Source organism: Hymenobacter endophyticus (assembly GCF_032464715.1).
In the GTDB taxonomy this organism is placed as follows: Bacteria; Bacteroidota; Bacteroidia; order Cytophagales; family Hymenobacteraceae; genus Hymenobacter; species Hymenobacter endophyticus.
Genome location: NZ_JAWDJT010000016.1, coordinates 54,635 through 98,021, shown reverse-complemented (window position 1 = coordinate 98,021; position 43,387 = coordinate 54,635). Strand labels below are relative to the sequence as shown.

Sequence of the window (43,387 nt, the reverse complement as noted above, 5' to 3'; positions counted from 1 at the left end):
GCCGGGCCACGCCCCGGGCCGACTCTTTCCAGTGCCCGCCGCTGATTGCTGCTCCCGGGTTCCGCCTTGCGTCTGTGCTGTGGCTCCTCCCCGCTGGGGGTGGGGCGGGGCCATGGGCTGCCGCCTGCCGGGCTGCCGGGTAGGGAGCGGCCGACGTGGCTGCGTGCCCGTGGGGCTGTGTGCTCCTGATGGGAGTAGCGGAAGCGCTTCTTGGCTGGCTGAGGTCCGCCAGTACGCAGGCTGGGTGGGTAGATTGTGTTGGACTGCTACCTACTCTCGGGGCAATGCTACAGTACAGCTTCTAGTAATAATCCTTTCAAATCACTGAACTGAAGCGCAGCCGATATACAAAGTCGATATTATAGCTGTATGTTTCCCACACGCAAAAGGCCCTTGCTTCATAAAGCAAGGGCCTTTTGCGTGCGACTATGCCTGGTTCGGGCCTGAAACTACTTCGAGCATGCTTTCCGGGGTTAAATACTCTTGAGCCAATGTTCTTAGAGTAAGTGCATCCGCTCGTTGTACACAGGCTATAAACTCAGAGTAATAGTTTGAAGGTAGGTTATAGAAAATTAAGTTTTTGTATTTATCACATTGTTCGAACACAGTGCTTAGTTCATTTGCAAACTTGCCTGTCATGTAATTCTTAACCGTTTGCAACTCATTTTCTGGGATAAGCTCTTGTTGCAGACGCCATAGTTCATGGTGGACCTCTTGAATAGCTGCTTGAGCATTTGCTGCATTAACGTCTGAGCCAATTACGAAGCTAGTCGCATGTTCACGCGGGCCGATGCTGGCATAGATCCCATACGTTAGCCCTTTGTCCTCACGGATGTTCTTCATGAGGCGTGAGCCGAAATAGCCTCCCAGTACTTTTACCAATACTTGCAACGCGTGACTTTGGGAGTGCCTAAGGTCTGGCCATAATCTACCTATCCTTAACGAGGCCTGCAGGCTGCCTTCAACAGGAACGTACAATTGTGCATTGGCATAGGTAGCTGAGGAAACAACTGGGGGTACGGTATCAAGGAAATTTTGAGGTGCTCCCTGGCCCAGATATTGACCAATAGCTAGATCGTCAGCAGGCAGAATGTCGCCGCAGAGGAAGATTTGAGCTTTTCCTAATTGGTATGCGTGTTGATGAAACGCCCGGAGTTGCTGGCTGCTTACTTGTTGGAAAGTTTCTTCTTCGAACGTATTGCCATACGGGTGAGATGCTCCGAAAAGACGTTGTGAAAATTGCTCAGCGGCCAGATAGCTGGTTTTCTGTCGTTCAACCCGTACGTTTTGCACAGTGCGGGTTTTTAGTAATGCTAATTCCTGCTCCGGAAAACTAGGCTCGGTCAGTACGTCCAGAATAAGTGGGAGAAGGTTGCCAAGGTGGCGAGTAAGGCAATAGAGGGTGAGAGTAGCACGGTCAAAGCCCTGCTCACATTCCAGAGAAGCACCGTAAAAGGCCACTTCATCGGCAATCTGACGAGCGGTGCGCGTGGTGGTGCCTTCCAGTAGCATACGAGCAGTGAGTAGGGAAACGCCTGGACTAGGCTCCGCCGATTTACCGGCTGGCAGAACGACTTGCAACCGCACTACTGGTTGTGCATTGTTGCGCAGGACGTGTAGACGGGCTCCGTTAGGGAGTGAAAGCACGTCAGCCGCGGGCAGTGTGACACTGGCCAGCGGCTGAACGGGAGGTGCGACTGTACGGTCGAGCATCAAAAGGAAGAGGAGTTAGTTGGTGGGGCTATCAGAAGAGCCGAAAGCCTCGCTGAGTTCGTTGAAGTTAAAGTGCAACGATACGCGTAATGTTTGAGCCAAGGGGTTGGCTTTGGAGTTTGGTACCAAATAGGTGCCATCGATACCGAAAACCTGGTACCGTACGCCAGCACCGAAGCTGAGGTATTGCCGGTCGCCTTTCATGGGGTTTTCGTAGAAGTAACCTACGCGGGCCATCAGCAAATCGTTGTACACGTACTCGGCGCCTGCTGATAGGTTGATTTCTTTCAGTTCCTCGCTGAACCCACCGGGAGCGTCACTGAAGGAGCTGGTGATACCCCGGACAATGCCGTAGTTAGCACGCTTTTCGTTTTCCGCTACCACAGCTGGTGCCTGCCGGTTGTCGGTGGGGTCGTTCTTGTCGTAGTAGGGGGAAGGAACGAGGAGTTTGTTGGCGTCGAAGGTCAGCGTGATTTTGTTGTACGCATCCAATTCCTTGGTAATGGCCGTGCCCAGTTTCAGATTGGTGGGTAAGAAGTCGGGCTGGTTGGCATCCGTATAGGTAATCTTATTACCAATATTAGATACAGCGGCTCCGAATGCCAAGCTGTACTCGCCGGGACCAATGGTTAGGTCGGTATTATAGTAGGCACCCAAATCGACGGCCACTGCGTTGCCTGGCTTGGTATCGGCAGTGCCGCCGGTGAGGTTAGAGCGAATGTAGCGGGCATTGATGCCTACCCCCAAATTGTCGCTCAGCTTCTGGCCGTAGCCAATGGTGAGGGCATATTCCTTGGGGTTGAATTCACCATTAGCCTGGTTCTGGGCAGTACGATACTCAATGCGGCCCAAGTCGAAATACATCAAGTTAGCCGACAGGGTGGACCGCTCCCCAATTTTGCTGGTGCCGCTCAGGTAAGCCAGGCCCATATCATTGGAAATACCAGCCAGCCAAGGCGTGTAGGAAACTGCCGCACTATGCTGATACCGCACAAAGCCCAGCTTGCCGGGGTTGTAATAGCCAGCGTTGGCATCGGGGCTGATGGCCACACCAGCCTCACCAAGCGCAGAAGAACGCCCATCGGGGCTGATGGTAAGAATGGGTACGGCGGTGGTAATGGCGTTGACCCGGCTCTGAGCGTGAGAGGCAGTAGCCGCCAAGCCCAGCAGGCCGGGGAGCAGTACAGAGCGCAAGGACAGTTTCGGCAGTGTCATAGGGGGTAAAAAGGTATGGAGGCGGAAGGTAGGCGAAAAGCTGCAGTTAATTCAGCAGCACAAGTTTTTCGTATTTGGAGGTGGTAGACGCATTGGAGCTGTTGGCCGAATGGGCCCGTACGCTCACGCGGTATACATATACGCCCCGCGCCAGCTGGTCCTGATATTCGTCGCGGCCGTCCCAGCTGATGGAGGAAACGTGCGAACCACTACCCAGCGCCGTAGCTTGCAGAGTGCGGACGAGCTTACCGGCTACAGTGAATATCTGCACCTGAATATCCAGGTCTTCGCCTTGGCGGTTATGGTCGAAGTGGAAGGTTGTGTTGCGGGCGAAGGGGTTTGGGTAGTTCAGTACATGTTGTAAGGCCAGCTTTTCGGTAGCCGCTGCCACAAATTCCACGGAGCGCTCTGAGGAGTTGTTCCAAGTATCCCAGGCTTTTACGCGGAGCTCATGCGGCCCCGACTTAAGGTCCTTGAACTTGTACTCCACCCGGCCTACCTGAAAACTGTCGGTTTTGGCGGTATAGAACGAGTTCAGAATGGTGACCTTGCTGGCATCCCCATCAAGCGTGGCGGTTAAATCGTGGCCGATGCCAGTGCCGGCGGTGTTGATGCCGCTTTCATCGCGCAAGACGCCCAGCAGGGTAGTTGTGAGGCCGGTGAGGCCGCCAAAGGCAAACTGCTCATTATCCATAAACAGCCGGATGCGGGGCGGGATGGTGTCACGGTAGGCCAAGGGGGCCGCATCACCAATACCCAACAGCTGCTGGCCGTGCGCATCCGTGCGGTTGGCTGCATCGGAGGCGTAAAGGCTGATTTTGCCCAGGCCTACGTTGTAGTTGATATCCTTGGGCACTACGAACTGTACGTTGAACGAGCCGTTACGCACAGTAGCCGGGCCATCGTATAGCACGTTCTCGCGCAGGGTAATTGGAACGGCCGGAGCATTTGCCTCATTACCTAGCGTCTGAACAATAGTTTTCTTCTCGAATACCTGCACGTTGGCCGTACCGTTGAAAGCCGGATTAAGGCGGCTGCCCTGCTGAATTTCACCGCGCAGGGTAACCTGCTGGAGCGCCTTCAGTGTGTCGGTCTGGGCAATAGGCTTGCCGTTAAGAGTAGTTACCACAGCCTCCTGCTTCGGATAGGCCAAGCGCATGGATGGGTCGCCGAGCAGAGCGTAGTTGCGGTTGTTGTCACCGGCTACGGCCGTGTTTTTGGCTCCGCGGCATACCTCACCAATGCGGGGCATGGTACCATCAGCCTGAGGTCGGAATAATTCGTTGAAGAACTCAATGGCCAAGGATTGGTTTTTATCGGCATATACCACTCGGGTGGTGGTGAGCAGACCGATGGCGCCCCCACTGATATCCGTAAGGGCTATTTCGCCGGCTGAAGTAAATTCAGGATTATCGTAAGTGCTGAAGTCGCAGGTACCGGTAAACAGGAAGGGTAGCGTCGACGTGTTTTGCAGGCGCTGCACCGAGGTACTAGTAAGAATTTGCTCATCGGCCCAACTGCGGGGACTGCCATGGCCCACGTAGTTAATCAGTAAAGAACCCTTCTCGAATGCTTCATCTACTGCTTTCTCGGCACTTGGGGAGCGTTGCCCAGCGGCTACCGTAGTTTGGGGGAACAGGTCGAGGTACTGCTTATAAACGTTATAGCTCTGGGTGGCAGGTGTGGTTTCCAGCGGGTTGGCGAGTTGGTCGCTATAGGTGGAAAACAGGTTGTTGTCACCATCATCAGCCACGAAGGAGAGACGGTTGCGCCATTTGCCAAACCCTGCCACGCCATCGTAGCCAATAATCTTGTCGGCCGTAGCCAAGGCCATAGCAGCCGTCCGAACCGGTAGTCTTCCTATAGCTATGTCCATCAGCTCGTTGCTGGTGTTCGGGAGCCAAGCACCTTCGGTGTCGTCCAGCAGACCGTAATAATCGTCGGAGGAATAGGTAATGCCCTGGCCGCCGGGGCGGTAGCCCTGCACGTAGTCAAAGCCTTCAACCGACTCATATACCGGCACGAAGTTTTGATTGATTTTATCAGCATTAGCGGGCAACCGGTCCTTCCACCAGTCAGGCAGCTTAGCAGCGTCGTTGCTGGGGTCGGCCTTATAGTCGTAGGAAGCATCACCGAACAGTAGCAGGTACTGGCGACGGCCGGTGGTGTTACGGTCATACACCATCTTCATGAAGTCGCGGATGGCCGTTACATCCTGGGCACCCGAGCCGAACTCGTTGTAGATTTGGGTGGTAGTGACTACTTGGGCTACCAGGCCATCGTGAGTGGTGCGGTGCGCGGCCAGCTTGTTGGCGGCTTCCAGAAAGGCAGGGTGCGTAAGAACAATCAGCTCCAGCTTCCCATCCAGGTTGAGGGCGTGCAGATTCTGATTGCCCACGCGCCCAAAGCTGCGCGGAGTAGGAAAGCTGTTACCAGTAAACGCCACGTATTCCCGCACCGAATCGGTGCGGGCCAGGTAAGTGCCGTTGAAATGACTAACAGCGGCCGGCCGGCGCGGGTTGGTTACATCCCAAATAGTAGTGCCCGTTACGGCATTGCCAACTTCAAACTGGCTGATGGCGCCCGGAACAAGGTTGCTAAGGGAGCGAAATTCCAGCTGGTTGCCGCTCATGCGCAGCTGCCGCAGTGCATTCAGCTCCAAATAATCAAGGTAGCCACGCGCCGAGGGGTCCGTACCACCGTTATACGTCAGGCTGACCTTGACATCGGTAGGAGAGGTGGCCGGTATGGGGTAGCTCAACTCGGTACGCGCGGTGTTGGCCGCCTCGGGGTAGCAGCCCCCGCCGCCAGTACACGTAAACCCGCTCACTACCTGAGTAGTGTTGTTTTGGCCATTGATGGCCGTTTGGAACGTGGTAGTTGATACGGAAGCTGCTACCACGGCAGACGTGACGCGCGCAATAGAGCCTGGTACCAGATCCGTCACGGAAAAAGATACCTCGCGCTGCAAGCCGGAGAAAGAGGAAAACTGCTCACCCACCCACACCCGGCCCGACTTAGCCAGGTTCAGAAGCTCCCGCTCATAAAACTGCCGCTCGGCAAAGGTGGTGATGCGGGCCGAAGCGGTACCCGAAACAGCTGGGGCAGCCGCTACGCGCCGGCCCGCAGCAGTGCCTACCGTCAGAAAGTAGTAGGCGGTATCGGTATAGGGGTTTTGCTGGTGGCGGAAAGAAGCCGTCTGGCCCTCCCGGGACCAGGTGTGGGGGCCACGGGCATAAAACAGAAAATACTCGTTGTCGTCGAAGCTCGTGTTGCCGTCGCCCACAAACTGAACGGCATTTTCCACCAAATCATCGGGGCGGTAGGTGCTGTTAGCCTGGGGCAGAGTACCCATGGCATTGCCGTAGAGGCGGAGACGGGTAGGGTCCAGACTCTGCGTGTTCAGGCCCAGGCTACTGAGGGCAGCTTTATCCAACTTATAGACGCCGCTGTTGGGTACACCAATCTTAAACCAGTCGCCTTGGCCAAGAACCGAGGTGCGGGTGTACGTGCGAGTAGTAGTAGGGCGCAGGGAACCAGGTGTGTAGGCGTAGCTGAAGGATACCAGCTTTTCGGGCTGCCCGGTCTGGGGGTTGCGGCGGGCGGGGCGCAGGGCCAGCAGGGTAATAGGCTGGCGGTTTTCCAGGCCGGTAATCAACTCCACTACAGGGGCAGTTGGCAGGGCCGCCGCATCCAGCTGGCGGGCCTCAGCGGTGGTCAGGGGTTCGTACACCGCGTCGCGGAGCTGGCCCTGGGATACGGCTCCGGCCAAGCGTACTTGATAGGTGCCTACTTGCTCATCTTTACGGAAAGAGGCCCCCCGGAAAGAAGGCAACTGCCGCAGCTTTCCGCGAATGGCTACGGGCTCGGTACCAGCCCAGGCAATACGGGCCTGCACTACCTGCTCCGACTGTGCCTGGGCGGCCAGCCCGGTCACACTCAACACCAGCAGAGCAAGCCACCGAAACGTAGAATACCGCATACGCAAAAAAGCAGGGTGAGAAGAAGTTAGAGACGCAACAGGTTGCTGCGTTCCACAGTTCAGCCACGGGCATTTAACTGCGGAAAATCAGAATTATTGCGGCCGTTCGGCAAAAAATAACACCCGATGCTGCTTCATAATTTGGGCGTAGTCAGCCCATTGTCATTTACGCGACTGAGGGCTTAGCCGGACTTACCACAGACAGCAGCACGTACAGTAAAATAATGACCGGAATGGCCGCAGCCCACAGCCACAGCAGCAAGCCCACGCTCAGCAGCAAAAACACGAACCGCACCTGGTTATCCTGCCAGCGCAGCGACTTGAACTTGAGAGCAAACAAGGGCAACTCGGCCACCAGCAGCCCCGATAATACCAGCGTCAGGGCCAGCAGTACCCAGGGGTTGAGCACGTAGGGGCTCAGGGCAAATCGGTCGTTGGCCAGAATAAGCGGCAGCGAGGCTACCACCAACGTGCAGGCCGGGGTGGGCAACCCGATAAAGGAGTCGGACTGCCGGGTATCGTTGTTGAATTTGGCCAAGCGCAGGGCCGAAAACACCGTCACGATAAAGCCGGCGTAGGGCAGCCAGTCGGGCAGGTCGGTGCCGCTCTGGGTCAGCAAAGCAAACAGGAACGCCCCCGGTACCACCCCAAACGACACGACATCGGCCAGGGAATCCAGGTCTTTGCCGATGGGGGAGGACACGTGCAGGGCCCGGGCCAGCAGGCCATCAAAAAAGTCGAACAGCGCCGACAGGGCCACGAAATAGGCCCCGGTTTCGAGGTTGCCGGCGAAAATGTTGCACAAAGCCAGGCAGCCCGAGAACAGGTTGAGGCAGGTGACGGCGTTGGGAAGGTGTTTTTTCAAGGGAGCTTGCGGCTTGGAAAAATAGGGGCTTCGGAGAAACCCGACTGGTAGCGGAGGGCTGCGGCTACTACAACGTTGGAATACCGCGCTGGTATTCAGCCTCCCGGATAGTTTAATTGCTAGTTTAGAAATGGATTGCTGCGGCGTTCTGCCCCTACGGTGGTGGCGGGGCCATGTCCGGGGTATACTACCGTGTCGTCGTGGAGGGTGAGCAGCTGGCTGTGGATGCTGCTGATGAGGGTGGCGTAGTCGCCGCCGGGCAAATCGGTGCGCCCGATGCTGCCCTGGAACAGCACGTCGCCCCCGATAACCACGCCCGTTGGCGCGTGGTAGAACACCACGTGGCCGGGCGCGTGGCCGGGCGCAAACCGCACTTCCAGCTCGGTGTTGCCGAACTGCACCGGCTGATCCGGTGTCAGAAAGCCGGTGGGTTCGGCCGGGTTGTAGCGGGCAAATCCGTAGCTGGGCGCGTACGCCGATACGGAACGGAGCGTGCCGGCATCGGCCTCATGAATGAGAAACGGTACTTGATAGGTATCCAGCACAAACTGATTGCCCAGCACGTGGTCGATGTGGCAGTGCGTGTTCAGTAGTAGTACCACTTGCAGCCCCTGCTCCGCAATAAAGCGTTGCAGGGCCTGCTGCTCGGCCGGCTCGTAGCAGCCCGGGTCGATGATGACGCACTGCCCGGTGCCGTCGTGCAGCACGTAGGTATTCTCTGAAAAGGCGTTGAAGGTAAATCCCGAAACCGTCATGTAGCAGAAAGAAAGCGGCCCTGTACCGCGCGCAATTGAGCGGGTAAGTTACGCAAGAGTACGGAGGTGCGCGCCGCCCGGCCCACATAGCCCGGGGCCGCCCGATTGCTTGCCATAGCGGCGGCATTCGTGCGTGCCGCCAATTCCCTACCTTGCCTGTCATGACGCGCGTTGATTATTTACTGATTGGCTACGGTATTGCCGGTGCTGCCCTGGCCGCCGAGCTGCGGGCCCGGGGGCGGCAGGTGCTGGTGCTCGACCAGCCGCAGCCCGACTCCGCCTCGCGGGTGGCGGCGGGCCTGATGAACCCGGTGGCCGGCAAACGCTTCGCGCTGGCCTGGCGGGCGGCGGAGCTGCTGCCGGCGGCCCTGGCCTTTTACCGGGAGCAGGAAGAGCGGCTGCGGGTGCCCATTCTGCGCGAAATGCCCATCGTAAAGCTGTTTTCCTCGGTGCAGGAGCAGAACGACGTGCTGGCCCGCAGCGCCGACCGGCCCTGGCAGGAGTTCGTGCCCGATGCTACCGGGGAGCTGCCCACTTTGCCCGGGGTAGAGCAACAAATGGGCGGTCTGCTGATCCGGGGCGGGGGCTACGTGCTGGTGGAGGAGCTGCTCACCCGGCTCACGGCCCTGGGCCTGCGCGAAGGATGGCTGCAACACGAAACTTTTGCCTGGTCCCGGCTTGTTGCCGACCCGGCGGGCGGCTTCCGCTACGACGACCGGCTGCACGCCCGGCACGTTATCAGCTGCGAAGGTGCCGCCGCCGTGCATAACCCGTATTTCAACTGGCTGCCGCTGACCCCCAACCAGGGCGAGGTGCTGGACGTGGAGTGCCCTGAGCTGCCGGAAGGCGCCGTGCTCAATAAAGGCGCTTACGTGGTACCGCTCGGCAACGGGCAGCTGCGGGTGGGGGCTACCTACCGCTGGCCGCCCTTCGCCGAGGGAACCACGCCCGAAGCCCGCGCTGAGCTGGCGCAACGGCTCCAGGCCATTACCAGCCTGCCGTTCCGGGTAACCGGGCAGCGGGCCGGCGTACGGCCCGCCGTGCGCGACCGGAAGCCTTTGCTGGGTACGCATCCGGAAACGCCGGGCGTGCATATCTTTAATGGGTTTGGCTCGAAGGGGGTGATGATGGCCCCCCGGTTGGCTCAGCTTATGGCCGACTGGCTGGAAAACGACGCGGAGCTGTGGCCCGAAGTCAATATCCGCCGGTATTTTTCGTTGTTTATAGCCGCGCCGGCTGCTGCCGGCTCCCCGGTATCCGCATCCCGCTCCTAGCTTTCCTTATATGAGGCACGTGTCCTTTCTTTCCCGGCCCCACGCAGGTGGGCCGGCCGGCCTGGCAGCTCTGTTGCTGGGCTGCCTGCTTTCCGGCTACTCTGCCCACGCCCAAACGGCGCAGGAGCCCTTCGGGCGGGTGCGCCTGCAATACAAGGAGTTTGAGTGGCAGCAGCTGAGCACCCAGAATTTCAGCATTTACTACTACGCCGGGGGCGAGGCGGCGGCCCGGCACGCGGCCGAGTACGCCGAAAAAGAGCTGCAGCGCATTACCGGGCTCATTGGGTACTATCCGTATTCCAAGACCACCATCATGCTCTATAACTCCGTGGGCGACCTGCGGCAGAGCAACGTGGGCCTCACCAACGACAAGTACCAGACCGGGGGGGCCACCTCCCTGCTGCGCATGACCAAGGTGCAGATTGCCTTCCAGGGCCAGCAAACCCGGTTTAAGCAGGAGCTGAGCAACCGCATCACGCAGGTGCTGCTCAATGACATGATGTACGGGGGCTCCCTCAAGGAAATCATTCAGAGCAGCTACCTGCTGCAGCTGCCCGACTGGTTTATCAGCGGGGCCTCGGCCTACGCGGCGGAGGGCTGGAGCGTGGAGATGGACAACTACATGCGCACCATGACCCGGGAGTACGAGGGCAACCGCACGGCCCCGTTCTTCCTGCGCAACCCGCAGCTGGCCGGCCAGAGCATGTGGAACTACATTGCGGAGCGCTACGGCTATACCAGCGTCCAGAATATTCTGAACCTCACGCGCATCACCCGCGACGTGGAAGTGGGCATCAGCTCCTCGCTGAACGTGCCCTACAAGGTGTTTCTGAAGGACTGGCTGGGCTACTACCGCCAGTTGAACGCCCAGCCCCGCACACCCTACCAGGAACTGGACGACAAGAATAGTCTGGTGAGCCGCAACCGGCGCGCCATGCTGTACAGCCAGCCCGTGCTGAGCCCCAACGGGCAGCGCCTGGCCTTCGTGCAGAACGACCAGGGCCGCTACCGGGTGCTGGTAACGGACAAAAACGGCAAGGGCCGCACGAAAATCCACCGGAGCGGGTACAAAACCCCCGATCAGCAGGTGGAAACGCGGCTACCGGTGCTGGCCTGGCGCGGCAACGGACAAGTGGCCGTGGTGGAGGAAAGCAAGGGCCGACTGGCCTTGCAGCTACGCGAGGCCGATGGCGGCGTGGGCAACATGATGGCCCGCCTGAAAAGCCTGCTGCCCACCTTCGGGCGCAGCAACTCCCTGTTCGGGCAGTTTTCCCAGGTAACGGATCTGAGCTATTCCCCCGATGGCAAGTCGTTGGTGTTTAGCGGGGTGCGTGACGGGCAGAACGATATGTACCTGCTGCGGGCCGGCAGCCGCACGCCCGAAAAGCTCACCAATGATGTGTTCGATGACGTAGAGCCCAGCTTTTTGCCGGGCGGGGGCGGCATCGTGTTCAGCTCCAACCGCTGGCTGGACTCGGCGGGCACGGCCAAGGGCAGCTTCGGGGCGGTGGTCAATAACTACGATTTGTACCTCTACCACCTCGATGGCCGCGCGCAGCCGGTGGAAGTACTGGCCAACAGCATCTCCAACGAAGGCCGCCCCCGCGCCATTTCCGATGCGGAAGTGCTGTTCGTGAGCGAGGAAAGCGGGGTGCGCAGCCTCTACCGTCTCACGGTGGCCACCAAACAGTACCAGCCGGTTACCAGCTTTCGAGCCAACATCAAGGATTACGACTACAACGCGGCCACGTCCACGCTGGCGCTGATAGCCGCCCCGGATGGCCGCGAAAACGCCTATCTGTACCCCGGCTACTCCCTGCCTACCGACCTGGTGCTGTACAAAACGGCCCGGCAGGAAACCCTGGAAGACCGCTCGAAGCCCGCCAAGGCGGCCGCGCCCAACCGGCCCGGGCCTACGGTAGCCAATGCCCAGCAGCAAAGCGGGCAGCCCGCCACCACTGCCGCGCCGGCTACCGAGCCTGCCCGGCGGCCGGGTACGCGCGCGGTGAATACCAATGAGTATCAGTTTGACGAGGATATTCCGGCTTCCCGCGCGGCGGGAACTGCACCCCGGCGGCGTACCCCCACGGTAGTAGCCCTGCCCCAGGCGGCTCCCGCCGAAGCCGCCACGCTCAACGGCCCTTTCCGCTACGATACCCGTTTCAGCATCGATAACGTGGTGTCCACGCTCTACTCTGATCCGCTGCTGGGCCTGGGGCTGCTGGGGCAGGTGAATATGTCGGACATGATGGAAGACCACCGGATTCAGGCCGGCATCTTCGCCCTCACCGACCTGCGCACCAGCAACATCTTCGCTGAGTATACCAACCTCAAGCACCGCTACGACTGGAGCATCCGCTACCAGAAGCAGGCCTACTTTATTGATGTGCAGCAGCTGGGCCGGGTGCGCTACGGCCGCCACGAAATTGCGCCCACGCTGGCTTATCCGCTTACGCACAACCTGAGCGTGCGCCTGGGCCCGCGCTTCGTAACGGTAAGCCGCAAGGTGTACGCCGACCTGACCAACTCCACCGACCAGACCAACAACTACCTGGGCGGGGAAGGCGAGCTGGTGTTCGATAACTCCATTGTGACGGGCGTGAACATGTTGCAGGGCACCCGCATGAAGGCCGGCGTCACGCGCCTGAACGACATTTCGGGGAATAACACCAGCTTCACCAAGATTTTCGTTGACCTGCGGCACTACCAGAAAATTCACCGCCAGTTGATCTGGGCCAACCGGGCCAGCTTCGGGCAGTATGTGGGCGGCGGTACGGCCCAGCCCTTCTTCCGTTTGGGGGGCATGGATAACTGGCTGAACTACGACTACAACGACAGCCAGTTTATCACGGCCGACAAGGTACCCGCCCTCGACCCCACGCAGCTGGACCCCACCCAGATGTTCTACCAGCAGTTCGTGACCAACCTGCGCGGCTACGATTACAGCAAGCGCATCGGCCAGAAATACGTACTGTTCAACTCCGAGCTGCGCCTGCCCATCGTGCAGTATCTGTCGCGGCGGCCCATTGAATCGGGCTTCTTCCGCAACCTGCAGCTCACGGCTTTCGGGGATATGGGCACCACGTACTCCGGAAACAACCCATTCAGCGTCAACAACTCCAACAATACCAAAACGGTAACGGAGGGCTCCTTTAGTGCCTCGGTTATCAATTTCACCAACCCCATGCTGTACGGTTACGGGGTAGGCATGCGCACTACCATGCTGGGCTTCTATGTGAAAGGCGACTTGGCCTGGGGCCGGGAGCAGTACACCACCAAGGGCCCGAAACTGTACGTAACGCTGGGCTACGACTTCTAAAGTTGGTGCTTTGCAGCCGCTGAATCAGCCGGTTTTCCACTCAGGAAAGCCGGCTGATTTGCTTTTAACGGGGGCGGCGGCACTATTCCAGTGCGGGGGGCGGCTAATCCGGGAGTTGGGTTGTATCTTTGCGGTCCTGTTTACCAGCCGTGTTGCCGTGACGCTACTAAGCGAAATCTGGGTACTGATGCAGAAGGACTTCCGCCTGGAATGGCGGCAGCGCGCGGCCCTGAATGGCATGCTCCTGTACGTAAGCAGCACCGTATTCGTGTGCTACCTCAGCTTTTCTTCGCGTGGGGGGCAGCTACCTGCTCCGGCCTGGAACGCCCTGTTCTGGATTGTGCTGCTGTTCTCGGCCGTGAATGCCGTAGCCAAGGGGTTTCTGCAGGAGAGCCGGGGCCGCATGCTGTACTACTACACGCTGGTGCGGCCCCAAGCTGTAATTCTGGCCAAAATAGTCTATAACGCCCTGCTGCTGCTGGGCTTGGCATTGGTGGCATTTGGGCTGTACTCGGTAGTGCTGGGCAACCCGGTCCAGAACGTACCGCTGTTTGTGGGCAACGTGGCGCTGGGGGCCGTGGGCTTTGCCAGCACGCTCACGTTGGTATCGGGCATTGCGGCCAAAGCCACCAACAGCAGCACGCTCATGGCCGTGCTGGGCTTCCCCCTGATGGTGCCTATGTTGCTGCTGCTTATTAAAGTTTCCAAAAATGCGCTGGATGGCCTGGAATTCGAAGCCAGCCAGAGCGCGTTACTGACCCTGGTAGCCCTGAACATGATTGTCGGGGCGGTATCGTACCTGCTGTTTCCTTTTTTGTGGAGAAGCTGATTCAGCTGTTAGCTGCTGGCTACTAGCTGATAGCTTCATTGTAGCACTCCTGCCAAAATCTTCTCCATTACCCTGAAAAAAAGCTAACAGCCAGCAGCTAATAGCTAACAGCTTATGAAAAACAACTGGTGGAAAGCGCTGAGTGTGGTGCTGCTGCTGTATGTGGCGGTGGCGGGCCTGCTGTTGCCGGTACCGCGCCTGGCCATCCTCAACGAGAGTATCCGGAATTTGTACTTCCACGTGCCCATGTGGTTTGGCATGACCTTTATCCTGCTGGCCTCGGTGTACTACTCGGTTCGGTACCTGCGCACGCCCACGCCGGAGCTCGACATTCGTGCCCACGAGGCGGCCCGCACGGGTATTCTGATGGGGTTTGTGGGACTGGCTACGGGCAGCATCTGGGCCAAGTATACCTGGGGGGAGTGGTGGACCAACGACCCCAAGCTGAACGGCGCGGCCATTGCCATGCTCATTTACGGGGCGTATCTGGTGCTGCGCTCTTCCTTTACCGATGAGCAGCAGCGGGCCCGCGTGTCGGCCATCTACAACATCTTCGCCTTTGCCACGGCCATGCCGCTGTTCTACATTCTGCCCCGCCTCACCGACTCCCTGCACCCCGGGGCGGGCGGCAACCCCGCCTTTGCCAAATATGACCTTGACAGCAATATGCGCCTAGTGTTTTATCCGGCCGTCATTGGCTGGACCCTCCTGGCCTTCTGGCTGGCCCAGCTGGCCAGCCGCGTTTCCCTGCTCAAACTGAAATTGTATGAAAAACAGCTTGCCTAATCTGCGGGCCGCCGTGCTGCTACTGCTGGCCCTGTTGCTGCCCGTGCTGCACGCCGTAGCCCAGCCCGCCGAGCAGCCCGAAATGGCCGATGCCCTGCGCCAGAGCGGTAAAATCTACGTGGTAGTGGCCGTTATTGCGGTGGTGCTGGCCGGGCTGCTGTTTTTCCTGGTTTCCCTGGACCGCCGCCTTACCCGCCTAGAGAAAGAAGTGCAGGAGTAGCGCGTGAAATAGGGGTATGTGCGGGCCGCCAGAGGTACTGGGCAGGCTCCGCAAACTTACCAACTCACAATTTCACCTCTTCACTCCTGTCCCGGCACCTTTACGCTGGGTTTCTGTGTTCTGAATGACCTTTGGCTCTGGATTTGAGCCGCCTGTTGTAACCCCCAACATGAAAAAAGCACACATTTTCGTCATTGCCATTATTGCCGTGGCCATTGGCATCATTATGAGCACCGCCGGTGACGCCAGCGTGTACGTCTCCTTCAAGGAAGCCAAAGAGCGGGCTGCTGATGGTAACCTCACCAAAGTGCACGTGGTAGGCCGCCTGCCCCGCGACGGTAGCCAGAACATCATGGGCCTGGAGTATAACCCCATGGTAGACCCCAATTACTTCGCCTTCACGCTGGTAGATACCAACCGCATTGCCCAGCGCGTGGTCTACTTCAACCCCAAGCCTCAGGATTTCGACAAATCGGAGCAGGTGGTAATTACCGGGGCCATGCGCAACGACACCTTCGTGGCCGACAAGATTCTGCTGAAATGCCCCTCTAAGTACGTAGAAAAGGACATTGAGGGAGCTACGGCTTCGCTAAACTAACGCCGGGTAAGTGTAGTGGGGGAGACGCAAGCAGTTGGGAAAAGCGCACAGACCTGGTCTTGTGGTTGGCTGAGCATCTTGGCTGTTTTGTGGTTGCTACCCTTTACTACTGCCAACGCTCAGGTACCAAACGACGATATTGCCCGGCGGCTGGTGCTACAGGCAGAGCAGCCAGTAGCCTCCACCACTACCAACTGCACCGTGCAGTGGTCCTGCGTGGATGAGCGCCTAACGGGCAAGTGCATCGAGTATCACAACGACCAGTGGTTTGAGTTTACACCGGCAGCTTCGGGGCAGTACTTCGTGAATATCAGCGGGCAGCAGTGCCGGGATACGCGCGGGGTACAGCTAGTGGTACTCACGGGTACCCCTTGCCAGCCGGCTACTTACCGGATACTGTCGTGCACCTCCCTGGGTAGCCAGGACGACGTGTTTGTGGCGCTGGATGGGTTGCAGGCGGGCCAGCCGTATTTACTGAATGTGGATGGTTACCTGCGCGACTATTGCCGGTTCAACTTGGTTGTGAGTACCAGCGCCCGGGGCCTGCCCGCAGTAGCCCTACTGCCCGCTCCGGCGGCCCCTAGTGCCAGCCGCGTGGTTACGCTGCACTGGTCACTGCCTGATTCCATTGGCTCCGTAGCCCGGTTTCGGGTGTGGCGGCGGGAGGCGGCGGAGTTTCGGGCCAGCAGCCAGGCCGTGGTAGCAGTAGCTCGCAGCACCTATGGCACTGCCGCCCCGCGCTACAGCTGGACCGATACAGTAACCGCGCCCGGGCGCTACCTTTACCAAATCATTGCTGAGTCGGCGGATGAGGAGGCGCCGGTACTGGTACAGCAGCAGTGGTTTAGCCATAGCAAGTTGAATGCTCAGCCCACCCGAGCGCCCGCACAAACCAGCCAGCAGGCACAACAGCAACAGAAGCAGTGGGAAAGACGAGCCGGCCGCATGCGCCGGCACCGGGTTTCTTCTCAAGTACATAAAACAACTCTTGATCAGTCTGGTAGAGTATCTGGCAGACTGATTGACTTTCAACGCAGCAGCACATGTTGAACACCCTTATCGGCGACGCAGGGCACCTGAGTGTCATAGTAGCGTTTGTGGCGGCCACGGTGGCGGCGTATTCCTATTACAAAGCCGGCCAGGGCCGGGCCCTCGGCGACACCGACTCCGGTTGGTTGCGGCTGGGGCGCGGGGCGTTTCTGGTGCATAGCCTGGCGGTGGTTGCCGTTATAGCCTGCCTGTTCGGCATCATTCACGGCCACCGCTACGAGTACTACTACGCCTGGAGCCACAGCAGCAACCACCTGCCGGTGTACTACATGATTTCCTGCTTCTGGGAAGGGCAGGAGGGCTCCTTCCTGCTCTGGATTTTCTGGCACGTGTGCATTGGCCTGGTACTGATGCGCTACGGCCGCCGCTGGGAAGCGCCCGTAATGGCCGTGTTTGCCGGCGTGCAGCTGTTCCTCACCTCCATGATTCTGGGCGTAGTGCTCGGCGACCTGAAAATCGGCTCCTCGCCCTTCATACTGCTGCGCGACTTCATGCCCGACCTGCCGGTGTGGAAAACCAACCCGGGCTTCGTACCCAAGGACGGTACCGGCCTGAACGCCCTGCTCCAGAACTACTGGATGGTGATTCACCCGCCCACGCTATTCTTGGGCTTTGCCCTGACCTTGGTGCCCTTCGCTTACGCCGTTGCCGGCCTCTGGAAGGGTGAGCTGACCAAGTGGACCAAGCCAGCGTTGCGTTGGTCGCTCTGGGGCGGCATGGTGCTGGGCGTGGGCATTGTAATGGGGGCCTACTGGGCCTATGAAACCCTGAATTTCGGCGGCTACTGGAACTGGGACCCGGTGGAAAATGCCGTATACATCCCCTGGCTGGTGCTGGTGGCCTCTTTGCACGGCTTGGTGTTGTGGCAGCGTAGCCGCACAGCTTTGCGCACCAGCTTCGTGCTGGTAATTGCCACCTTCCTGCTGGTGCTCTACGCTACCTTCCTCACCCGCTCGGGCGTGCTGGGTAACGCCTCCGTGCACTCCTTCACCGATTTGGGCCTCTCCGGGCAACTGCTGATTTACCTGGGCGCCTTTGTGGTGCTGGCCATTGGCCTGCTGATATGGCGCTGGAAGCAGATTCCGGTTTCGGAGAAAGAATTAACCACGTATAACGCCGAGCTGTGGGTGTTTGTGGGGGCTACGGTACTGTGTCTGGGTGCTTTCCAGGTACTGTTCACTACCAGTATTCCGGTGTATAACGCCTTTATGGGCTTTATCGGGGTGAAAACCAACGTGGCCCTGCCCGCCGACCAGATTGCCCACTACACCAAATTCCAGCTATGGATGGGCGTGGGTGTGGCCTTCTTCTCGGGCCTGGCCCAGATTATGTGGTGGCAGAAAAACGACAAGTCCAGCCTGTCCAACACGCTCACCGTTCCGGCCATCCTCACCCTCCTCGTTTCGGCCCTCGTGATTCTGCTGGTACAGTACTACGGCCACAAAATGAGCATCACCTACATTGTGCTGCTGACTACGGCTTTGTTTGGGGTGCTGGCCAACGTGAGCATGGTGTTCACGCTACTCAAGCGCAAGGTGAGCCTTTCGGGTGGCGGCATTGCCCACATAGGTATTGCCCTGATGCTGCTGGGCGTGCTGGCCTCGGCCGGGTACTCCAATATCATCAGCCAGAACGTATCGGGCCTGCTGTATTCGCGGGAATTCGACCAGACTACCAACCAGGACAACGTGCTGCTGTGGCGCAACGACCCGGCCCCCATGGGCAAGTACGACGTGCGCTACACCGGCCAGTTCTGGGATGTGGCGGGCGTGCCCGGCTACGTGGATAAGCAGTTGCTCTACCGCACTATGGATGAGTACAAAACCCTGGCCCGTGCCGACATCAAACGCGGCGACAAGGTGTACTACAAAGCCGGGGATACCGTCGAAATCAACCCCGAGAATACCTTCTACCGCGTCGAGTACAAGGACCGCAAAACCGGCGAGGCCTTCACGCTTTACCCCCGGGCGCAGGTGAACGAGGAAATGGGCGGCCTGCTGGCGTCCCCCGACATCAAGAAATTCGCTGACCACGACATCTACTCCCACATCAGCGCCGTGCCGCCCATTGATAAGGAGAAGGACTGGAGTGAGGTGAAAGAGCACGTGCTGAGCGTGGGCGACACCATCTTCCTCAACGACTACTTTGCCGTGTTCCGGGCCGTGGAGCCCGCTCACCAAACGGCCGGCCTGGGCCTGAACAAAGGCGACCTGGCCATTCAGGGCGACTTCCTGGTGTACGGGGAGAAGAAGCAGTACCACGTGCACCCCGTATTTGTAGTGCGCAACCGCCTCATCGGCCGCGTGCCCGATGAGGTGGAGGATCTGGGCCTGCGCCTGAGCTTTCTGAACGTGGACCCGCAGAAAGGCAAGTTCACCTTCGGCGTAAGCACCACCCAGAAGGACTACATCATCCTGAAAGCCGTGGAGAAACCCTTCATCAACCTGCTCTGGAGCGGCACCCTGCTGATGGCCGTGGGCTTCGGTATGGCCATCTACAAGCGCCGCCGCGAAACAGAAGCGGTGGAAGCTGTACCGGCCCCGGAAGCTGCTCCCCGCAAACAGCCGCAAACCAAGCAAGTAGCCTAAGTAAGCTACCTGGCTACAAAACAGCCGCTAACCACAACGACTCCGGTACTTCACCGGAGTCGTTGTGGTTAGCGGCTGTTTTGTAATCTGGGTGTTGAGTAGAGTTGCCTGTGGCCAGTAGTGCAGACGTGTTTCGACTTGAATTGTAAATGGAAGTGGCTAGCGTAACAGGATACCACGCCAAGCCAGCCTAGGGCACTTTCACCACCATAATACACGCTGGCGAGCCAGTGAAGCGGTAAGGATAGCACTATGAACTTACTGTGGTCAGTTTTTCAACAGGGCAGGTGAGTGCCCAGCTGCTACAGTTCTATTACTTAGCCTGTACACTACATTCATTGCCTAACGTGTGGTAAGGGGCTGATAAAAACGGATACTTCACACAGGCACTCCACTAAGTGCCGGGGCCTTGTCAATAAAAAAAGGGCCGCCATTTGGCGGCCCTTTTCCAAAGCTGAGCAGCAAGAAGAATTACTTCTGAATGCTGATGTTGCGTACCATGTACTCGTTGCCGTTGCGCACTTTCACCACGTACATGCCGTTGGCCAAGCCGGACAGATCCAGTTGGTTGGTCATGTTGTCGCGGATGGTGGCCGTGTGCACGCGCTGACCTACCATATTGCTGATTTCAACTTGCAGGCCGTTGCGGGCGTTGGCGTTGCTTACTTCAATGCTCAGCTTACCGGCCGAAGGGTTGGGGAATACGCTGATAGCACGCAGTAGGGCCGCCGAGGAGGAGGTTACCGCCGTGGCCGTTACCGTCACGTCATCCACGTACAGGTTGTACTGGTTGGCGTCGCTGAACACGCGGAAGCCCACGTAATAGGTGCCGGTGGTAGTGGGCGTAATGGGCAGCACTTGGCCGGCAGCTGTACCCGCGGTGGTAGTGGCATACGTGGTGTTCGTGATGCTCTCGTTGCGCCACAGCAGGTTGGTCTGGCCGGCGGGCGTGGTGGCGGTGCCGTATTTTACTTCCAGCTTTTCGGAGGAGTTGTTCACGGCCGCCTTGTACTTGAAGGCTACTTGGTAAGTGAAACCTGCCTGCAGCGTCATGGCAGGTAGGAAGAACCAGTCATCCGCCGCGAAGTTGGGGCTGTAGATGTAGCGCATGTGGTAGGGCGCCGAAGCCGGCGCGCCACCTTGCACGTCCGTGCTGGCGGGCGTCCATGTGCGGGTGTCATTATTTACGTTGGCTACCGTTACACCGCAGGGCAGCAGGGAGGCCGTGCCACTGTCAAAATTCTGCGAGTAGGGGAAAGCCGTAATCTGCGGGGCAACGCATACTGTGGTGAAGCTTACCACTGCGGGGCTCAGGTAGCTGGTTTCCGTGGTACCGCAGGCCGTACGTACGTACACATCGTAGGGCATGCCCGAGGTCAGGCCAGTAATGGTGATGGGGGAGGTAGCACCCGAAACGGTAGTACCGCTGGTGGCCGGGTTGAAACCACGGGGGCCGTACACTACTGTGTAGCCCGTACCATTAGCGTTGGCTGCCGTGAACGTAACAGTAGCGGTAGTAGCCGTAATGTCTGTAACCGCTACGTTGGTAGGCGGCAGGCAAGTTGGTACGGGAGAGAAAGTGGCTTCAACACCCAAACGGGTACGCAAAGCAGTGTTGTTGACTGGTATCCAAGCGCTGCCTGGAGTTTGATAGTAAAAAGTGCCTGTCCGTAACGGGTCTTCTTGTTGGTAGGCTATTCCAACGTTGCCAGCTACTTCCTGAACGCCTAGGTAGAAGTCGCCCGTAATGACAGGAGCGGGTTGGGGAACTGTGAAAGTGACAATACTAGCCGCAGTAGGTCTAGTTTGTATTGGTGAAGTGTATAGCACCGTTCCGGGAGTTCCTCCGGTACCGGAGGCGTCCATCACCAAAAAACGATAGGTAGAAGCAGTGGTGGAAGCTAAGAAATAGGCAGTTATCCGGCTAACAGTGGTGGTCTGCGTGTTTTTGTACTTTGTAGCCAAAATACCGCCGTCAGAACCCACGCCCACACTTCCAGCAAACGCCCGGGTATCATCCACATACGCTACCTGGTCGGCAGTAACCTTTTGGGTGTAGGGGAGGGAGTTGTTCGAGTTTTCGTCGTCGGCCGGTATAGTTACCGTCAGGTTGTTCGTGCCTGTGGCTAGGGTAGTTGGGTAGGCATCAAACGTTACAGCCTGTGTAGTGCCCGGTGCCAGGGTGGCAATAGTTTTGGTACTGGTAAAGGTGTTAGCCCCCGTTACGGTAAGAGTTACCGGCACGTTTGTAAGCGCATTGGAACCGTTATTGGTAACGGCCGCAGCTACAGTGTGAGGCAGGGAGTTTGGTACGGCCAGTTTGCCCAGCGTGTGAATCGTAGCTACCGATGCATCGTTGGCCAGCTGGGGACGGAAGCGGTAGGTACGCCCCACATCTGGAGTGGTGGAGCGGCGGAAGTTGTGCGTGGAGGTGGTGTAAACGCCGGTAATAAACGCCGTGGTCGACCATGCCGCCGCCGAAGAGGTGCGGTTGCCGAGCACCGTCTGGCCAGCGGCGCTGCCTGAGCCCTTAATACCAACCGTGGGGTAGCGGGCAATATCGGTGCCCGTAGTGGCCGCTACGGCAGGGCCGTATACAAACTCAATGTTGTTAGTGGTTTCGTAGAGCTTTACCTGAAAGTTGAAGCTGGCGTACTGCTTGGCGTTTCCGCCCGCTTTGTCGCTCACGTTTTTCCACTGAATGGTCGTCACCCGGTTAGGAGCCGTACCAGTCGTGGACACGCGGTACTCGGTGCCGCCCGTTGCCGAACCGGCTTCTAGGTCGAAGTTGAAGGGGGCAATCAGGTTGACATCCGCCGCACTGGTGCTGGTAATGGGGTCAACTCCGGGAGCCTGACCATTCTCGTAGACGCCGAAAAGGTTAGTTGCTGAAGGAGCTGCCGTGCCCAGCCGGATGATGCCGTTCGTGTTCAGCACAAAATCTGTGAAGGACTGCCCGTTGAACTGAAAGGTAAAGCCCAGCGGCGTGGTGGCCGAGTTATCGTCGTCAGTATTGGCCGTGGTAATGGCAGTGCCCGTGGTGCCCAGGTCGGTGTATGTGCCGGCCACGTTCTGCACCGCCGATGGTGCGTAGCGAACCGGCGTTTGGGCCTGCGCGGCCTGGTAACCGAGGCTCAGCAACCCCAGCAGCGCCAGCTTACGCCAGTGTCGGCCCAAATGCGTTGCTTTGTAAGAGTGTGTCATAGATGCTGCTCAGAAAAGAGGAAAGTGAAAGAAGATGTCGGTCTGAAAGAACGTACTACTTGGCCGCCTGGAATACAATGCGGGTGTTAAGTAACAAGATGTCAAATATTGCGCACAAAACTGATAATATTGACATGAAAAGGCCGTTTGAGTTGAATTTAATGCAGGTATATGGATGCTGAGGCCAATCATCAGCCGGCTTTACCACAACCGCTACAGCTTGTAGTGCTGGGTGCTGGCCGAGTCGCGCAGCACCTTGTACTGGCCCTGGCCGCAGCAGGGCACACGGTAGTCGGTATCTGGAGCCGCACCCCGGCGTCGGCCGCTGCAGTGGCAGCCTCGGTACGCGGCGCGCGGGTGCTGACCAGCCTGCAGACGCTGCCCCCGGCCGATGTGTACCTATTGGCCTTACCCGACGCAGTAGTACCGGATGTGCTGGCCGCTGCCATCTTTCCGGTAGGCGCGCTGGTGGCGCACACGGCCGGAGCCTTGCCGCTGGCTGTATTTGCGGAGCATCCAACTATTCGGGGCGGCGTATTTTATCCGCTTCAAACGTTCAGCGCAGGGCGGGAAATTACCTGGGCAACGGTGCCTCTTTGCCTGGAAGCCGCCGATGATCCGGGGCTGGCCACGCTGTATCAGCTGGCGGGTTCTCTCAGCCAGGATGTGCGGGAGCTAACCTCGGCCCAACGGTTGCAACTGCACCTGGCTGCCGTGTGGGCCAGCAATTTTCCCAACCACCTGCTGGGCATCAGCCACGCGCTGCTGGCCGACGCAGGGCTGCCCTGGGAGCTGCTGCACCCGCTTATCCAGGAAACGGTAGCCAAGGCCCTGAGTCAGCCCCCGTTCACGGCCCAAACCGGCCCCGCCGTCCGCCACGATGCCGGTACGTTACAGCGGCACACCCAGGCCCTGGCCGAGCATCCACAGTGGCAGAGCCTCTACCTTCAGCTCACGGCCAGTATTCAGCAAACAGCTCAGCAGCCTACCCAAAACAATAGGGGCAGTCTGTAGCTTTGATTCGGGAGGCGGCGTGCCTACCTTTGCACCCGCATTTTTGCCTTGCCCCACCTAGCATTCCGCCGTGAAAGCCGTACATATTACCTTTAAGTTTCAGGACGGCCAGCCCGACCAGACGCACATGGCCGCCGAGGGCGAATCGGTGCTGGATGTGGCCCTGAACAACGATATTCAGCTGCAGCACAACTGCGGTGGTGTATGCGGCTGCAGCACCTGCCACGTCTATATTCTGCAGGGTGAAAACGACCTGCCCGAAATTTCGGACAAGGAAGAAGACTTCATTGACCGGGCCGTAAACCCGCGCATTAACTCCCGCCTGGGCTGTCAGTGCGTGGTGCAGGGCAACCAGGACATCGTCGTACAGATTCCGGCCCAGGAGTTCTTGGGACATTAAATATTGAATGTGGTTGAATGTGAGAAATGTGAATAGATGTGCAAATCAGCCATTACACACTGTCCACATTCAGCCACATTTACCACCTTCAACCACCTTCGTCTATATGAACCACTTCGAGCCCCCGATGCAGTGGAGCGACCATGAGGATATTGCCATGGCCCTGTACGAGAAATTTGGCAACGACTTCAACGAGGCTAAAATTTACCGCGTCCGGTTCACGGAACTGTTGGACTGGGTGCTGAGCCTGCCCAATTTCGAAGGCACCCGTGAGCAGTCAACCGAAGGCCACCTGGAGCAGATTCAGGCTAAATGGGTGTACGAGTGGCGCGATAATCAATAGAGCGGGATCAGCCGGAAACCGGGGCCCCAGGAAGTAAATGTGCACAGGCACGCCTTCCTTCACCCTTCCTTTTCCTGCTACCCTTCCTCTTTTACTTTCTTATTTTTCAATTGCTTGGCTTCTTCCCCTGATTTTTCTGCCATCAAGGTATTCATCTTTGATGTGGATGGAGTGCTGACTGATGGTACCCTGTTAGCGCTCAACTCTGGTGAGCAGGCCCGTGCCTTCCATATTCGGGATGGGTACGCTGTGCGCCATGCCATCCGGCAGGGGTACCGGGTAGCCGTTATTTCGGGCCGGGAGGAAGAGGGGGTGCGCAAACGGTTGGAGTCGCTGGATGTGCGCGACATTTACCTGGGCGTGGATGATAAGATGAAAATCTTCAACAGCTACCTCAATACCTACCATTTGGAGCCCAGCAACATTGCCTACATGGGCGACGACATGCCCGACATTGAGGTGATGCGCCGGTGCGCCGTAGCTGCCTGCCCCGCCGATGCTGCCACCGATGTGCGCGCCATCAGTAACTACACGGCTACGCTGCCCGGAGGCCACGGTGCCGTGCGCGAGCTGATTGAACTGGTAATGAAGCAGCACCAAACCTGGTAGCGCCATCGTAGCCTCCGCCATTGAGGTGTCTGCTCAAGTCTTACAGCCCCGGTTGCACCTGATGCGGCCGGGGTTGTGCTTTTCTAAAATCCCTCTATATTTACCCCAACCATCATCAACCTACCTTTTCTTTCTTTTCATGAAAACAGGAACCGTAAAATTCTATAATGAGTCGAAGGGCTACGGCTTCATTACGGAAGACGGCACGAATGAAGATTTCTTCGTCCACGTTACCGGCCTTAACGGGGGCCAGATCCAACAGAATGACCGCGTGGAGTTTGACACGCAGGAAGGCCGCAAAGGCGTTAACGCGGTAAATGTGAAGAAACTGTAAGCCAGCGGCTTACACAAGGTTTTTAGCACAGGTATAAGAAGCCTCTTCCATTTCGGGAGAGGCTTTTTTGCGGGCGCTGTGGTCAGGAAGTGCATCTTTGCAGCGGGGCTGGGTGCCTGGCCCATTTACCCGGTTTTGTATGGCGCGTTTATCCTTTGCTTCTGCTCCCGATGGCTTGGCTGCCGATGCTGGCCACCCAGCACGGGAAGCCGGCAGCTGGCAGCAGCTGGCCCGCCTGATCCGGCTTCCCAACCTGCTGATTATGGCTCTGTGCCTGCTCCTGGTGCGGGCATGCCTGCTGCTGCCGGGAGCACCCTGGCGGCAAATACTGGCGCCGCACTTTGGTATTCTGGTGCTGGCGGCGCTGTGCATTGGGGCGGCTGGCTACATTATCAATGATTACTACGACGTTAAGATTGACGCCATTAACCGGCCGGGGCGGCTGGTAGTGGGCCGCTCCGTAAACCGCCGCCACGCCATGCTGGGGCACCTGCTCCTCTCGGGTATTGGTATCGTAGTGAGTGGGCTCCTATCGCCGTGGCTGGGCCTGGTAAACCTGGGTTCAGCGGTGTTGCTGTGGGGCTACTCAGTACGGTTTAAGCGCGTGGCGCTGGTGGGTAACTTCAGCATTGCCATTCTTACGGCGGCGCTGGTGCTGCTACCCGAGCTGCAAGTGCGCACCGGCCAGCATATGGTGTGGGGCTACGCGCTGGCAGCCTTCCTGCTCACCATGGTGCGCGAAATTGTGAAGGATGTGGAAGATATGCGCGGTGATGCCCAGCACGACTGCCGTACCCTTCCCATTGTGTGGGGAGTGCCGCGCACTAAATGGATAGCCGGTTTTTTTGTGGTGTGCCTGGGCTTAGTGGTTGGCGGAGCGGCTTACCGGGTAGTGGTAGACCAGCAATGGCTGCTAGGAGCGTGGCTGATAGTGCTAGTGCTGGCTCCGCTGTTGTGGCTGGCCTATCACCTGCACCGGGCCGACCGACGCAGGCACTTTGCCAAGCTTAGCGCGGGGTGCAAATGGATAATGCTGGCGGGGGTGCTATCAATGGTGTGGGTGTGAGGGCCCGGTAGAGTATAAACAGGCACAACCGTAGTCCTATCTGTTGCGTTAGGCTACCAATATGCCACCCGGTGCCGCCTTACGGCGCTGCCGACCGGTTGAGCATCGTCCGTTTCCCATCTACCACTCTGACCCCAAGCCATCTAGTATGCGCTTTTTCTACCCGCTGCTGGCGCTAGGTGCGCTGGCTGCCCCCGCCGCTCAGGCGCAGTTGGTTGCCTCTGCCACCCCCGAATCATCCGACCTTTTAGCCTCCGTATCCCCGGTTGCTGTCGAAGACAGCATTTCCGAAGGTGCTCCGCTAGGACTGAACCGGGCCCTGGCCCCTCAGAAAACCGCCAAGCTCAAGCTTACCCCCGACGACCCGGACAAGCCCAGCTTTATTCCCGTACCTATTGCCTTCTACCAGCAGGAAACTGGCTTTGCGGGTGGCGCAGCTATTTTGCCCGTGTGGCGCTTCGGCCAGGATACCACGGTGCGCAAGTCCAATGCCCGCCTCATTGCCTGGATTTCGCAGGAAAAACAGACCACCGTACAGCTCACGCATACCATCTTCACCAAAGAGGAAAAATTCTACTTCTCGGGAGAGTTGAGCTACTATGACCTGGCTTTTAAATACTATGGGCGGGGCAACGATACCCAAAAAGCAGATGAGGTACCTATCCAGTATCCGCTGTGGGTGTTCGATGAAAAAGCTTTGAAGAAGGTACTGCCCAACCTCTTCGTGGGGGTACGCTACCGCCTCACCGACTTGGGCGAAGTAAAGCGTAAAGGTGAGGAAGGCAAGACGGAAACGTATACTCAAATTGACTCAGACCAGCGGAAGGGCTACGTTACTTCCGGTGTGGGTCCGGCCCTGCTTTTTGATAGCCGCGACAATGTGCTGGCTACCTACACAGGTAACTTTGTGGATGCGCACGTGTTGTTTGCCGGCAAGGGCCTAGGCAGCGACTACAACTTCACGCGCTACATGGTGGATGCCCGCCATTTCAGGCCCTTGTTCGGGTCGAACAATACCATTCTGGCCCTGCAGTTCTTGGGGCAGTACCATACGGGCGAGGTTCCGTTCCGGGAATGGGGCGGCATGGGGGCTACGCTGGGCGGCTCGCTCTACAACAACGCCTATCTGATGCGGGGTATTTACGAAGCCCGCTACCGTGACCGTCAGTTCACTACTGCACAGGCTGAAATTCGGCAGAAGCTGTTTTGGCGCATTGATGGAGCCGTGTTTGGTGCGGTTGGTGAGGTTGCCCCTGCCATTGACGAATACACCTTTGATGGGCTGAAGTTTGCGGGTGGGGTTGGGGCCCGGTTCCGCTTCAACCGCCGCGACCGGCTCAACATCCGCCTCGATTATGGGGTAGGCTCCGGCGGCAACTCCGGTATCATCTTCGCCGTGGGCGAAGCATTCTAACCTCTGCTTTACACGGCAGCTAAGTAATAAAACCCCAGGCCAGTAGGTTTGGGGTTTTTACTTTCCGGTATTCTGAATTACCCGGTGTGAGTGCGAAGGTCAACGCTACCCTGTACCGTATACGTATCCAGTGTTCTATGCCATCTGTTTCTCCCCTCCGATTTTATACTGCCTCACCGGCCAGCTTCGCACTGGATTCGCCTTGGAGCCACGCCGCCCCGCCGGCACCAGGGCTACAAGCCAGCGTTATTGTGCCTGCCAAGGATGAAGCCGCAACTATCGAGGCCACTCTTACTGCTTTAGCAGCCCAAACTGACCGGCAGGGCCACCTGTTGCCGCCGCGCAGCTTTGAGGTACTGTTACTGGCTAACAACTGCCAAGACGACACTGCCACTGTTGCCCGCGAATGGGCCCGAAAGCATCCTGCCCTAACGTTGCACGTTGCCGAAATACACCTGCCCTCCGCAGACGCGCACATAGGCCAGGTTAGGCGGCAGCTTATGGATGAGGCCTGCAACCGTCTGGAATTGGCAGGTTGTGAGCAGGGGTTCATTGCCAGCACCGATGCCGATACGCAGGCCAGCCCTACTTGGCTGGCAGCCACGGCTGCGGCCCTGGCTGCTGGTGCCGATGCCGTGGGGGGGCGTATTCTGACTATAGAAGCCCAGCCGAGCGGTCCGGTGCGGCGCTGCCAGCTGCAGGATGCCACGTATCAGCTGTTGCGGACTCAGCTGGAGCAGCTCCTCGACCCCCTTCCCCACGACCCCTGGCCCCGGCACCACCAGCACTTTGGGGCCAGCTTCGCCATTACGGCAGCGGCCTACCGCCGGGTGGGGGGGCTGCCGGTTGTGCCTTACCTGGAAGATGAGGCGCTGTACCAGGCGCTGATAAGGCAAGATTTGCGCGTACGCCACAGCCCAACAGTGCAAGTATTTACCTCTGGGCGGCAGCAGGGCAGAGTAGCGGTGGGCCTATCGTGGCAACTGCGCGAATGGGCTAACTTAGGCGGAGTGGAGCCACTGGTTACGCATCCGGCCGAAATAGCCGCTGAAGTCGGCATTCGGCGGCAGGCGCGTTTGTTGTGGCAAAGCCGAAATGAGCAGCCAGTTACCACCCACCCATTATTGGAGAGCTTGGTGCCCTTGTTGGCTGGCTACACCACTTTTGGGGAGCTGTGGCAGGAGTACCAGCCCCAACTGCGTACTTGCCTGCAGCCGCAGCCTCCTCTCCCTTTGTCAGAAGCCATCCGGGTATTACGGCAGCTAATCGTGCAGGCTACTCCACTGTTGTCCCCACCAGATGTTGCCTAAGACGGATTTACTGGCGCACCAGCACGTCTAGCCGATAGGTGTCGTGACGCTCAGCGTGCACAGGGGCCAGGGGCCCAAGTGGATAAGCTTCCTGCAGAAAAAACTCGTGCACGGCGTCGCCCGTCAGGGGGTAGTCGTGCACGGGGGGCGTCCAGTGCACCAGCAGCAAATGACCACCCGGTAGCAGTGCATGCACAATTTTCTGGCGGGCCAGCTGCAAATCCTCCGGACTCAGGTAATAGCCGACCTCCGACACCACAATCAACTCAAACTGCCCCGCCGGAAAAGCCTGCGGTATCTGTAGCAGCTGAAACTCCACTTGGGGCAAATGGGCGCAGCGTTGGCGGGCTCGTTCCAGCGGCGCTTCGGCCACGTCTACGGCCAAGAGGTGCCCACAGCGGGGAGCAAGCTGCTCAGTTAGTACACCCAAAGAACAGCCTATTTCGAAGGCCGTGGAGTAATGAGCCCGTGGCAGAGCGGCCACCGAAGCGGCGTATTTCTCCCGCTCGTAAGGGCTGGTTTCGAACTGCCACGGGTCCTTGTTGGCTTGGTATACCTCATCGAAGTAGGAGGGAGGCAGCGTGTTGGGTTGTTGCGGGTTCGGTTTCATAGCAGAGCAAAACATTAACTGATGGCTTCCAGATACAGCTCCGTGGGCTGAGCGAAATGAGCCAGCATACTGGGCGCCAGCGTAAATCCGGTCGGGTCGTCGTCGATGGGGGAGCCGGCCAGCTGGGAGCGGTGCGCGGCAATGGCCGCCTGCTTTTGCGGCAGCACAGAGCTAATATCCAGCTGCCAGCCTTGCACTTCGCCGGTCTGCGGTAAATCGGCCGGCTCAGCCCGTTCCCAAGCCCACACCACGTACTCCAATAGCCTGGGCGGATCAGACAGATGCTGTAATGCGGCCTGTACCAACCGGTGAGTGGCGCGATGGTCGGGGTGAGGGTCGCGCCGCCAGGGTACCAGCACGGTAGCTGGTTGGGTTTGCCGTAGAAAGACAGTCAGTTGCTGGACGGCGGTGGCTCCGGCAGGTGCATCCGGAAGAGGCACGGCCCCGTCTGGCAAGTTCAGGCAGTGCAGGGCCTGCGCCGGAACGTGTAACAGGGCCAGCGCCTCGCGTAGCTCCTGCTCCCGCAACGCCTGCCGGGCCGGGGCCGCAAACTTCTGGGAGTTTGGGTGCGACATAGTACCGTCGCTGATGAGCACGCACCAAACCGGCTGGCCGGCCTGGCGCAACAAAGCCATCAGCCCTCCGCAACCCAACGACTCATCATCGGGGTGGGGAGCAATTACCACGGTGGGCCCTAGGCTGGCAGCCGCGGCAGCCGGTAGCACTGGATAAGTAGTGCTTGAAAAAGTAGACATGCCCTTATTACGCAAACTACCTGGCTCCGGCTAACCTGCCCATAGGCGGTAGGCTGGTTGCAGATGCTCCAGCGCGTAGCGGCCGGCATCAGCCAGGGCCGCGTCGGGGGCGGGCTGGCGTAGGTAGTGGGTCAGGTCGCGGTGAAGGCGCTCGAAGGGCTCGGGACGCAACAGGCCTCGGGCACCTACGCACCGCTCCGCCAAGGGCAACAACCGCAGGCAAATGTCTTCCACGGCGGAGCGCATGAGGTTGGCGTGGGCTACCAGGGTTTCGGGACTGGGGTCAGTGCTGACCACCGCCGCCGCTGCGTGCAGCCAATGTTGCCCATTGGCGAGCAGAAAGGCCATTTCGCCGAGGCGTTGGCGCTGGTAGGGGTCGGTGGTACGGCCCAGCTGCTGCAGGAAGCGGCGGGTTTCGTCCACCACGGCCTCGGCCCCGCCCAGCTGCACGGCTGCAAACCGGATGGCACCGCCGCTAAACCAGGGCTGCGCATAATAGTCGCCGGGGTGGCCCAGCAGGCTTTCCTCGCTAATTTCCAGACCCGTAAAATCGGCTATGAAACTAGCGGAGGCGCGCATACCCAGCGGCTGCCAGAACTCGGGCTGATACGTCGGCACCAACTCATCGGCCGCCAGAATCAGCATCTGCCAGCCACCATCGGGCAGAGCGGCCGTGAGGAGAGGGCGGGTAACGGAGCCAGCCCCAGAAGCGAAGGTTTTGCGCCCATGCAGGCGGTAGCGGCCGTTAGCCAACGGCTCCATCTTCACCCCGTCCTGCGCCTCCGTGTTCCAGACGCCGAACAGGTGGCCTTGTTGCACCTCGGCGGCCCAGCGGGCCTGCTGGGTGGCGTTGCCGAGGCGTTGTAGCAGCTGCACGGCATTCACGTGGCCCTCAAACACCCGGCCCACTGCCAGGTTACCCCGGCCAATGTGCCGCAATATGCTCAGCAGCGCCGCCGTATGGGCCGGCTCACTGAGGCCAGCGCCCCCCAGGGCAATGGATAGCGGGGCCGCCAGCAGCCCAGCCGCGCGCAGCCACTCAAATTCTTCAGTAGGGAAACGGCCTTCCTGGTCGGTGTGCGGGGCCTGGGCGAACAGCCGCGGAGCTAGTTCGGCGGCGGCCAGCTCGGCGGCAGCGGGGTCGGGTAAGGTAATAGAGAGGGTAGTAGGGAGGAGCGGGGCGGCCATAGTAAAGCGCATGATAGGCCTTGCTATACGGCAGGCCCGGCGCCGTGGCCACGGCCTGCACCGGATTAGCAGGCCCGGCCGGGAAAGGGTAGTAGTTAATAATTCCGTAACAACGGCCCGCCCGGGGGTGCCTACCTTCGCGCAGCATTTCATCCTTTAAGCCCGTTTGCCATGTCGCAGCCCATTCGTTCCGCCCTCGTTTCCGTGTACTACAAAGACCGGCTGGAGCCGTTGGTGGCACTATTGAAGGAGCACGGCGTAACCATTTACTCCACCGGCGGCACCCAGCAGTTTATTGAGGAGCAGGGCGCCCCGGTAACGGCCGTCGAAAGCCTAACCGGGTTTCCGGCCGTGTTTGGGGGGCGCGTAAAGACCCTGCACCCCACCGTATTCGGCGGTATCCTGCACCGCCGCCACGAGGCCAGCGACCTGCGGGAAGCCGAGCAGCACCAGATTCCGCCCATTGACCTGGTGATTGTGGATTTGTACCCTTTCGAAGAAACCGTGGCGTCGGGTGCGCCGGAGCAGGACGTTATCGAGAAGATTGACATCGGCGGAATTTCTTTGCTGCGGGCCGCTGCCAAGAACTTCCGCGACGTACTGGTGGTGAGCTCCCGTGACCAGTACGCGGCCGTAACCGAGCTGCTGCAAACCAACGGCTGCGCCACCGACCTGGAGGACCGCCGCCACTACGCCGCCGCCGCCTTCGAAGCCACGTCCCACTACGACACCCAGATTTTCCGCTACATGGCCCAGGGTACGGAGCTGAGCGGCGCGGCCCTGAAACTCTCCGAAAAGCCCGCTACGCCGCTGCGGTACGGCGAAAACCCCCACCAGGCCGGCACCTTCTACGGCGACCTGTCGGCCCTGTTCGACCAGCTCCACGGCAAGCAGCTCAGTTATAACAATCTGGTAGATGTGGACGCCGCCGTGCTGCTGATGCAGGAGTTTCAGGCCGCTGGCCCTGCCGCTTGCGCCATTCTTAAGCACACCAACGCCTGCGGGGTAGCCCAGGCCGACACCCTGCACCAAGCCTACCTCAATGCCCTCAGCTGCGACCCGGTTTCGGCCTTCGGGGGCGTGATTATCGTGAACAAGCCCGTGGATGCGGCCACGGCCGAGGAATTGAATAAGCTGTTCTTTGAAGTGCTCATTGCTCCCGAGTTTACCGCCGAAGCCCTGCCCATCCTGCAAAGCAAGAAAAACCGCATCCTGCTCCGCCAGAAACCCGTGCAGTTTCCCGCCAAGCAGGTGAAAACCCTGCTCAACGGTGTAATCGAGCAGGATTTTGATAAAGTTGTGGAGGGAGCCGCTGATTTCCGCACCGTAACCGATTCGGTTCCCACGGCGGAAGAAGTGGCCGCGCTGGAATTTGCCCTCAAAGTATGCAAGCACACCAAGAGCAACACCATCGTGCTGGCCCGGGCCGGGCAGCTGCTGGCCTCGGGTGTGGGCCAGACCTCCCGCGTGGATGCGTTGCGCCAAGCCATCGAGAAAGCTCGCAGCTTCGGCTTCGACCTGCAGGGCGCCGTTATGGCTTCCGATGCCTTCTTCCCCTTCCCCGACTGCGTGGAAATTGCCGGCGAAGCGGGCATTCGGGCCGTGGTGCAGCCCGGCGGCTCCATCAAAGACCAAGACAGCGTGGCAGCCTGCAACCGCCTGGGCATGGCCATGGTGCTCACCGGCGTGCGGCACTTCAAACACTAACCCGGCCTGAGCCAAGAATTATTCTTGACCTGACTACAGCAGAAAACCCCGGCCCTGGCAGCCGGGGTTTTCTACTATACTGCCGTACTGATTTTTGCCTGACGGTGAGCAGGTTTGTGCTTGTGTAGGGGCCGTGGTGCAATGAAATCGGCCGCCGTTCGTTCGGGACGCCGGGCTTGCTCCCGGCCTGGGACATAGCCAGCACCCAACTGCTTCAGATTGATACGCCCGGATGCCGGGCTTCGCTGAAACTTGCTTACTTTTGCCCCACTTTTAACGGGCGCAAGCCGCCCGTTCTCATTCACTTGCCGTTACTCGATGGGTTTCTTCAATTTTCTGACCAGCGACATTGCCATTGACCTGGGCACGGCCAACACGCTCATTATTCACAACGATAAAATCGTGGTGGATGAGCCGAGCATCATCGCAAAAGACCGCACGACCAATAAAGTAATTGCCGTGGGCAGGCAGGCGCAGCAAATGCACGAAAAAACCCACGACAACATTAAAACCATCCGGCCCTTAAAAGACGGCGTAATTGCCGACTTCCACGCCGCGGAGGAGATGATTAAGGGGCTGATCAAGATGATTGACACCCGCACGCGCTTGTTTCAGCCCTCCCACCGCATGGTTATCTGCATTCCGAGCGGCATCACGGAGGTGGAGAAGCGCGCCGTGCGGGACTCCGCCGAGCACGCCGGGGCCAAGGAGGTCTGGATGATTCAGGAGCCGATGGCCGCTGCAATTGGTATCGGTATTGACGTGGAGCAGCCCGTGGGCTCCATGATTATCGACATTGGGGGCGGCACCACCGAAATTGCGGTAATTGCCCTGTCGGGTATCGTCTGCGACCAGTCTATCAAAACGGCCGGCGACGTGTTCAACCAGGATATTCTGGACTACATGCGCCGCCAGCACAACCTGCTCATCGGGGAGCGTTCCGCGGAGCGCATCAAAATTGAGGTAGGCGCGGCCCTGACCGAGCTGGAAGTAACCCCGCCCGATTTTGAGGTGCGCGGCCGTGACCTGATGACCGGCATTCCGAAGGTTATCAAGGTAACCTCCTCCGAAATTGCCATTGCCCTGGATAAATCGGTGGCTAAAATTGAGGAAGCCGTATTGAAGGCGCTGGAAATCAGCCCGCCCGAGCTGTCGGCCGATATTTACGAGAATGGTATTCATCTGACCGGTGGTGGCGCCTTGCTGCGCGGCTTGGATAAGCGCCTGGCAGTTAAAACCAAACTGCCCATTCACATTGCCGAGGACCCGTTGCGCGCCGTAGTGCGCGGCACCGGCGCGGCCATCAAAAACATTCAAGCCTTCCGCAGCGTCCTGCTGACCTAAATGTAGTGGCTGTTAGCTGTTGGCTATTAGCTGTTGGCTTTTCTGTTCAATTTTCCTGAACGAGTGAGCAGCTAACAGCTAATAGCCAACAGCTAACAGCCAATCTGAATGAATAACCTGCTTAACTTTCTGTTTCGCTACCGGGGCATCCTGGTATTTGCGGTGCTGGAAGTGTTGAGCCTGTATCTGCTGGTGCGCAACAGCTCTTATCAGCGGGCCGCTTTCTTCAACTCCTCCAACGCCTATGTGGGGCAGGTGCTGGACTGGCGCAACCAGGTGCAGGATTATTTCCGGCTGATTGACGTGAACCAGGAGCTGATGCACGAAAACGCCCGCCTGCGCCAGCAGCTCTACCCACCTGACCTCAGCCGCCGCCAGGCTGACTCTCTGCCCGTGAGCCCGGACAGCGTGACCCAGGCCCGCCTGGCCCTGCTCGGCCGCCCCGACTCCCTGCTGCTGGGCTTGCGCCAGTTGGCCGCCCAAGACCCGGACTATCCCCTGATTCCGGCCCGGGTAGTAAGCAGCACTCAGCGCCGCGTGGATAACTACCTGACTTTGAACGTGGGCTCAGTGGATGGGGTGAAGAGCGGGATGGGCGTAGTATCGGCCGAGGGCGTGGTGGGCCGGGTGAAAGTTACTTCTGAGCACTACGCCACTATTACCTCCGTGCTGCACTCCAAGTCCACCATTTCGGCCCGTATTCAGCGCGACGGCACTATTGGCACCATTCGCTGGCTGGGCGACGACCCTACGCGTGTGCTGCTGGACAACGTGCCCCGCCAGAACAAGCTGGTGCGCGGCGACACGGTGGTTACCTCCGGGTACAACGCCGTATTTCCGGAGGGCGTGCGCATCGGTACCATTGAGTCGTTTGTGAAGGAGCCCGATAAGAACTTCTGGACGGTGCAGGTGCGGCTGGCCGTGGACTTTTCGCGCCTGACCTACGTGTACCTGGTCACCAGCCGCCCCCGCGCCGAGCGGGACACCGTGGAGGCCCGCGCTGGCATCAAACCCGAAGCTGAGGAAAAACCATGAGAGGGGGGCTACTCGAAATAGTGTTGCAGGCAGGCCGCGCCGTGCTGTATCTGGCGCTGTACGTGCTGCTCATCAGCGGCACCGACTTCGTGCTGTTCGACTTAGGCTGGTGCCTGATTTACCTGGGTTTTCTGTTGTTTTTGCCCATCAACACACCCATTGTGGTGCAGCTGCTGCTGGGATTTCTAACGGGCATCCTGTTGGATACTGTGTTTGATACCGGTGGGGTGCACGCCGCCGCCGCCGTGCTGCTGATGTACGTGCGGCCCTGGGTGCTGCGCCTGCTCACCCCCCGCGACGGGTATGATGCCCAGGACTCGGTGAACATTCACCAGATGGGCTGGCAGTGGATGGTGGTGTACCTGGTTATGCTGGTGGGTATTCATCACGTGGCTTATTTTCTGCTGGAGCTGGGCTCCTTCCGGGTGCCAGGTATTATGCTGGCGAAAATGGTGGTGAGCACCCTCTACACCGGCCTCACGCTCCTGATTATTCAACTGGTGTTCTTCCCCACGCGCCGCCGTAGCCGGTAACAGACGAAAAGCAGGACAGTGAACCAGGGCGCTTACTGTGCTGTTTGCGCTTTTTGAGTAGCTCACATAGTACACTCAGCCATTTGGCTGCTTACCATCTCATCACTTCCTGAAGTATCTTTGTGGTTCCGGTGACGTCACCGAAACTCCTTTCGTCTCAGACTTTTCGCTTTGCAATACCTCGAAGGCCGCAAATACGTTGTTCAGGCAATTTTCCTGACCGTGGCGCTGGTGTTTGCGGCCCGCCTCTTCTACATTCAGGTGCTGGACGGCAGCTACAAGCTGGCCGCCGACCGCAACACGCTCCAGCGCCTTGTGCAGGCGCCTTATCGGGGCCTCATCTACGACCGGAAAGGCCAGATTCTGGTGCAGAATACGCCCGTTTACGACCTGATGGTGACGCCCCGGGAAGTGAAGCAGTTGGATACCCTGCGGTTTTGTGAGCTGCTACAGCTGCCCCTGGAGGAAGTGCGCGAGAGCCTGAAAGCCGCCAAAGCATTCAGTCGCGTAAAGGCCTCCCCGCTGGTGCAAAACCTGAGCACGCCCGAGCTGGCCGCCATTCAGGACAACCTCATCGACTTTCCCGGCTTCAGCGTGAAGGCCCGCATGGCCCGCTCCTACAACACCCACAGCATGGCCCACGCCCTGGGCTACGTGGGCAGCATCACGCCGGCCTTCCTGGAAAAGCCCCGCTACGCCAAGTACCAGCCCGGCGAGTTTCTGGGCATTACGGGCCTGGAATCCTACTACGAAGACCAGCTGATGGGCCGGCGCGGGGTGCAGTACCGCATGGTGAACGTGCGCGGCATTGAGAAGGGCGCGTTCCGGGGCGGGGAGTTCGATACGCTGTCGGTGGCCGGGCAGGATTTGCACCTCAGCCTCGACTCGGAGCTGCAGGAGTACGCCGAGAAGCTGATGGCCGGCAAGCGGGGTTCCGTCGTGGCTCTGGACCCTAAAACCGGCGAAATTCTGACGTTTGTATCGGCCCCCATGTTTGACCCGGCTACGCTCTCGGGCAAGGGCATGGGCAACCGCTACATGGAATTGCTCAATAACCCCGAGCGGCCCCTGTTCAACCGCCCGCTCATGGCCACCTACCCGCCCGGCTCCACCTTCAAGCTGGTGAATGAGCTGGTGGCCCTCCAAATGGGCGTGGTTTCGCCCCAGACGCCGTTTGCCTGCAACTGGAAGCTGGTGCGCTGCACCCACCGCCACGAGTACCCCGCCAACGTGGGCATTGCCATCAAAAACAGCTGCAACCCCTATTTCTACCAGGTGATGCGCGCGGCCGTGATGCGCGGGCGCTCCACCAACCGCTTCGAGGATGCCCGCCTGGGGCTGGCCGAGTGGCGGCGGCAGGTGATGAAGTTCGGGCTGGGTGAGAAGCTGGGCGTGGATATGTCGCAGGAAAAGAAGGGCCTGATTCCCTCCTCCGACTTCTACGACAAGCGCAACGGCTTTCACCGCTGGAACTTCCGCACGGTGTACTCGCTCAGCATTGGGCAGGGCGAGGTGGGCATTACCGGCCTGCAGATGGCCAATGTAATGGCCACTATTGCCAACCGGGGGTGGTACATCACGCCCCACTTTGTGAAGAGTGTGGGCCAGGGCGGGCCGTTGCCGCAGTTCCGTGAGAAACACACGGTGGGCGTCGACCCAGTGCATTTTGACGCCATTATTCCCGGGATGCAGGGGGTGGTAGATGGGCGCGGCGGTACCGGCAGCAACGCCAGCCTACTGGACGTGGGCATTTCGGTAGCCGGCAAAACCGGGACTGTGCAAAACCCCCACGGCGACGACCACGCCACCTTTGCCGCCTTCGCCCCGGCCGAAGACCCTAAAATTGCCATTGTCGTGTTCATTGAAAACGCCGGCTTTGGCGGCAGCTCCGCCGCACCGTTGGCCTCCCTGGTCATGGAGAAATACCTGCGCGGCAAAGTGGCCCCCTGGCGGCACCGCTGGGAGGAGTGGCTGCCCGGCCCCGCCGAACGATTCATCACCCGTCGTCACTGAGTTTCCTTGTCATCCGGAGCCTGTGAAGCACCTCCGCAGTTGCGGTAAGGTCCTTCGCAGGCTCCGGGTGACAGCATCTATTTCATATGTCAACTTCACCAGCCAGATATTCACGCAGCATCGACTGGGTAACGGTGCTCATTTACCTGCTGATGGTGGGCGTGGGCTGGCTGAACGTGTACGCGGCCAGCTACTCGCCCGATGCGCCCGATAATCCGCTTAGCAGCCTGAGCTTTCAGGCGCTGATGGCCTACGATTGGTTTAAGCAAATTCTGTGGGTGGGCACGGCCGTGGTGTTGATAGTGGTGCTGTTGGTTATCAACTACAAAGCCTACGATACGTTTGCATTTGCCCTCTACGGAGGCATGATTGTGCTGCTCATCATTACGCCATTTATTGCCCGGCCTATTGGAGGGTCTCGCTCCTGGCTGGAGCTGGGCCCCATGCGCCTGCAGCCGGCCGAGTTTGCCAAATTCATTACGGCGCTGGCCGCCTCGCGCTATATGGCCAGCATCAACCTGCGCCAGCAAAACTTTCGCGACCAGCTGGTGCTGGCCGGCATCACGCTGCTGCCCCCGCTGCTGATTCTGGCGGCCAACGAAACGGGTCAGGCGCTGGTATTTGCGGCTTTTCTGCTGGCGTATTTTCGGGAGGGTATGTCGCCCCTGATTCTGGTCATTCTGGCGGCGGGCGGCGTCATTCTCATCCTGGCGCTGCTAGTGCCCAAGCTCTGGTTGATTGGGGCCTTTACCCTTGTTTTGGCTGGGGCCTTCGCCTTCAACTCCAAACTCTGGCGCCACCATTTGCCTTTGTCGCTGGGTGTGTGGGCGGTGGTGATTGGGATGGTGTTCGGGGTAGACTTCTTTTTTAACAGTATGCTGCAGCCTCACCAGCGCAAGCGGATTGAGGTACTCATCAACCCCTCAGCCGACCCTTTGGGCGTGGGCTGGAACGTCACGCAGTCGAAAATAGCCATTGGCTCAGGTGGGCTGGCTGGCAAGGGCTTTCTGCAGGGTACCCAAACCAAATTTGATTTCGTACCCGCCCAGAGTACCGACTTTATTTTTTGCACGGTGGGCGAGGAGTGGGGCTGGCTGGGTACCATGGTCACCATCATCCTGTTCATGACTTTGCTGGGCCGCGTGGTGTACGTGGCGGAGCGGCAGAAATCGGTATTTGGGCGCACCTACGGCTACTGCGTGGCCAGCATCATCTTCTTCCACTTTTGCGTGAACATCGGCATGACCATTGGCCTGGCTCCGGTAGTGGGTATTCCGCTGCCATTCTTCAGCTACGGCGGCTCCTCGCTCTGGTCGTTTACCACGCTATTGTTCATTCTGCTGGCCATTGATGCCTACCGCAAACAGGATTTGGAGCGGTACTAGGCCCAAAACCGTCAAGCGGCAGTATGCGGAAGTTCCTCTGGGGGCAGTATGCTACCGGTTGCTTTCCTTTCTTTGCGGCCATGAGAGCTGACCAGCATCTACTACGGCCGCAACCTGGGCGAATTCCCCGGTGGGTGCTGGCGGGGCTTGTAGCCCTGCATGTACTGGCGCTGGGGTGGCAGCTGCACACACGCCAGCCGTTTTTTCCCGACTCTGACCGGTACGTGCAAGCGGCTCGCAACCTGCGGGATGCTGGCCTGCTGTACGCGCTGCCCCTGCATGAAGAGCCCTTGCAACTGCAGGAATATACGATTCGGCCGCCGGGCTACCCGGTGTTTTTGCTGCTCACGGGCGGGGCTGGAACTGCCTTTCCGGGGCTAACGCTACTGTTACAGAACGCGCTGAGCCTACTGAATCTGTGGCTGACCCTGCGGTGGCTGGCCCGCAGTACGGGTGGGTTGCACCCCTGGCAGTGGGGCGCGGTGCTGCTGCTGGCAGTACTGGCCCCGGCTCAATTTATCTATGCCAATGTGCTGATGAGCGAAACATTGCTGCAAACGGCCGTGGTGGTGCTCTGGCTCAGTATAACCAAGCTGCTAGCCGGGCAGTGGCAACGCAGGACGCTAAGTAGAACTGCAGTGGCAGCAGCACTTGCCTTGCTGATAAAACCGGTTTTCTGGCCATTCGCCGCTGTTTTTCTGGGCATAGGAGTGGTACTAGGGTGGCGGCGGCGCCGGATAAGCTTGGTAGCCATATCGGTTCTGCCGCTGCTGGCGGCCAGCCTCTGGATGGCGCGCAACCAACGGCAAACCGGCTACTTTCATTTTTCCAGCATTTCCGAAATTAACCTGTTGCGCTACAACGCACGCGGAGTGCTCCAAGCTGCGCAAGGGTCGGCTGCCGCCGAGCAGTTTGTACGAGCCACCTTAGCTGCCGCTGAGCGCCAGCCAGGCTTTGCGGCCCAGCAGCAGTACGTGCAGCAGCACGCGTTGGCGGTACTGGTGCAACACCCGGGTACGCTTGTGGGGCAGGAGCTTCGGGGCGTGCTCACCTTCTTTCTCGACCCCGGCCGGTTTGATGTAGTGCACTTCCTGCGCCTCCCACAAACGGCTGGCAGCGGCTTGCTACAGCTCCTGAACCAGCGCAGCTACGCGGTGGCCCTGGGTTACTTGCAAAGCCTGCCCCTGGGGCTGCTAGCAGGTTTGCTGCTCCTGTTAAGCGCCAATGTGGCGCGCCTGTTTCTGGTGCTGAAGTTCAGTTTCAACTCCCGTTATCCGTGGGCAGTGCGCCTGGGGCTAGTGAGCTTGGTGCTGTATGTGGCGCTGCTGACGGGGCCGCTGGGAGCCGCCCGCTTCACGGTACCTGTGTTGCCCCTGCTGCTGGCCGCGGCCGGTGCCGGACTTACTCGGGGGCAGCCATCGGGCCCGGCTGAGCAGAGCCCGACCGGGTTAGCCAGCTGAAAAGCGGGTCGCGCGTCAGAATAAGCGCGCAGGCAACAGCAAACAGCGGTGCGGCCAAGTAGCCCATGCGGCCCAGGTCGCCGGAGAGCAGCATATGTACGGCTACTACTGCCAGCAGCCACCCTGCCTGCCCGCCCAGTACCGTCAGCCAGAGCTGCCGGGCAGCGGTACTGCGTAGTCCCAGCAAGGGCAGCAGGCTGAAGAAGCCGAAAATGCTGAACAACTCTCCCAAGCCTTTCACCGATACTAGCCGCCGCAATGAGTAGGTCAGGTTTTCAATGTGAGCCAGCGCATTCTGCACGCTTTCAACCGGTGGGGCTCCCAGGCGGGTGTCTATCCAGGTGCGCACGGCCAGCGCCAGGGCCCCGCCCACTGCCAGCCAGGCCAGCTGCGCCGGCCAGCCCAGGGCACGCCGCCCGTACACCAGCAGCCACGGCACCAAAAAAAACGCCGACTCCTTGGCTTGCGGCCCTAGCAGATACACTGCAATAAGAGCCGCTGCTGAGCCGCCGCGCACCCCGTACAGCGCCAAGGCAACTACCAGCAGATACAAACTGTCTACCAGCGGCAGCCCGGCCGTATACACGGCCCAGCGGCTCACCAACACGGCCGCTACTGCCAATGCCGCCGCTAGTGGTACTGCCCCGTACAATAAGCAGGTCCGGAATACTACCAGACCTACCCCCGCCATCAACAGGCAGTTCACCCCGTAAAAGGCCAGCCGCAGGGGCCATTCCGTGCTGGGGCGCTGGGGCCACACGTGGGCGTACACTTGCTCCAGCGGCCAGGCCAGGGCGGCGGCGGCGGCCGGCACCAATACCCGGTAACGACGCGTAATATTTACCCCCTCAAACTTGCCCCGCGCCAGGCTCAGGTAGCTGCGCGTGTCCAGGGAGTGGGAGAAATCATAGTGCAGGTACATGGTGTAGGCCGGGCCCGCCACCAACCCCAGGGCCAGCAGATACACCAGTAGCCACCGGGGCCAGCGTAAGGAAAAAGCGGTAGACATACGCCGCAAAATAGCCCGTAAAACAATGCCGCCGACTGAGGGGCTACATCAGTCGGCGGCAGAAGAGAAGCGTACGGACGCGTTAGCCGTTGAATTTTCGCTCAATGAGCTTTAACAGCTTGCCAACGTGCTCATCCTTGCGCACCCATTGGTATTTACTGGCCAAGTCCTCAGTTACGTAGCGCTTGGCCAATTCGGCGCTGGGCAGCGTATCCATGTGCTGAATGGCGGCGTGGTACTCCATATTTTCGCCGTTGAACAGTTCATTGATAAAGCTGAAACGCTGGTTGATGGATATGGCCTCCCGCAACGATTCGACCTTCGGCGCTTTATCGGCCAGGGTAGCGGCGCGCTCCTGACGCAGGGTTTCGCTCAGGGAAGGGGCCACGGGTTGTTCAGCTTTCAGTTTCTCATAAAGCGGCACCGTAGCCGTTTCGGCCACTGCCTTGGTAGCTGTTATGCGGCTGGTCGCTGGAGTTGGTTGCGGCGGGGCAGCCGGCTGCTCCACGGTTGGCACTGGTTCCGGGCGGGCCGGAGTGGGGGTAGGTATTGCTAAGGGAGCCACCGGAGCGGGCTCAGCGGGCGCAAGTGGCGGGGCTTCGACCGGTGCCGGCGCCGGTGCGGCGGGCTCCTGGGTAGGGCTGGCCGTTGCGGTAGCTGTAGCCGCTTCCTCGGGCTGAGCGGTTTCGTAGAGCTCGGCCTCAGTAAGGGGCAGCAGCACATTAAACTGCTCCACTACCAAGGCTACGGGCTGCATATGCTCCTGGCTGGCTTCACGGTGCAGGCGGAAGCGGCTCAGCAGGTAATCACGCTCCTGCTCCTGGTCAGCGGGCAAGGTGGCCAGAAATTCCTCGAAAACCGGCTTGTTCGCATCCAGATACCGCAGGGACTCCCGCAGCTTTTCGGGCGTGTACCCGGGCGCGTCGCCCAGTAGCTTGCGGGCAAAAGTTTCGGTGGGGTCGAGGCAGCCGGTGAGCGTATCGGTAATGGCTTCCGCCAGCAAAGGCTCAAAGGCCGGCCGGCTGATTTTGATGCGCCGCGACAGTACGTTCATGAACTGGGTGAGGGCCTGGCGTACATCGGTATCCTCAAAATCGAAGTAAGGGCTACGCAACTGGCCCATTTCAGCCGTCCACTTATGGAGAAGCTGCTGCACCACAAACAGGTTTACCTGCCGGATGGGTGTGAAGCGCAGCACGGCGGGCCCATCGAGGGTAGCCGTGGGGCGGGCCCCGAAATACTGGTCGCAGAGCAGAGCGGCCAGCAGCCGGCCGTATTGTTCACGCTTGGCGTGGCTATATTGGGTCTTCATTGAAAGCCTGTTTCTAGCGGGCAAGTTAGGCAAAATGCCCACGCTCAGTATTGAAAATCTGCCTTCCGGGGCCATTTCCGTGCCAGCCGGCGCTACGCTTCTGGCTGCCCTCCAGGCCGCCGGCCACGACTGGCTGCACGCCTGCGGG

At 59.4% G+C, this 43,387-nt stretch carries 35 protein-coding genes (1 of these 35 only partly in view); 24 read left to right on the top strand and 11 right to left on the bottom strand.

Going from position 1 to position 43,387, the window contains the following annotated elements; translation table 11 throughout:
* Positions 1-426: 426 nt before the first annotated feature.
* The 5 genes from ROI90_RS19640 to ROI90_RS19620 all read right to left on the bottom strand — a co-directional run bounded on the left by ROI90_RS19640 (position 427) and on the right by ROI90_RS19620 (position 8,530).
* Positions 427-1,713 carry a M16 family metallopeptidase gene (locus ROI90_RS19640; protein WP_315999989.1) on the bottom strand — a complete coding sequence of 429 codons (1,287 nt, stop codon included), beginning with the start codon at positions 1,711-1,713 and terminating at the stop codon, positions 427-429.
* 15 nt (positions 1,714-1,728) lie between these two features.
* Complete coding sequence (gene porV, locus ROI90_RS19635; RefSeq protein ID WP_315999986.1) at positions 1,729-2,928, bottom strand: type IX secretion system outer membrane channel protein PorV; 1,200 nt, start codon at positions 2,926-2,928, stop codon at positions 1,729-1,731.
* Between the two features lie 46 nt (positions 2,929-2,974).
* A complete protein-coding gene (gene porU, locus ROI90_RS19630) occupies positions 2,975-6,910 on the bottom strand; it encodes a type IX secretion system sortase PorU (protein ID WP_315999985.1) in 3,936 nt (1,311 codons plus the stop codon).
* A gap of 166 nt (positions 6,911-7,076) precedes the next feature.
* On the bottom strand, positions 7,077-7,775 hold the full coding sequence (gene pssA, locus ROI90_RS19625; RefSeq protein ID WP_315999984.1) for a CDP-diacylglycerol--serine O-phosphatidyltransferase: 699 nt from the start codon (positions 7,773-7,775) through the stop codon (positions 7,077-7,079).
* 119 nt (positions 7,776-7,894) lie between these two features.
* Positions 7,895-8,530: an MBL fold metallo-hydrolase gene (locus ROI90_RS19620; protein ID WP_315999983.1), complete on the bottom strand. Its 636-nt coding sequence runs from the start codon at positions 8,528-8,530 to the stop codon at positions 7,895-7,897.
* A 161-nt stretch (positions 8,531-8,691) separates the two neighbouring features.
* On the opposite strand from ROI90_RS19620, the gene ROI90_RS19615 reads away from it, so the two are divergent.
* The 8 genes from ROI90_RS19615 (at position 8,692) to ccsA (ending at position 19,194) form a co-directional block, all read left to right on the top strand.
* Positions 8,692-9,804: an NAD(P)/FAD-dependent oxidoreductase gene (locus ROI90_RS19615; RefSeq protein WP_315999982.1), complete on the top strand. Its 1,113-nt coding sequence runs from the start codon at positions 8,692-8,694 to the stop codon at positions 9,802-9,804.
* 19 nt (positions 9,805-9,823) lie between these two features.
* On the top strand, positions 9,824-13,123 hold the full coding sequence (locus tag ROI90_RS19610) for a hypothetical protein (protein WP_315999981.1): 3,300 nt from the start codon (positions 9,824-9,826) through the stop codon (positions 13,121-13,123).
* A gap of 187 nt (positions 13,124-13,310) precedes the next feature.
* Complete coding sequence (locus ROI90_RS19605) at positions 13,311-13,952, top strand: heme exporter protein CcmB (RefSeq protein ID WP_315999988.1); 642 nt, start codon at positions 13,311-13,313, stop codon at positions 13,950-13,952.
* A gap of 114 nt (positions 13,953-14,066) precedes the next feature.
* Entirely contained in the window at positions 14,067-14,738 is a 672-nt protein-coding gene (locus tag ROI90_RS19600; RefSeq protein ID WP_315999980.1) for a cytochrome c biogenesis protein, read from the top strand.
* Entirely contained in the window at positions 14,719-14,958 is a 240-nt protein-coding gene (locus tag ROI90_RS19595) for a CcmD family protein (protein ID WP_315999979.1), read from the top strand. The genes ROI90_RS19600 and ROI90_RS19595 overlap by 20 nt, the downstream gene beginning before the upstream one ends.
* 169 nt (positions 14,959-15,127) lie before the next feature.
* Complete coding sequence (locus ROI90_RS19590) at positions 15,128-15,556, top strand: cytochrome c maturation protein CcmE domain-containing protein (protein ID WP_315999978.1); 429 nt, start codon at positions 15,128-15,130, stop codon at positions 15,554-15,556.
* 87 nt (positions 15,557-15,643) lie between these two features.
* Positions 15,644-16,606 carry a hypothetical protein gene (locus tag ROI90_RS19585; RefSeq protein ID WP_315999977.1) on the top strand — a complete coding sequence of 321 codons (963 nt, stop codon included), beginning with the start codon at positions 15,644-15,646 and terminating at the stop codon, positions 16,604-16,606.
* Complete coding sequence (gene ccsA / locus ROI90_RS19580) at positions 16,600-19,194, top strand: cytochrome c biogenesis protein CcsA (RefSeq protein WP_315999976.1); 2,595 nt, start codon at positions 16,600-16,602, stop codon at positions 19,192-19,194. The genes ROI90_RS19585 and ccsA overlap by 7 nt, the downstream gene beginning before the upstream one ends.
* A gap of 471 nt (positions 19,195-19,665) precedes the next feature.
* Here ccsA and ROI90_RS19575 read toward each other — a convergent pair whose 3' ends face one another.
* Positions 19,666-22,398 (bottom strand): T9SS type A sorting domain-containing protein, encoded by a 2,733-nt coding sequence (locus ROI90_RS19575; RefSeq protein ID WP_315999975.1) that lies wholly within the window; start codon positions 22,396-22,398, stop codon positions 19,666-19,668.
* 171 nt (positions 22,399-22,569) lie between these two features.
* Here ROI90_RS19575 and ROI90_RS19570 point away from each other — a divergent pair, with 171 nt between their 5' ends.
* From ROI90_RS19570 to ROI90_RS19535, 8 genes are all read left to right on the top strand, one after another.
* A complete protein-coding gene (locus ROI90_RS19570; protein ID WP_315999974.1) occupies positions 22,570-23,412 on the top strand; it encodes a Rossmann-like and DUF2520 domain-containing protein in 843 nt (280 codons plus the stop codon).
* Positions 23,413-23,482: 70 nt separating this feature from the next.
* A complete protein-coding gene (locus ROI90_RS19565) occupies positions 23,483-23,812 on the top strand; it encodes a 2Fe-2S iron-sulfur cluster-binding protein (protein WP_315999973.1) in 330 nt (109 codons plus the stop codon).
* 106 nt (positions 23,813-23,918) lie between these two features.
* Positions 23,919-24,155: a Fe-S cluster assembly protein IscX gene (gene iscX, locus ROI90_RS19560; RefSeq protein WP_315999972.1), complete on the top strand. Its 237-nt coding sequence runs from the start codon at positions 23,919-23,921 to the stop codon at positions 24,153-24,155.
* A 114-nt stretch (positions 24,156-24,269) separates the two neighbouring features.
* Positions 24,270-24,764 (top strand): KdsC family phosphatase, encoded by a 495-nt coding sequence (locus ROI90_RS19555; RefSeq protein WP_315999971.1) that lies wholly within the window; start codon positions 24,270-24,272, stop codon positions 24,762-24,764.
* Between the two features lie 139 nt (positions 24,765-24,903).
* A complete protein-coding gene (locus ROI90_RS19550) occupies positions 24,904-25,098 on the top strand; it encodes a cold-shock protein (protein ID WP_315999970.1) in 195 nt (64 codons plus the stop codon).
* Positions 25,099-25,237: 139 nt separating this feature from the next.
* Positions 25,238-26,164 carry a geranylgeranylglycerol-phosphate geranylgeranyltransferase gene (locus tag ROI90_RS19545; RefSeq protein ID WP_315999969.1) on the top strand — a complete coding sequence of 309 codons (927 nt, stop codon included), beginning with the start codon at positions 25,238-25,240 and terminating at the stop codon, positions 26,162-26,164.
* 148 nt (positions 26,165-26,312) lie between these two features.
* Positions 26,313-27,578 carry a BamA/TamA family outer membrane protein gene (locus ROI90_RS19540; RefSeq protein WP_315999968.1) on the top strand — a complete coding sequence of 422 codons (1,266 nt, stop codon included), beginning with the start codon at positions 26,313-26,315 and terminating at the stop codon, positions 27,576-27,578.
* Positions 27,579-27,715: 137 nt separating this feature from the next.
* Positions 27,716-28,888 (top strand): glycosyltransferase, encoded by a 1,173-nt coding sequence (locus ROI90_RS19535; protein WP_315999967.1) that lies wholly within the window; start codon positions 27,716-27,718, stop codon positions 28,886-28,888.
* Positions 28,889-28,895: 7 nt separating this feature from the next.
* Here the strand turns inward: ROI90_RS19535 and ROI90_RS19530 are convergent, their stop codons facing one another.
* From ROI90_RS19530 to ROI90_RS19520, 3 genes are read right to left on the bottom strand one after another with little or no spacing between them, the layout of a single operon-like run.
* Entirely contained in the window at positions 28,896-29,498 is a 603-nt protein-coding gene (locus tag ROI90_RS19530; protein WP_315999966.1) for an SAM-dependent methyltransferase, read from the bottom strand.
* A 14-nt stretch (positions 29,499-29,512) separates the two neighbouring features.
* Positions 29,513-30,253, bottom strand: a complete 741-nt coding sequence (locus ROI90_RS19525; protein WP_315999965.1) for a PIG-L deacetylase family protein — start codon at positions 30,251-30,253, stop codon at positions 29,513-29,515.
* 30 nt (positions 30,254-30,283) lie between these two features.
* The gene (locus ROI90_RS19520) at positions 30,284-31,441 is read right to left on the bottom strand and encodes an acyl-CoA dehydrogenase family protein (protein ID WP_315999964.1); all 1,158 of its coding nucleotides are present in this window, start codon (positions 31,439-31,441) and stop codon (positions 30,284-30,286) included.
* Positions 31,442-31,612: 171 nt separating this feature from the next.
* Here ROI90_RS19520 and purH point away from each other — a divergent pair, with 171 nt between their 5' ends.
* The 7 genes from purH (at position 31,613) to ROI90_RS19485 (ending at position 40,918) form a co-directional block, all read left to right on the top strand.
* Positions 31,613-33,148: a bifunctional phosphoribosylaminoimidazolecarboxamide formyltransferase/IMP cyclohydrolase gene (purH, locus tag ROI90_RS19515; RefSeq protein ID WP_315999963.1), complete on the top strand. Its 1,536-nt coding sequence runs from the start codon at positions 31,613-31,615 to the stop codon at positions 33,146-33,148.
* A 318-nt stretch (positions 33,149-33,466) separates the two neighbouring features.
* Positions 33,467-34,492: a rod shape-determining protein gene (locus ROI90_RS19510; protein WP_315999962.1), complete on the top strand. Its 1,026-nt coding sequence runs from the start codon at positions 33,467-33,469 to the stop codon at positions 34,490-34,492.
* A gap of 108 nt (positions 34,493-34,600) precedes the next feature.
* On the top strand, positions 34,601-35,527 hold the full coding sequence (gene mreC / locus ROI90_RS19505) for a rod shape-determining protein MreC (protein ID WP_315999961.1): 927 nt from the start codon (positions 34,601-34,603) through the stop codon (positions 35,525-35,527).
* Complete coding sequence (locus ROI90_RS19500; protein WP_315999960.1) at positions 35,524-36,060, top strand: hypothetical protein; 537 nt, start codon at positions 35,524-35,526, stop codon at positions 36,058-36,060. The genes mreC and ROI90_RS19500 overlap by 4 nt, the downstream gene beginning before the upstream one ends.
* A gap of 171 nt (positions 36,061-36,231) precedes the next feature.
* Complete coding sequence (gene mrdA / locus ROI90_RS19495; RefSeq protein ID WP_315999959.1) at positions 36,232-38,073, top strand: penicillin-binding protein 2; 1,842 nt, start codon at positions 36,232-36,234, stop codon at positions 38,071-38,073.
* Between the two features lie 86 nt (positions 38,074-38,159).
* A complete protein-coding gene (gene rodA / locus ROI90_RS19490; protein WP_315999958.1) occupies positions 38,160-39,458 on the top strand; it encodes a rod shape-determining protein RodA in 1,299 nt (432 codons plus the stop codon).
* An 80-nt stretch (positions 39,459-39,538) separates the two neighbouring features.
* Positions 39,539-40,918, top strand: a complete 1,380-nt coding sequence (locus tag ROI90_RS19485) for a hypothetical protein (RefSeq protein WP_315999957.1) — start codon at positions 39,539-39,541, stop codon at positions 40,916-40,918.
* Here the strand turns inward: ROI90_RS19485 and ROI90_RS19480 are convergent.
* Positions 40,860-41,927 (bottom strand): hypothetical protein, encoded by a 1,068-nt coding sequence (locus tag ROI90_RS19480; protein ID WP_315999956.1) that lies wholly within the window; start codon positions 41,925-41,927, stop codon positions 40,860-40,862. The genes ROI90_RS19485 and ROI90_RS19480 overlap by 59 nt on opposite strands.
* 82 nt (positions 41,928-42,009) lie before the next feature.
* Positions 42,010-43,239, bottom strand: coding sequence for a hypothetical protein (locus ROI90_RS19475; RefSeq protein WP_315999955.1), 1,230 nt, complete (start codon positions 43,237-43,239; stop codon positions 42,010-42,012).
* 34 nt (positions 43,240-43,273) lie between these two features.
* On the opposite strand from ROI90_RS19475, the gene ROI90_RS19470 reads away from it, so the two are divergent.
* Positions 43,274-43,387: the 5' end (the start) of a 2Fe-2S iron-sulfur cluster-binding protein gene (locus tag ROI90_RS19470; protein WP_315999954.1), read on the top strand. Its footprint extends 207 nt past the window's final position; the window shows 114 of its 321 coding nt (coding positions 1-114); it begins with the start codon at positions 43,274-43,276; its stop codon lies beyond the right edge, outside the window.

Coding starts and splice junctions, on each gene's coding strand:
- ROI90_RS19640 (WP_315999989.1), bottom strand. CDS start 1,713: ATGCTCGACCGTACAGTCGCACCTCCCGTTCAGCCGCTGGCCAGTGTC.
- porV (WP_315999986.1), bottom strand. CDS start 2,928: ATGACACTGCCGAAACTGTCCTTGCGCTCTGTACTGCTCCCCGGCCTG.
- porU (WP_315999985.1), bottom strand. CDS start 6,910: ATGCGGTATTCTACGTTTCGGTGGCTTGCTCTGCTGGTGTTGAGTGTG.
- ROI90_RS19620 (WP_315999983.1), bottom strand. CDS start 8,530: ATGACGGTTTCGGGATTTACCTTCAACGCCTTTTCAGAGAATACCTAC.
- ROI90_RS19615 (WP_315999982.1), top strand. CDS start 8,692: ATGACGCGCGTTGATTATTTACTGATTGGCTACGGTATTGCCGGTGCT.
- ROI90_RS19605 (WP_315999988.1), top strand. CDS start 13,311: ATGCAGAAGGACTTCCGCCTGGAATGGCGGCAGCGCGCGGCCCTGAAT.
- ROI90_RS19600 (WP_315999980.1), top strand. CDS start 14,067: ATGAAAAACAACTGGTGGAAAGCGCTGAGTGTGGTGCTGCTGCTGTAT.
- ROI90_RS19595 (WP_315999979.1), top strand. CDS start 14,719: ATGAAAAACAGCTTGCCTAATCTGCGGGCCGCCGTGCTGCTACTGCTG.
- ROI90_RS19590 (WP_315999978.1), top strand. CDS start 15,128: ATGAAAAAAGCACACATTTTCGTCATTGCCATTATTGCCGTGGCCATT.
- ccsA (WP_315999976.1), top strand. CDS start 16,600: ATGTTGAACACCCTTATCGGCGACGCAGGGCACCTGAGTGTCATAGTA.
- ROI90_RS19575 (WP_315999975.1), bottom strand. CDS start 22,398: ATGACACACTCTTACAAAGCAACGCATTTGGGCCGACACTGGCGTAAG.
- ROI90_RS19570 (WP_315999974.1), top strand. CDS start 22,570: ATGGATGCTGAGGCCAATCATCAGCCGGCTTTACCACAACCGCTACAG.
- iscX (WP_315999972.1), top strand. CDS start 23,919: ATGAACCACTTCGAGCCCCCGATGCAGTGGAGCGACCATGAGGATATT.
- ROI90_RS19550 (WP_315999970.1), top strand. CDS start 24,904: ATGAAAACAGGAACCGTAAAATTCTATAATGAGTCGAAGGGCTACGGC.
- ROI90_RS19545 (WP_315999969.1), top strand. CDS start 25,238: ATGGCGCGTTTATCCTTTGCTTCTGCTCCCGATGGCTTGGCTGCCGAT.
- ROI90_RS19540 (WP_315999968.1), top strand. CDS start 26,313: ATGCGCTTTTTCTACCCGCTGCTGGCGCTAGGTGCGCTGGCTGCCCCC.
- ROI90_RS19535 (WP_315999967.1), top strand. CDS start 27,716: ATGCCATCTGTTTCTCCCCTCCGATTTTATACTGCCTCACCGGCCAGC.
- ROI90_RS19530 (WP_315999966.1), bottom strand. CDS start 29,498: ATGAAACCGAACCCGCAACAACCCAACACGCTGCCTCCCTCCTACTTC.
- ROI90_RS19525 (WP_315999965.1), bottom strand. CDS start 30,253: ATGTCTACTTTTTCAAGCACTACTTATCCAGTGCTACCGGCTGCCGCG.
- ROI90_RS19520 (WP_315999964.1), bottom strand. CDS start 31,441: ATGGCCGCCCCGCTCCTCCCTACTACCCTCTCTATTACCTTACCCGAC.
- purH (WP_315999963.1), top strand. CDS start 31,613: ATGTCGCAGCCCATTCGTTCCGCCCTCGTTTCCGTGTACTACAAAGAC.
- ROI90_RS19510 (WP_315999962.1), top strand. CDS start 33,467: ATGGGTTTCTTCAATTTTCTGACCAGCGACATTGCCATTGACCTGGGC.
- mreC (WP_315999961.1), top strand. CDS start 34,601: ATGAATAACCTGCTTAACTTTCTGTTTCGCTACCGGGGCATCCTGGTA.
- ROI90_RS19500 (WP_315999960.1), top strand. CDS start 35,524: ATGAGAGGGGGGCTACTCGAAATAGTGTTGCAGGCAGGCCGCGCCGTG.
- rodA (WP_315999958.1), top strand. CDS start 38,160: ATGTCAACTTCACCAGCCAGATATTCACGCAGCATCGACTGGGTAACG.
- ROI90_RS19485 (WP_315999957.1), top strand. CDS start 39,539: ATGAGAGCTGACCAGCATCTACTACGGCCGCAACCTGGGCGAATTCCC.
- ROI90_RS19480 (WP_315999956.1), bottom strand. CDS start 41,927: ATGTCTACCGCTTTTTCCTTACGCTGGCCCCGGTGGCTACTGGTGTAT.
- ROI90_RS19475 (WP_315999955.1), bottom strand. CDS start 43,239: ATGAAGACCCAATATAGCCACGCCAAGCGTGAACAATACGGCCGGCTG.